This window comes from Pseudoxanthomonas sp. CCNWLY206-1, from assembly GCF_039710385.1.
Taxonomy (GTDB): domain Bacteria; phylum Pseudomonadota; class Gammaproteobacteria; order Xanthomonadales; family Xanthomonadaceae; genus Pseudoxanthomonas_A.
In genome coordinates this window covers 85432-142469 of sequence record NZ_JBDKXI010000005.1, presented here as the reverse complement: position 1 = coordinate 142469, position 57038 = coordinate 85432, and the positions used below count along the sequence as shown (strand labels likewise).

Below are 57038 nucleotides of genomic sequence, written 5' to 3'. Positions count from 1 at the left end.
CGGGCAGGTCGGGAATCGGGATTTGGCCCAGCGGGATTGTTGACATAGGGAAACAGTCTAATCACTTCCGGGCAGATTATCCGGCGGGAGCCAGTGCCTATTCTGAGCGCCATCCCGCCCCAAGAGCCCCGCCATGAATGCCACCACCCTTCGCCTGCTGCTGACCCTGACCGCCGGCACTCTGGTGGGCAGCATTTTCGTGATCGGGAAATTGTTGATGAGCCAGGGCCTGAGTCCTGTCGCGGTGTCGTTTTTCCAAGTGGTGGGTGCGGCCAGCGTGATCGTCACCCTGGTGGTCGCACGCGGGACCCGGCTGCCGACCGATCCGGCTTCGCTGCGGTTCTTCACCATTGCTGCCGTGATCGCGGTCAGCGCTTCCGCCCTGATCGGCAATTGGGTGCTGGCCCGCATTCCGGCTGGAATCTTCACCGTGGTGGTGACCCTGTCGCCATTGTTCACCTCGTTGTTCCAGGCGCTGGTGCAGCGGAAGCTGCCGTCGCGCAATGCGCTGATCGGAACCGGCCTGGGCTTGCTGGGCGTTAGCCTGGTGCTGCTGCCGCGCGCGCAGTCGGTGGATAGCGAGCAGGCGCTGGCACTGGCGGTCGCGCTGGCAGTGCCGGTGCTGCTGGCGGCCGGCAATGTCTATCGCTCGCGCTACTGGCCGACCGGCATGGACGCGTCGACTTCCACCGCCGGCACCATGGCCTTGCAGGCGCTGATGCTGGTGCCGCTGTTCTTCTCCGGCGATGCCATGGCTTCGCTGCCGCAGGCAATCGGCCTGTGGCCGCTGGTGCTACTGATGATCGCGGTCACCGTGGCAGCCAACGTCTCCGCCGCGGCATTGCAGCGCATTGCTGACAGCGTGGCCTACAGCCAGATCGGCTATGTCATCGCGCTGACCGGCGTGGTGGCTGGCGCCTGGTTGTTCGGCGAGTCGCTGGGCTGGACCTTGCTGCCCGCGCTGGGACTGGTGTTCTCAGGGGTGCTGTTGGTCAACCGCCCGATCAAGCCACGCACCGCCGAACACAGCGGCGTCGTGGCGGAAGCGGCCTGAGTCGTATCAACGCGGCTGCCGGCGGGTTCGCGCGGTTCACCTCGACCACCGAGCAGTACGATCGCGATGAAAGCCGGAATCATCATCAGGGTGACCGCGATTCAATATGGCGTTGGCGTTGGCGTTGGCGTCATCGCAAAGGCCGCGCCAGCACGCGATGTGACTTGATTCTCCGAACGCTGCAAAGATCCAGAGTCCTCGATCAGGGCCAAGGTTGAAGCTTCCTCTCACCTTGCTGCAGCGGCATGCCCGCTGCGTGGTGCAGCGCCGATTGCCAGCCACGCCACACGCCTTTACCCTGCCCGCCATTCCCGTGAATACGCTTGCGGGCCGGCGATTTACTGCCCTTACTTATGTCACGTCTACCGGCGCGGCACTTCATCGAAGACCACAAGGATTCACATGACTGCTGGCACGCCGCTGCTCGTCACGTTTACTGCCTATCTGCTGCTGATGGTGGCTATCGGTTTCCTGGCCTGGCGCCGCACGCGCACCTTCGATGACTACATCCTCGGCGGGCGCTCGCTCGGCAGCTACGTTACGGCGCTGGCGGCGGGTGCTTCGGACATGAGCGGCTGGCTGATGATGGGCCTGCCGGGCGCGCTGTATCTGACCGGCGCGTCCGAGGCTTGGATCGCCATCGGACTTGTCATCGGCGCCTGGTGCAATTGGAAGTATGTGGCCGGGCCGCTTCGCGTCTATACCGAACGCGCCGGTAACGCGCTGACGCTACCGGACTATTTCACCCACCGTTTTGCCGATGAGAGCCGGCTGCTGCGGATTCTGTCGGCGGTGGTGATCCTGGTGTTCTTTGCCATCTATTGCGCATCAGGCGTCGTGGCCGGAGCACGGTTGTTCGAAAGCATGTTCGGACTACCGTATGAGCAAGCCATGCTCTGGGGCGCCGGGGTGACGATCGCCTACACCTTTATCGGCGGATTCCTTGCGGTCAGCTGGACGGATACCGTGCAGGCCACGCTGATGATCTTCGCGCTGTTGCTGGTGCCCGTGTTCGCGATCGTCGGTGCCGGTGGGCCGGAGACGGCGATCGCGCTGATCGAACAGACCGATCCGGCGCGGCTGCAATGGATCGGCGCGGGTAGCGTTGTTGCGGTGATTTCCGCTGTCGCGTGGGGATTGGGCTACGTCGGCCAGCCGCACATCCTGGCGCGGTTCATGGCTGCCGACAGTCTGGCGACGATTCCACGTGCACGCCGCATCAGCATGACCTGGATGATCCTGTGCCTGGCCGGCGCGATGGCGACCGGCTTCTTCGGCATTGCCTGGTTTGCGGCCAACCCTGCCGTGGCCGGACCGGTCAACGCCAATCCGGAGCGCGTATTCATCGCGTTGTCGGAACTCTTGTTCAACCCGTGGGTAGCCGGCGTGCTGCTGTCGGCGATCCTGGCGGCCATCATGAGCACGCTGTCGGCGCAGTTGCTGGTCTGCTCCAGCGCGCTGACCGAGGATTTCTATCGCGGCTTCGTTCGCCCGAAAGCGGGACACAAGGAATTGGTGTGGTTCGGACGCGCCATGGTTTTGTCGGTGGCGTTGCTGGCGATATGGATAGCGCGCGATCCTGAAAGCCGCGTGCTCGGATTGGTCGCTTACGCCTGGGCCGGCTTTGGTTCGGCATTCGGGCCAGTGGTGGTGCTGTCGCTGTTCTGGAAGCGCATGACCCGCAACGGCGCCCTGGTTGGCATGGTGGTGGGCGCGGCAACGGTGGTTTTGTGGAAACAGACGGGCAGCGCGCTGTACGAGATGGTGCCTGGCTTCTTCGCTTCCACCATTGCGATCATCGTGATCAGCCTGCTCGGCAAGGCGCCTTCACCGCAGTTGCAGGCACGGCATGAGCAGGTACGGGCAACGCTGCGCGAGAGCGGTTATTGAAGACATATTCCCTTTTCCACCGCACTCTGCCGGGCCATACGCAGGCGTGTGTCGGTTCTTTGCTTCATTCTCGACGCGCGCGAGACTAAGATGCCGCGCAGGCACATAACCCGGTAACGACGTTGATCATTCATCCCAAGGTCCGTGGCTTCATCTGCACCACCACCCATCCGCTCGGCTGCGAGCTCAACGTGCGCGACCAGATCGCCGCGGTCCGGGCGCATGGCGTGCGCAGCAACGGACCGAAGAAGGTCCTGGTGATCGGCGCGTCCAGCGGCTACGGCTTGGCAGCGCGGATCACCGCCGCGTTCGGATATGGGGCCGACACCCTGGGCGTGTTCTTCGAAAAGCCCGGCAATGACAAGAAGCCCGGCACCGCCGGTTGGTACAACGCCGCTGCGTTCGACAAGTTCGCCAAGGCCGAGGGCCTGTACAGCCGCTCCATCAACGGCGATGCGTTTTCCGATGAAGCGCGCGCCCAGGCCATCGAGTTGATCAAGAACGAGATGGGTGGCCAGGTCGACCTGGTGATCTATTCGCTGGCTTCGCCGGTGCGCAAGCTGCCCGGCAGCGGCGAAGTGAAGCGTTCGGCACTGAAGCCCATCGGCGCGCCGTACAGCTCGACGGCGATCGATACCAACAAGGACACCATCATCCAGGCGTCGATCGAACCGGCCACCGAGCAGGAAATCGAAGACACCATCACCGTCATGGGCGGGCAGGATTGGGAACTGTGGATCGATGCGTTGGAGCGTGCGGATGCGTTGGCACCCAGCGCGCGCACGGCGGCTTTCAGCTACATCGGCACCGAGATCACCTGGCCGATCTACTGGCACGGCGCTTTGGGCCGGGCCAAGGTGGATCTGGATGCCACCGCTCAGCGGCTGGATGCACGCCTGCGCAAGATCGGCGGCGGTGCGAATGTCGCGGTACTGAAATCGGTGGTGACCCAGGCCAGCGCGGCGATTCCGGTGATGCCGCTGTATATCTCCATGGTCTTCAAGATCATGAAGGAAAAGGGTCTGCACGAAGGCACCATCGAACAACTCGACCGCCTGTTCCGCGAGCGTCTTTATCGTGCGGACGGACAGCCGCCGGAAACCGATGATGAAAATCGCCTGCGCCTGGACGATTGGGAACTGCGTGCGGACGTACAGGAAACCTGCAAGGAATTGTGGCCCAAGGTGACCAGCGAGAACCTGTTCCAGTTGACCGACTACGCCAGCTACAAGCGCGAGTTCCTCAAGCTGTTCGGCTTCGAGCGCGACGACGTGGATTACGACGCCGATGTCGATCCGAACGTCCAGTTCGACTGCATCGAGCTCTCGCCGGAAGGCTGAGGCAGCTCCCTCCGATCGGTTGGTACGGTCGCGACTCACGTCGCTCCCACAATATCAACCTTCCTTGTGGGAGCGACGTGAGTCGCGACCGGAAGAAAAAAGCCGTTTTTTTACATGGATCAAAGCGGAAAAAGCGGATAGAGCATTGAATGTTTTATCCGCGTTTATCTGCGTTGATCCGCGTCTAAGAAGCTTTGATTTTCGGTTGCGACCGATGTGGCTACTGAGCTAGTCCACCACGCGGCAGAACACCGCCTTCAGATAGCGCGATTCCTGCACATGCGCCATGAAGGGATGGTCGGCGCCCGCACCGGACACCTTGAGGATCTGGATGGTGCGGCCGGAGAAATAGGCCGCGCGGCGCAGCATGTCCAGGAACTGTTCCTCGCTCACCAAGCCGGTGCAGGAGAACGTGGCGAACAAGCCGCCCGGCTTCACCACACCTAGTGCCAGCTTGTTCATGTCGAGATATTTCTTCAACGCGGCGATCACCTGCTCACGATCGCGCGTCATCTTGGCCGGGTCCAGGATCACCACGTCGTACAGATCACCCCGGTTCGCCGCATCGCGCAGGTACGGGAAAATATCGGCCTGCACGAACTTCAATTTGACGTCGTTGAGCTTGGCATTGCCCTTGGCGATCTCGATGACGTCCTCATCGATGTCCACGCCCACCACTTCTTCCGCGCCGCGTACCTTGGCGTACACCGCGAAGCCGCCGGTGTTGCAGCACAGGTCCAGCACGCGCTTGTCCTTGCACTGCTGTGACAACCATTCGCGGTTCTCGCGCTGATCGGCGAAGAAACCGGTCTTGTGCGCGCCGGCGGGGTCGGCGCGGAACCTCACCCCGTTCTCGGTGATGATGCTGGGCGCCGGCGCTTCGAGGCCTGCGCTGCTGACCGGCCTGTAATCGAAGCTCTCCTGCTTCTGCACATGCTCCTCGGCAAAGCTGTAGAAGCGCGCGCCGGGGAATTGTTCGCTCAACGCTTCATAGATCCAGTCGCGGTGACGGAACATGCCGGCGCTGAAGAACTCGACCACCAGCAGGTCGCCATAACGGTCCACCACCAAGCCGGACAGGCCATCGCCTTCGGCATGCACCACGCGCCAGGCATCGGTGGTGGCATCCAGCTTCAAGACATCGCGACGTAGCGAAACCGCATCGGCGATCTTGCGGGAGAACCAGCCGGCATCCACCGGAATTTCGGGGTGCGTCTCCAGAATGCGTACGGCGATGCGTGAGTGGCCGTTGTAGAAACCACGGCCGATCCATTCGCCATCCACACCGACCACGTCGACCAGACTGCCGGGCTTTGGTTTCTGAACGGGCTTTTCCACCAGTTTCTGGAAAATCCACGGGTGGCTGGAGCGCCAGGCGTTTTTGAGGCGGACAACGGGAAGTGGGGTATTCATGCCGCCATTTTACCCGTCGGATTGACCTCACCGTCCTGCGCCATGAGAATGGCCGCAGAAGGGGAGTAGCTCCCAACGTGCAGGCCGTCATTTCGAGCATATCGCTCCGGTCCCACGGCAGTCGGTTACCGGCTGTGAGCGAGACCTTCGCCGCAATGGCGAAGGTCTGCCCTGGAATCCGACATACGCTCCATTCCATCAGCAACCCTCGGCCTCTGCGGCACGTGCGTTTTCTTTCTTTCGAAGGAGTTGCGATGCAGACGATTGGCAATGTGTGGTTATGGGGCGGCTTCGCCGTCGTGGTGGTCGTGGCTTTGTTGGCCGACCTGGTGCTGATGCGTCACGGCGGCGCGCACAAGGTGACGTTCAAGGAGGCGTTGTATTGGAGCCTGGGCTGGATCGGCCTGGCGCTGCTGTTCAATGTCGGTCTGTGGTGGTACGTGAACGAAACCGCCGGCGCGGAGATGGCCAGCAAGATCGGCTTGGAGTTCCTCACCGGCTATCTGGTGGAAAAGTCGCTGGCGGTAGACAACATCTTCGTGTTCCTGATGGTGATGAGCTATTTCGCGGTGCCCGAAGAACAGCGCCAGCGTGTGCTGGTGATCGGCGTGCTGGGCGCTATCGTGCTGCGTGGCGTGTTGATCTTCGCCGGCGCGGCGTTGCTGGCCAAGTTCCATTGGCTGCTGTACCTGTTCGGCGCTTTCCTGCTGCTGACCGGCATCAAGATGTGGTTCGCCGCGGGCAAGGAACCGGACCTGGAAGCCAATCCCGCATTGCGCTGGATGCGTGGGCACCTGCGCCTCACGCCGAACTACCACGGCGATGCGCTGAGCGTGATGCAGGACGGTGTGCGCTGGTACACGCCCCTGTTCGTGGTGCTGGTGCTGATCGCCATAACCGACGTGATCTTCGCGGTGGACAGCATTCCGGCGATCTTCGCGATCACCTCGGATCCGTTCATCGTGCTGACCTCCAACGTGTTCGCGGTGCTGGGCCTGCGCGCGATGTTCTTCCTGTTGGCGGGCATGGCGGATCGTTTCCACCTGCTGCCCTACGGGCTGGCGGTGGTGCTGGTGTTCATCGGCACCAAGATGCTGCTGATCGACGTGTTCAAGATTCCGGTGCTGTGGTCGTTGGCGGGCGTGGTGATGATTCTGGGCGTGACGATTGCGCTGAGTTTGATGCGGCCGGCTAAGCCGGGGGCTTCTGCCTAGGCATAGGCGTGACGGTATTGTCCTTGCGCTGCTGCGGAAAGTTCATCGAAGCGGACGGTTCACGCGGCTACCCCGTGAACCGTCCGCGTCAGTAAGCCATCAGAAACAACGCCGAATATCCCGCGGACGGGATGGTGTATCCGCACGAGAACCGCCGCAGCCACCCTTGCAATCCAAAACAGCGGCGCCATTGCATGATGCATGGACCCACATCATCCCGATCACCCGGCCTTCGATCCGGAAACCCAGCGGCAGCATGACCGGCGCCGCCTGCTGTGGGCGCTGAACCTCAGTCTTGCGTTCGTGCTGTTGCTGGCCGCGGTGTTCTCCGCGCAGGGCAGCTTTGACTGGCGGCCATTCGCTATCGAACCGATGAGCCCCGGAGGGTTATGGGGCATTTTGACGGCGCCGTTGCTGCACGGGTCCATCGAACACATCGCCGCCAACGCCACCGCGTTGCTGATCCTGGGTACGTTGGCCGGCAGCGTGTATCCGCGCGCCACGCTGTATGCGTTGCCGTTGGTATGGCTGGGCGCCGGATTGGGACCATGGTGGCTGGGCGATGCCGGTACGCACCACCTGGGCGCCAGCGGGCTCACCCACGGCCTGATGTTCATGATCTTCATGCTGGGGCTGCTGCGCCGCGACCGTGCAGCGATCGCCGCCGGCATGATCGCGTTCCTGTTCTACGGCGGCATGGTGCTGACGGTGTTGCCGCGCGAAGCCGGCGTGTCTTGGCAAGCGCACATGGGCGGCGCTGTGGCGGGGTTCATCGCTGCCTTCTTGTTCCGCAAGCTCGATCCGATGCTGCCGCGCAAACGTTACAGCTGGGAGATCGAGGAAGAAGAAGCCGCGAAGGCGAACGATGAGTTGGAACTGCCCACTCCGCAGGCAGTGCCGATCCTGTGGCAGCGCGAGCAACAGGAAGAAGAACGTGGGGTGTTGTTGCGTTTCCCGCCGCGCGAGCCGCCGGACGGCGCCCGGTAGCGTGCGCGGTGCGCACGACTGAAAATCATCGTGCGAACAAGCGCCCAGGCAGCGTAGATTCCAGCGTCCTGCGCACCGCGCACGCTACAGGCTCTCTAGCTTTCTGATTCTTCGGATCGTCGTCTCAATTCGTCGCTGACGCTGCGCCGTATAGTTGTCTCTTGCGATCGCAGGAGGTGTGCAGCGGATGACAGCGACAGGGAAATTTCTAGCAACCGGCTTGGCTTGGGTAGCCATGCTTATCCACGTATCCGCGTTCGCGGAAAATCCGGGCGGCGCGCCGGATAGCTACAGGATCATCGGCTATGTCGCTGATGGTCCCGCGCTGCCGACTATCAGCGCGAACAAATTGGATGTCATCAATTTCGCGTTCGCGCAGGTCAACCCCGCGCATGAGGTGTTCCTGCCGCAAGAAACCGCCGCGCGTTCGCTGGATGGTCTGGTGGCTTTGCGCAAGGTTAATCCGGAGCTGAAGGTGCTGCTGTCGATCGGCGGCTGGGGCGCTGGCAATTTCTCCGAAGCGGCGCTCACCGACACCGCACGCGCGCGTTTCGCCGATACTGCGGTGGAGTTGATACGCCAACACGATCTGGATGGCGTGGACATCGATTGGGAGTATCCGGCCCATCCCGGTCCCGGCATCAGCCATCGGCCGGAGGACAAGCAGAATTTCACCCGTTTGCTCACTGTTGTCCGCGAGAAGCTTGATGTCTTGAGCGCGGCCAACGGTGGGCGGCCTTACCTGCTCACCATTGCGGCGGCCGACGGCGAAGCCGCGAAGGGTCTGGAGATCGCAAAGATCGCGCGGATACTCGACTGGATCAATCTGATGACCTATGACTTCTACGGCAGCCTGACGCCGACGACGGGACATCATGCCTCCTTGTATCGCTCAAGTACCGCGGCGTCGGATAGCCGCAACACGCAAAAAGCCGTGGACGAGTTCATCAAGGCCGGCGCACCGCCGCGCAAGATCAATATCGGGCTAGCGTTCTATGGCCGTACTTTTGGCGACGTGGCGGTCGAGCAACACGGATTGCACCAGCGCTTCGGCAGCGACGGCGGTTTTATTTCCTGGCAGGAGATCGCACGCGACCACCTCGGCAAGCCCGGCGTCGTCCGTTACTGGGATGAGGAAGCGCAAGCCGCCTGGCTCTGGAACGAGAAACAACGGCGCCTGATCAGTTATGACGACCCGCAGGCGCTGCAGGCGAAGGCGCGATTCGTGCGGCAACGCGGATTGGGTGGCGTGATGTACTGGGAACACGCGCAGGATCCCGACGAACAGTTGCTGGATGTGGTTCGCGCTGCTTTGTATCCCGCCAAGCCGTAGAGCGGCGCCTCTGCAACGCGGTAAAGAAAAGGGCCGCCTCGCAAGAAGCGGCCCTTAGCTTTTTTCGGGCACGCCGCCCTTAGCCGGTCGTGCCGATCCATTAACGTAGAGCGGAGCTTGTTACATCCCCTTAAGGATTCCGCTGCTGGTTGTGTAACGGGCTCCGGAGACTGTCAGCCGAGCGAGCTCGGCTCTACGCAAAGCCGCGATACCGGCATCCTTGCTTTGATCTCCGCCGGATGGATTTCTGTTGGATCTTCAGAAGATCGTGACGGGGCCTTTAGAACTTCGCGGTGAACTCGATACCGTAACTGCGCGGCTCGTTGATGAAGCCGGTCAGGTTGTTGAAGTCGATCGCGCCCACGATGCGGGTCTGGTCGGTGATATTGCGGCCGAACAGCGCCACGTCGTAGTCACCGTAGTTCCAGCCGTAGCCGACGCGCAACCCACCTTCCAGCGACGACTTGCCGCGGAACTCAAGCGACTCGTACAGAAAGAAGTTCACTTCGCTGCGATAAGCCCAGTCGGTGTAGACATACAACTCGGCGCCCTCGCCCATCGGGATGCCGTAGCGCGCAGTCAGGTTGTGCACCCACTTGGGCGCCTGGGGCAGAGAGTTGCCGTTGATGTAGTAGAAGCCGGTCGGCAGGTTGGTCACCGGGTCCAGCACCGGTGCGTCGGTCACAGTGCAACCACCACCGCACCCGGCGACCGCCAGGTTGCTGTCCTTGATCTCGGTGTCGTTATAGCTGCTGCCCAGCGTGACCAGCAGACTGTCGGTCAGGTACGCCTCCAGGTCCAGCTCGAAGCCCTGGCCGACGCTTTTGTCGGCATTGAGCAGCGTGGCGATGTTGGAACCGCCGCCGACGGCGATGATCTGCTGGTCGTTGACGTTGTACCGGAACACGTTGAAGCCCACGCGCGCGCGCTTGTCCCACAGGTCCGCCTTGACGCCCATTTCGTACGAGATCACTTCTTCCGAATCAGCCGTCGAGACGCCGCCGTTCGGCGCACCAGGCGCAGCGAACAACAGACGGCCCTGAATGGACGGGGCACGGAAGCCCTTGGCCACGCGGCCGTAGAAATTCACGTCGTCGTTGAACGCGTACACCGCGCTGGTATCCCAGCTGACGTCATTGACGTCGGTGCTGACAACGTATGGGCCGCCGACCGGCGCACCGAAAGGCGCGGCTTCCAGCACGCTGGCGGAGAAGTCCTTCTTGTCCTGCGTATAGCGCACACCGCCGCGCAGTTTCAGCTTGTCGGTGACGTCGTATTCACCCGAAGCGAACACGGCCCAGGCGGTGTTTTCCTGCTCCTGCACGGCATGACCGGCCTGCGGATTGCCGGGCGTCAGCGAGTCGTAGTTGAAACTGTCGATAGTGATGTCTTCCTTGAAATAGAAGACGCCCGCCTGCCAATTGAACTGACCGTCGTAGTTCGATTCCAGGCGGAATTCCTGGGTGATCTGCTTGTGGTCCGGCAGGCCATCGGCCGACTCGGACGCGAACGGAATGAAACCGGGGCCGGAGTTGCCTGGGCCGAGGAATGCCGCGCCGTAGCCACCGTCGATATCGCCGCGGTTGAGCGACTCGGCGGTTTCGTAGCCGGTGATCGAATGCAGGTTGTAGTCGCCAAACTCCCAGCGCAGGCGCGCGCTACCGCCCCAGGTATCGAGTTCGGAGAAGTTGACGCCATCGACAGAAACCTTGTCCTTGTCGAAGCCGGCCACGAAGCGATTGCTGCCCGGTTCGATGATGTTGGCGCGGAACAGCCGCGCGGTGCCGTTGAGATGACGCTTGTGCAGATTGAGCAGTGCTTCGAAGGCATCGCCTTCGTACAGGAACTGCACGCGCGCGGCGGCTTCGTCATAGCCTTCAAAACCGTCGCTTGGACCCGCGTAGGTGTTGTCCACCCAATCGTCCTTGCGCTGGTACAGCGCCGACACGCGTGCGGACCAGCGTTCGCTCAGCGGTCCGCCGACAGCGCCTTCGAAGTTCCACATATTGTCGGTGCCGTAGGACAACTGGCCGTAGCCGCTCAATTCACGGGTGGGCTTGGCCGACTCGAACTTCACCACGCCGGCCGGGGTGTTGCGGCCGAACAGCGTGCCCTGCGGACCGCGCAGCACTTCGATGCGCTCCAGGTCGAACACCGGGAAGCCTTTCAGCAATGGGCTTTCCTGCACCACTTCGTCATAGATCAGCGAAACCGGCTGCGAGGCGTTCAGATCGAAATCGGTATTGCCCAGGCCGCGAATGTAGAAACGCGGGAAGGCGCGGCCGTAGGAGGATTCGATGTTCAGGCTGGGCACGCGCGCGGACAGGAAGCGCACGTCATTGCCGCCCGAACCCAGCACGTCCAATTTCTCGGCGCTGACACTGGAAATGGACACTGGCACGTCCTGGATGTTTTCGACCCGGCGCTGTGCGGTGACCTGCACCGCATCCAGCGTGGCAGCGGGAGCCTCGCGTGATTCGGCGACAGCCGTCGGTGTTTCCTGGGCAAAGGCAGTGCCGAAGGGCAGCAAAGCGGCGATGGCGAAGGCAAGGCGATGCGGCCGCACGGCGGCGGAGCGAAGCTGGGACATGGCGATGGCTATCCGGAGAGTGGGTGGTCGGGGCGCCGACGGCGCTAGCACGCGAATGTTGCATTACAGCAACACTCGGGGCAATGGCCGGAAGTACCGTTCAGGCTGAAGGTAACGGGGATTCGCGCACTTCCCGGCCGCATTCCATTCGGAGCAGGGATTTTTCGTATGTGGGCGGCCCTCCGGTTGGACGCCTCCGCCGTTGTAGGAGCGGCGTCCCGCCGCGAGCTCTTCCCTCGGGTCGTATTAAAAGCGAAGAGCTCGCGGCGGGACGCCGCTCCTACGACGGCCAAAGCCACTCTTACCCGCAGCGAACGGTTGGATATCGTTGGGCTGCCGGCGTGTATGCTGCGCCGCTGATCGCCTGCCCCGCTCTTCCACCCTGCCCTGCCCGCCGACAATGACCACGCTCCGCCGCGCCCGCCCGCTTTGGTTGCTGACCTTCACGCTGCTGCTGAGCGCGTGCTTCGACAACACTCGACCAGCACCTCCGCCGACGGTCGTTGAAGCGCCGGCTCCGCTGCCTAATATCCGTGTCGGCATTGCGCTGGGCGGCGGCGCAGCCAAGGGCTTTGCGCACATCGGCGTTATCAAGATGCTGGAAGCCAACGGTATCCAGCCCGTCGTGGTCTCCGGCACCAGCGCCGGCAGCGTGGTCGGTGCGCTTTATGCCAGCGGCATGGATGCTTTCCAGATGCAGCAGCAAGCCTTCGCGCTGGACGAAGCCAAGATTCGCGACGTGCGGTTGTTCTCCGGCGGCTTGGTGCAGGGCCAAAAGTTGCAGGACTACGTCAACGACCTGGTCGGCAAGCAGCCCATCGAAAAACTCAAGAAACCTTTCGCCGTAGTGTCGACTCAACTGGAAACCGGCGCACGTACGGTGTTCGTGCGTGGCAACACCGGCCAGGCGGTGCGCGCATCCAGCAGCATTCCCGGTGTATTCGAACCTGTCGTGATCGGCAAGTCGAGCTTCATCGACGGAGGCGTGGTCAGTCCCGTACCGGTGGACGCCGCACGCCAGCTGGGCGCTGATTTCGTCATCGCGGTGGACATTTCCACCAAGGCTCCTGGCACCCGCCCCGCGAGCATGCTGGGCATCGTCAACCAGTCCATCGGCATCATGGGCCAGAAGCTGGGCGAACAGGAGTTGGCGCGCGCGGACATAGTGATCAGGCCCAAGGTCAACGACATCGGCCCGGCCGATTTCGAACAGCGCAATAACGCGATCCTGGAAGGCGAAAAAGCAGCTTTGGCGGCGATGCCGCAAATCCGCGCCAAGCTGGCGCAGCTGCAACAGGCGCGGCTAGCCGCGCAGGTTGCGCGTTCGGTGCCGCCACCAGTTACGGCGAAGTCGGATTGCGAAGAAAGCAAGTTCCGCCTGAGCAAGTTGTGGGGCAGCGACGGCAAGTGCGGCGGCGAAGAAAAGACCGCCAAGGCACAGTGACATTGTGCTTGTCGTAGAGCGGAGCTGCGCCAAGCGATAGCGCCAGGCCGATGGTAATGAGGCCGTCGCAACGGCAAGCGATAGCGAATAGCCGTTGACGGTGCTTATCGTAGAGCGGAGCTTGCTCCGCTGCTCTTCGGAAATCGATCTTGAATCATGAGCAGCGGAGCAAGCTCCGCTCTACGTCATGGCTTCCGCAAATTTTCGCGAGCACGCTGCTCCAACATTTCGCGAAAATGCGCCGTGCTGTAGATCGACGGCCGATCCAAAAAGCCCTGCAAAATCTCGCGGCGTTTGCGGCGAAACAGCCAGCGCGGCACGAACGCGTACTCTTTGCGGATCTGTTCTTCGTACTCGTCGAAGCGAGCTTGCTCCGCACCGAGTATCGATAGATCAATATCCACCAACAGCTGCTCATCCGGCAATATCGGATTGGCGGTATGCCGTGTCGCCATGATCAACGCATGCACGCGGTCGGCTGAATCGATGGCGACGCCAGCATCGATCAACGCCGTCCGTGCCCAATCGGCACTGCGTTCTTCGTTGTCAGGCCGATGCGTGTCATAGATCGCGTCGTGAAACCACAGCGCAAGTTCGATTTCGTCGGGATGCTCAGCGAGCTCGCGCACCGACTCGAACATCGCCAGGCATTCGTCCAGATGTTGCAACGTGTGGTAGTGGCGGTGCTGTTCCGAGTAATACGCGAGCAACTGGTCATACACGCCCCGCCCTTCCCCCCGCGCTCCGATGCCGGTCCATGCGCGTTGCCAGGAGTGCTGACGCTTGTTCATGCGGGCAGTCTATCGCCGGCGGGTGAAACTGTAAGCTCGCTTGCGAAAGTCACCGGTCATGGTGGGTGACTACGATGCCGTCGGGTGCGGGAAACAACTTGGGCGTGCCTTCCACTGTTGCGCATTCTATGACCAGTTCGCGCGAGCTACGCCAGTAAAGGCGTTCGTTGCGACCGCAATAACCTCCGAAAACCAGCGTCGACGTTGACCAGAACGGCAGGTACCGATAACGGACGTACGCTCCTGATCCGTAAGGAACGGCAGATGCTTCAGGAAGCGAGAAGAAGCGGGCCATGTATCGCCCATCCGGTGAGATCACGCTATCGCTCAGGTCAGAATTCCCCGCGCGCCATATCGCTTCATAGCCGCCGGCGGCGAGCGCGAGCACGCAGACAATGACGGCGAACAGATACTTCATGGGTGCCCTCCTTCGGCTGAGATCAAGCGGTTTTGTTGAACAGCAAGAATGAGGCGAACCGCGCTCTTGCAAGCCCCTAGGGCGTGGTGAGGGCCATCATATCCGCGAGCATCGGGAAGACCGGCTATGCCTTCGGCAACGGCAACCCACTGAACGCCTTCACCGTGCGCAGCACGAAGCTCGAATTGACGTCGGCCACCCCGCTGGCGTTGAGCAGTTTGTCCAGCAAGAACCGCGAGAAATGTTCCAGGTCCTGCACCACCACGTGCAGCAGATAGTCCATGTCGCCGGTAAGGGCGTAGCAGGCGACCACTTCGTCCCAGCTTTGCATGCTCTCGGCAAAAAGATCGATGCTGGGTTGCCCATGCTTTTCCAATTGAACGCGCACGAACGCTTGCAAGCCCAGCCCCACGGCTTTTGGATCGACCAGGGCGGCATAACCGCTTATGGCGCCGACCGCTTCCAGCCGCTGGATCCGGCGCAGGCAGGCCGAGGGCGACAGGTTCACCTGGGCGGCGATATCGGTGTTGGCGGCACGGCCCTCCCGCTGCAGCAGTGCGAGCAGACGCAGGTCGGTGCGGTCCAGGGCGATGGATTCGGCCATTTAATGTGTGTCCCGCCTATTTTGCGCAATTATGTTGCGCCAAATGCATCGGCGTGTGCAACTTTGCAATCCTATTGCGTCACTTCAGCGATAGCATGCTTGCACACGCCGACCCCAGGACCCACCCATGAACGAGCCGCGCCGCGTCGAGCACCAAAAGACCGACAAAGGCTACGTGCCGGTCTATACGACCGCCGTGGTGGAGCAGCCCGCGGATTATCCGGCGACCGACCACGACACCTGGGGCAGGTTGTACGAGCGTCAGCGCGAACTGCTGGTCGGGCGCGCCTGCCAGGAATTCCTGCAGGCGCAGGACGCGATGGGCATGACTCCACACCGTATTCCCCGCTTCGATGAGCTCAATGCGGTGCTGGGGAAGACCACCGGCTGGACCCTGATCGGGGTGGAAGGGCTGCTGCCGGAACTGGAATTTTTCGATCACCTGGCCAATCGGCGCTTTCCAGTGACCTGGTGGATCCGCCGGCCCGAGCAGATCGACTACATCGCCGAACCCGATTTGTTCCACGACCTGTTCGGTCACGTGCCGCTTTTGATGAACCCGGTATTCGCCGACTACATGGAGGCCTACGGCCGCGGCGGCGTGAAGGCGCATGGCATCGGCGCGGACGCGCTGCAGCACCTCACCCGGTTGTACTGGTACACGGTGGAGTTCGGCCTGATCAACACCCCTGAAGGCCTGCGCATCTACGGTGCCGGCATTGTGTCGTCGAAAGGCGAGTCGCTGTATTCACTGGAATCGCCCGCACCCAACCGGATCGGTTTCGACCTGGAGCGCATCATGCGGACGCGCTACCGCATCGATACCTATCAGAAGACGTACTTCGTCATCGACAGCTTCGAACAACTGATGGACGCCACCGCACCCGACTTCACACCGATCTATGCGCGACTGGATGAGCAAGAAGCCATCCCGGCGGGTGATGTGCGCGAGAGCGACCGTGTTTACACCCGCGGCACTGGCGAAGGCTGGGCGCAAGATGGCGACGTTTGAGAAATCCAACTGTGGGAGCGATGTAAGTCGCGACCGGAAAAACAACGCTTTTAGACACGGATTAACGCGGAAAGAAGCGGATTAAACGTTGAAGTTCTTATCCGTGTTTATCTGCGTTTATCTGCGTTTATCTGCGTCCAAGAGTTTTGTCTTTCCGGTCGCGACTTACATCGCTCCCACAGGAACAGCTACACGTCAGATATTCGCTTCCGGCCGCACACCCACCGCGCGCAGATAAGCATCCATTCCGCGCTCCGGAGTTTCGGTAAATACCTCGCCGGTTTCCGCTACGGCGACGATACGATCCGGTCGGAAGTTGCGGAAATCTCCGCGCAGCCGGCACCAGCCACCCAACGTCCAGCTCCCGCCCCAGAAGGACAGGCACAGCGGTTCCACTTCGCGTTGCGTGGTCTCGCCAGACTGATCCCGGTACGACAGCAACAAGACGCGTTGGCCTTCGATGGCGGCATGCAGGCGATCGATCATGCCGGTGGCCTCGAGCCGGCCTTCCAACACCGGCGCAAAGATCCGCGTGCGCTTGGCGCGTGCGCGCAGTTCCGGCGGCAGTACCGCTTCGATTTTCAGTAGCGCCGAGCGCGAACCCTGCGACAGCCGTTCACCTCCGAACGCGCGGACAAAGCGGGTGCCCACGACCAGGGCTTCAAGTTCTTCGATATTGAACATCAGCGGCGGAATGTCCGCGCCCTTGCGCAACAGATAGCCGACGCCGGCCTCGCCTTCGATCGGCACGCCGGACAGCTGCAGGTCGGCCACGTCGCGGTAGACGGTGCGTAGCGAGACTCCGAGGGTCTCGGCCAGGTTGCGGGCGGGCAGGGCAGTGCGGCGGCCACGCAATGCATGGATGATCAGGAACAGGCGGTCGGCGCGGCGCATCCTCGCATCATCGCCGACGCGCGCGCCCGCCGCCATATTGGCCGACAGCTCACCAGGAGATGCCCAGGCGAGAGCGAGCGGTGGGCTTCAACCGAAGCGATTCGACCCGGTGCGGTACTTGCGGCGGCTTGGAACCGCCATTGGCCGACAACGCTTCCATCAGTTGCCAATAGCGCGCGTAAGCCTGCTCATCGGCGAAGTGGGCGAACCAGGCGAACACATGCTCACCTTCGCGCACCGGCAACGCGGTAAAGGTGTTCTCGCTGTAGTCGGTGACAAAACTGGCCAACAGCGTCGCGCCCATCGCCGCCAGTGGCGGCCTGCGCATATTGTGGAAATGGGCAAGAAACCAGGGACTGACCGGCGCGTCGAAATAATGCAAATTCGCCACCACCAATCCTTCCGACGATGCCATCGCTCCTGGCGGACGCGGCTTTCCTTCGACGCGGAAACCGGAGCCCGGATATGCGGGGCGCAGCAGCAGCACGTTGTCCGAATCGATCATCGTCGCATTGGCAGCATCACGGTTCGCCTTCCACACCGGTCCGCCATAGAAGTCGGCCAGCGTCTCGCGGCGGGTAGACATGTCGGAGAACCCGCGCAGCCAGACGAAGCTATCTGGATGATCAAGATCGCGAAACTGGCCGATAACTTCCATCGCGACGGCTTCCTGGCTTTCCAGGAATTCGCGTTCGAATAACTCGATCAGTTCGTCCCGTCGTCCGGGGTGCAGCGTGTATTGGCGCAGCTCTACGATGGCGTGTTCGGCACGCCGGAGGGGCAGGGCATCAAACATTGTTTTTTTCCTTGTTCCTGAGCCTGTCGATGGTGGGATCGTCCATGGGAATGACGACCGACGTGTAATCTTCGATGAGATCGAGAATGGCCTGGCGCGGGCCTTCCCGCCATTGGGCACTGCCATAGAACTCGTCCTGGCGGTGCTGCCGGTCCTCCACGCTCGCGTAGGCCCGGATCAAATAATAGGAAACCTCATCATGCGCCGAAGCGCCGTGGCACACCACATCGGTCTGCCAGTGCCGCAGCATCGGCACGGAGATGTCCGACATCAACCGATCGAACCGGTCGCGCGTGCCGGGCTTGAGCCGATAGGAACGAATTTCCACGCAGCGTTGGGTCATGGCATGTTCCTGCGCAGCGCGCTCATCACGGCAGCCGCGTCATGTGCATATGCCAATTGGTTTCCCAATGCCGGCCGTCGTCGATCGAGAGTGCCTGTTCCCAGTGCGCGTGGTCCGCGGTGATCTCGTGCCAAAGGAACCGTACCAACACCGGCTGACCTTTATGCTGGTCACGGCCATAGAACGTGCCGACGCCGTTCTCGAAACGTCCCAGGACGGGCGGTTCCAACACACCATCGCGATTGCTGGCCCAGTAGATGCTCCACTGATGCGTGCGCAGATCGAACAGGCGCAGCGTCATGCCGCGGAATCCGCCTCCCCATTCGGTAACGAAATCGTCGATGTTGCCGACGCCACCCAGGATGGGCTGGCAATGTTGGGTGGCGGAGAAGTGTTCCCACTCGTCGCAGCCAACCAACCGCTCCTTCAGCCGTTCGTTCCGCACCTGCCAGCAGCCATGATAGAAATCGAAATCATGGCGGCCGTCTTGGGAAGAATGCGGGTCCAGCATAGGGGAGGGCCCTGGATAGATGAGTTGTTCGCCACTGGCAAGGCTGCGGCTTATTCCGGCGACGTAGCTTTGGAGAACCCGCGCCAGCAGGCCGGGAGTGGGGGAGGGCGATACCTGGGTGCTCATGTACTGCCTCGGCGGTTCGCGGGAGCCTAGGAAGATAGAGGCCGTCTGCTGACAACGTGGTGTCAGCAGTCATGCAGGGGTCGAAGCTGCCGGGAGTGCCTACAGCACCGACGTGAGTCGCGATCGGAAAACAAGGCAAGATTCAGGCGCGGATTAACGCAGAAAGGAACGGATAAAAAACACGAATGATTTATCCGTGTTTATCGGTGTTGATCCGTGTCCAGAGCTTTAGGTTTTTGGTCGCGACGGTCGTCAGAACAACTCGCCCTGCGGTGAAAGCTTGCGCGGCGGGACAAAAAGACTGCAATTGAAATGGTCTTGGCGATTTCTGTTGAAGCCTAGGCGCTTGGTCGCCAAGGCGAAGCGCCGGGCCAGCAGATCGGCGTAGACGCCTTCGCCACGCATGCGCTTGCCGAATGTCGAGTCGTAATCCTTGCCGCCGCGCAGCTGATTGACCGTACTCATCACGTGTTCGGCGCGGTCAGGCAGATGCGTTTGCAACCAATCGCGGAACAGCGGCGCGACTTCATGCGGCAAGCGCAGCAGCACGTAGCCGGCCGATGTTGCGCCCGCCTCGCGTGCGGCTTCCAGCACCGCTTCCAACTCGCTGTCGTTCACCCATGGAATCGCTGGCGCAAACATCACGCCGACCTGCACGCCCGCTTCGCTCAGGCGCCGCACCGCGCGCAGCCTCGCATGCGGTGCCGAGGCACGTGGTTCCAGCCGTGAGGACAGATGGTTGTCCAACGAAGTGATGGAGAAATGGACCTGCACCAGGTTGTCGCGGGCCAGCGGCGCGAGCAGATCCAGATCGCGCTCGATCAACGCGTTCTTGGTGATCAGCGAGAACGGATGCTTGGTTTCGGCCAGCACCTCGATGATCCGCCGCGTCAGCTGCAGCTTGCGTTCGGTGGGCTGATAGGCGTCGGTGTTGATGCCCAGCGCGATAGGACTGACGCGGTAGCCGGGTTTGGCCAGCTCCCGCCGCAGCACATCCACCGCATTGGTCTTGGCGAAGATCCTGGTTTCGAAATCCAGCCCCGGCGACAGATCCAGATAGGCATGCGAGGGCCGGGCGAAGCAGTAGGAACAGCCGTGCTCACAACCGCGATAAGGATTGATGGACTGCGAAAAACCGATGTCCGGCGATTGGTTGCGACTGATGATGGTGCGGGCGGTTTCCTCACGCACCTGGGTCTGCGGCGATGATTCGATCTCGCCTTCCTGGTCCGGTTCATGCCAGCCATCGTCGGTGGAAACCGGGGTGGTGACGGCAAACCGGCCAGGGAGATAGCCGGTGGATCCCCGTCCCTTGATGCCCGGATGCTTCGCTTCGCCCATGCGGTCAGCTTACGCCGCAGGCGTCTCAATCACTGCGACACCGCATAGAATCGATGGATGCTGACCGCCATGCAAACGTTCTGGGACGGGTTCCTGTCCATTCCCAACCTGAAGGGCTGGCTGACCGCGGCCTGGCTGCTGTACATCGTGCCGTTGTGCGGCTGGATCATCCTGCAGAAGCGCGAGCCGGCGGCGACGCTCAGCTGGGTGCTGTCGCTGGCCATGCTGCCGTATCTCGGCTATCTGATCTATTTCCTGCTGGGCCCGCAGAAGATCAAGCGGCAGCAGCTCCGGCGGCACCGGTCGCGCTCCAGCCTGGAAGCCTACGACGTCTATTGCCCCACCGACCAGAACTGCAGCGAGCTGGCCATGCTGGCGCAGACCACGACCGGCCTGCCGCCCTCCACCGCCACTTCCGTACAACTGCTGGTCGATGGCGCCGCGACCTACGACGCCATTCTTGATGCGGTCGCCTCGGCCCAGAACCATGTGCATCTGGAGTACTACATTTTCGCTGCCGATCGCAGCGGCACCCGTCTGCGTGATGCGCTGGTGGAACGCGCACGCGCCGGCGTCAAGGTTCGCCTGCTGGTGGATGCGGTGGGTTGTGGTCGGGTGAAACAAAGTTTCTTTCAGCCATTGATCGATGCGGGAGGCGAATTCAGCTGGTTCCATCCCACGCGCCTGCGCCCGTTCACTCGGCCCTGGGTCAACCTGCGGACGCACCGCAAGATCGTGGTGGTGGACGGCCGTATCGCCTTCACCGGCGGCATCAACATCACCGACGACCAGAATGAGGCGTTGAATTCCAATGCCTACCGCGACCTGCATCTGCGCATCGAGGGCGACGTGGTGCGCAGCGTGCAGCAGGTATTCGTGGAGGATTGGGTTTACACCTCCCTGGGCCACCAGCGCCGCGACTTTCACGGTACCCGCCTATGGGGTACATCCGACGCAAACCTGCAGGGCGGTATTTCGACACAGACGCTGGTCTCGGGACCGGATTCGGCATGGGAGCCCATCCATCGCATGCATGTGGCGGCCATCCACGAGGCGCGTCAGCGCGTATGGCTGACAACGCCCTATTTCGTCCCGGGCGAGGCGGCCCGGATGGCGCTCACCTCTGCAGCACTGGGGGGCTTGGATGTGCGGCTTTTGGTGCCAAAGATGAGCGATTCGCGCTTGGTGACCTATGCGGCGCGCTCCTATTTCGACGAGTTGCTGGCCGCCGGCGTGAAGGTCTACGAATACGGGCCCCGGATGATGCACAGCAAGACGCTGCTGTGCGATGACGGGCTGGCCATCATCGGCAGCGCCAACTTCGACCATCGCAGCTTCCGGCTGAACTTCGAAATCTCGATGCTGTTCCGCGACGCCGGTGTCGCCGGCGTGCTTTCGCAGCTGCTGGAAGGCGAGTTCGCCGCCTCCGAGCCCGTCCACGCCGAACGGAACCGGGCATTCTGGCGCCAGCGGCTGCCGGAAGCCCTGGCGCGGCTGATGTCGCCATTGCTGTGAACAGCGCCCGTTTTTGCTCGCCCGCTGGCGGGGTAAACTTCCGCCATTCACCAAGGGGGCGGACCATGCATTGGCTTTACCTTTTGCTTGCCATCGGCTCGATGGGCGTCGCTCTTCGGACGTCGTCACTGGCGCTGCTGATCGTTTGCCTGCTGGCATCGCTTGGCTTGTTCCTGGCCTGGATTATCGGCTGGTATGCGGCCCGTGTTGGCGACACCAGCCGCGACGAATCCCAGATGATCGATCCGGCGGAGCTGCGCCGCCTGCGCCAGCTGGCGGAAGCACGCAAAACGGACGCCACTCGCTCGTCGATGGAACCGCCTGCGGCTTGATCGCCGACCTGCCATGACCGCGCTCAGCGTCAACGTCAACAAGATCGCCGTGCTGCGCAATTCGCGTGGCGGCAGCGAGCCCGACGTGGTGCGCGCGGCACGCACCTGCCTGTACGCCGGTGCCCATGGCATCACCGTGCATCCACGGCCGGATCAGCGGCATATCCGCGCCGATGACGTTTACGCGCTGGCGGAGCTGACTCGCGAGAACCGCGTTGAACTGAACCTGGAAGGCAATCCTTTCGCACCACCCCGCGAGGGTTATCCCGGCTTCCTGGCGTTATGCGAGCAGGTGCGCCCGGCTCAGGCGACTTTGGTACCCGACAGCGACGGCCAGATCACTTCCGATCATGGATTCGATTTCGCCCAGGACGCCGAACGGCTGCGCCCACTGATCGCCGAACTCAAGTCGCTGGGTTGCAGGGTGAGCCTGTTCGTCGATGCCGGTTGCCTGCAGCTGGAGCGCGCCGCCGAGATCGGTGCGGATCGTATCGAGATTTACACGGGTCCATTTGCGGAAGCGCTGGCCAACGGCAATGCGGATGCCGAGCTGCACCGCTGCGCGCGGACCGCCATCGAAGCCAGGGCGTTGGGCCTGGGTGTCAACGCAGGCCATGACCTCAGCCAGACGAATCTGGAAGAGTTCCTGGAGGCGGTGCCTCAGGTACTGGAAGTATCGATCGGCCATGCGTTGATCGGCGAGGCGCTGTACGCAGGCCTGCAACACACGGTACAGAACTACCTGGCGATACTCGAGTCCGTGCGGTGAGGCGCTGCCGGCCAGCGTTCTCAGAGTAGTGTGACCGGGGCTACCGAATGCTGATGTGGGTCAGTCCGCCATTGCGTGCAGCCGCCAGCGCGGCGACGACAGGTTGGTAGTCCGCATCGGAAGCGGTTTCGACAGAGAGCACCGCCTTTGGATCGGAGACGCTGGCCTCTTCCAGACGCTGGCGAAGATCCGCAAGGCTCAACGGGCGATCATCCAACCGATAGGTACCGTCCGCCGCAACCTCCAAGCGCAATTGCAGCGGCTTGGTGATAACCGTTTCCGGCGTTGGCTGTGGCAGCGATAGATTGATCGAACGCGTCAGCATCGGCGCGGTCACCATGAAAATTACCAACAACACCAGCATGACATCGACGAGCGGGGTGATATTGATCTCCGCCAAAGCGGAACCGCGGGACGAAACTGCCGAATCGGAGAAAGCCATAGCGGACTCCTGGTTTTGGTTGGCAGCCCCGACGCTACGCCGGATTGTGCGGGCTGGCAAGAGAGCCAGCGCGTTGGCCAGGGCCCGTTAGTCGCGACGGGCAGGCTAACGTTTCTTGGACACGGATCAACGCGGATGCGCACGGATAAGAACGCTTAGCGGTTTGATCCGCGCCTTTCCGCGTTGATCCGTGTCCAAAACGCTTTGGCTGTCCCCGGCACCTCCCACGCGAGAGACGTCCATGGGTGAGACGTCGGCCATACCGCTGCGGCAATCGCCCAAAAAAAACGCCACCCAGTGGGCGGCGTTTTCAGGTGTTGCTGGAAGTCGTGCTTACGGCTGCACGAATCCGATCTTCTGCATCTGCGCGTTCTTGGCCGCAGCCAAGACCTTTGCCATCACCTCGTACTGCGCATCCTGATTGGCGTCGATTCGCAGTTCCGGCTGATTGGTCGGATCGCGTTGGACCTCTTCCGTCATCCGGGCCTGCAGATCGCGCGGGCTGATCGGCGAGTTGTTCCAGTAAACGGAACCACTCGCATCGATGCGCAGGTCGATCGGCGGCGGCGGCTCGCGCAACTGCGGCGGCGGATTGATGACCCGCTGCGGCAGTGCGACGTCGATCGGATAGGTCATGATCGGCGCGGTCACGATGAAGATAATCAGCAGCACCAGCATCACGTCCACCAGCGGCGTGACGTTGATGTCGGCCATGGGGCCTTTGCTTCCACCCGTACTGAATGCCATGGCTTACTGACCCTTCTCTTTGGTGGCGACATAGCCGACATCCAGCATGCCCTGCGCCTGCGCGATCTTGGTGACTTCCGAGATCGTGCGCATCTTCGTGGTCCGGTCGCCACGCAGATTCAGCTTGGGCTGCGGCTGCAGCTGCGCGGTACTGGACAGACGCGATTCCAGGATTTCCTTGCTGATCGCCTCGTCGTTCCAGAACAGCGAGCCGTCCTCCTTCACCGAGATGGTGATCGGCGGAACTGGAGGCGCCTCCTGATCTTTTTCCTGCACGAGGTTGGCCTCGGGCAGTTCGATCTTGACTTTATGCGACATCAGCGGCGCGGTGATGATGAAGATGATCAGAAGCACCAACATCACGTCCACGAGGGGCGTGACGTTGATCTCGGCCATCGGGCCGCCGCTATTACCACTACTGAAAGCCATTTGCGGGCTCCGTCAATGCTTGTCGATGACTACTTGGGTACTACCGGCTCAGCGAACGCGCGAGCCGGTGGCGAAGAAGTCATGCAGGTCGTGCGCGAACGTATCGAACTTGGCGATCGTCGAGCTGTTGATCTTGCTGAAGAAGTTGTAGGCGAACACGGCCGGGATGGCGACGAACAGACCGATGGCGGTCATGATCAGCGCTTCACCCACCGGACCGGCAACCGCGTCGATCGACGCCTGGCCGGTCGCACCGATGCGGATCAGGGCGCCGTAGATGCCCCACACCGTACCCAGCAGACCTACGAACGGCGCGGTTGCACCGACGGTGGCCAGCAGGGTCATGCCGCTCTGCAACTTCGAGCTTTCGCGGGTCACGGCCTGACGCAGCGCGCGATCGACGAATTCCGAACGGCTCAGCGTTTCGCCGACGCCGGTACCGGCAGCGCCTTCCGAACGCTGGTGGTGCGCAGCGGCCTGGGCGGCATCGAGTGCGATCTTGGAGAACGGCTCGTTACGCGGCTGTTCTTCCATCAAACGGATAGCGTCCTGCGCGTTCGGCGTGTCCCAGAAGGTGCCGGTAACGCGGTCTGCCTGGCTCTTCAGACGGGTGTTCTTCAGAGCGTTGATGACGGTCCAGTACCAGGACAGTGCCGACATGATCACGAGGGTGAGCAACACAACCCAAGAAACAGCGAATTCACCGGGCTTGCTGGTCATTTCCTGGATCAAGTGTTCGAAGCCCATCTGCGTGAGGGCACTCGCGGCGTTGTTGCCCCCCGCTGCGGCGGCGATGATGGTTTCCTGCAGCATGACGCTTACCTTTATATAAGTGTTGATTGAGAGTGTTACGGTTTACGAAAGGGTGGTGCAAGTGCGGTGTGTCGAGAATCAGCCGCCCATGCTGAAGTCCACCGGCACGCGGACGCGACCGGCTGCCTTCTGGCCGTTTGAGATGGATGGGTTGAAACGCCATTTGCGTGCGGCGTCCATCGCGGCGCGGTCCAGATCGCGATTGCGGCTGGACTTCTCAACGGACACGTTGGTGACGTTGCCGTTGGCATCCACGTCGATGATCAGAATGACCGTGCCTTCGATACCGGCGCGGGCCGCAGCCGGCGGGTACTTCGGCGGGTTCATGTTCTTCGACGAGATATCGACGCTGGCGCCAATGTCCGCGACTGGAGCCGGAGGCGCTGGAGGCGCCGGGGGCTGATAGACGTCGGTCGGACGCGGCTCGGCCACTTCGATCGGCGGTGCTTCAGGCGGCGGCGGCAGCGGCGTGGTCTTGGGTGGCGCCAGGTTCTTGACCGGCGGCGGCGGAGTATCTTGCTTCGGCGGCGGCGGCGGCGGTGGCGGCGGCGGCGGCGGTGCATCGACGATGACCACCGAAGTACGGGTTTCCTGCTTCTTTTCGGCCGGCGGAGCGACCGCCGGAATCAACAGCATCAGCAACGCGGCCGCGTGCAACGCGATCACGAAGGCGATACCGATGATACGGGGCCAGTTGAGGCTGTTGTCCTCTTCCTCTTCCCGATACCTATTGATGACCAGTTGTTCAGCCATGCGCCAATTAACTCAATGTTGGGTCCGGGCGTTTGCACGCCGCGTTGTTTTAGGTACCGCTAACCTTTTCGTCAGCGGAATACCCAGCTTATACCAATCCGACACTGTAGCACCATCGTTTCTGTCGCTTTTTTGGCCTACGGTGTCATTCTTCCAGGCTAAGGCAGCGCGATAATCTTGCGCGCGTCCTCAGGCTTTTTCAGTCCTTTGTCCAGTGCCGCTTTTGCTGCTTGCTTGGCCTCCGGAACGCGATTTTCCTGCCAGAGCACCCGCGCCAGATTCAAATAAGTGTCGCCATTCGGAGCCAGAGGCGCGGCTTTTTGCCAAGCGTCGATCGCCGGCCCGATCTGCTCGGAGTAGTAGTACGCCTGCGCCAGCGCCAGTTGAGTCTGGTAGTCCGGCTTCAGAATACCTTTTTGCAGGCCTTCGTTAACTACCGAAATCACCTCTTTCTCTTTGCCGTCCATGTTGGCGTAGGTGACATAAAGCTGGCGATATTCTTTCTCGTCGGTCAGTTGGCCGGCCTGACGCATCTTTTCCAGCACGGCAGCGGCCTTGTCGAACTGATCGGCCTGCTGGTAGGTCGCGACCAGGTTCAACTGCGCCTTCTTGTCGGCGGGACTTTTGGCTGCCAACTGCTCGGCGATCTTGATCGCTTCGGCTGGCTGACCAGCCTCCACATAGGACGCCAACAACAGGCTATACCAGCTGTCCTTCGGTTCGGTCGAAGCGGCGATGGCCTGCTTCAGTACCGGAATCGCATCGGCATAGCGCTCCATCTGGTACAGCGCCTGACCTTTCTGGATCAGATCTTCCGGCTTGGTGGACTTGGTCTCGGCCAGGTAGCGATCTAGCGTTGCCATGCCTTCAGGGTACTGTTCGTCCTGCAGCTGCAGTTGTGCCAGCATCAGCATCGACTGGAAATGGTTGTTGTTGTCCAGGCTGTTGAGTTCGACTACCTGCTGCAGCATCTGCTTGGCGGTGGCACCGTCGTCCATGGCGTAAGCGGCTTGCGCACCCAACTGCGCGGCGATCGCCTTGTCGTATTCGTTGGCATTGGCATCGGCCGCGATTTCCTTGGCCAGCGTCAACACCTCGGCGTCGTTGCCTTCTTTTTCGTACGCTTTGTAGAGCTTGCTGATTTTGCCTTGCATCTTCGAAGACGCCTTGGTCTTCGGCTCCTCACGCGTGGCATCCGGATAACGGATTTCCGCCTTGGCGCTCTTGCGGGAAGAACTACGGTCCGCCGAACGCGCATCGAAGGCGACCGCGTCGGCAGCGATGCCGCCGCCGAAGGCAGCGAGCAGGGCCAAGCCCAGGAATTTCGAGTTGGGAAGCTTCATGATTTACCTCTTGAGGCCACCGCAGGGGATGGCGGTCCAAACCCGGCCGGTATCGCGGGGCCGGCAAAACTAACAGAATCCGGTACGGATCGGATACAAGTTTGCATGTTGCTTTGCAGCAAATTGGTACCGTACATCAACTGCACTTCGGGCTGTTTCCTGCTTTTCGCGCCGATTCGTAGACCGGCAGAAGCGCGGGAATATCGCGCTGTAGTTCGCGGATGCGATTGGTGGGGTCAGGGTGAGTGGACAACCATTGCGGCGGTCGGCTGCCGCCGCTCGCGGCGATCATGTTTTCCCACAGGTTCACGGCTTGGCGCGGATCGAAACCGGCGCGCGCCATGAGACGCTGCCCGACGACATCCGCCTCGCTTTCCTGCACCCGGGTATTGGGCAACAGGATCAAACCCTGCGCCGCGAAGCCACCAAGCTGGCTGGTCGCGTCGGCAGCGCCCTGACCATAGGCCGAACCCAGGATCGCACTGCCGATCCCCAGCAATGTCGATGTGCCCTGTTGCCGCGTGATGCGCTCATCGTGATGATGCTCGACCACGTGCCCGATTTCGTGAGCGAGCACCGCAGCCAACTGGTCCTGATTCTTGGCTACCGAAAAGATGCCGGCGTTGACGCCCACTTTGCCGCCAGGCAATGCGAAAGCGTTAGGATCTTTTTCAGCAAATACCGCCGATTCCCAGGCGACACGCTGCTGTTCGGCCGGCAGTTGGCGGACCAGGGCATTCACGACGCAGCGGACGTAGGAATTCTGCTTGGCATCATTGCTTATGGGGCCCTTGGCTTTCGCTTCGGCGAACGCCTGCGCGCCCAGCTGGTCCAATTGCTGCTGCGATACGCCGCCAATGTACTGCTTGCGTCCGGTCGACGACGTCGTGGTCGCACAAGCGGTCAAGGCGGTGGCGATAGCCACAGCGAGCATCCAGCTTTTCATAGGCCCCCTTTATTCGGTACGGATGTGGAGTGTGTGGAACGTCTGCTTAAACTTTCGTCAATCCAGCGGCTTTTCAGCCGCCTGCGAGCCCAAATACGCTCAGCGCTAGTGCATTGTTCAGCATATGGGCGCCAATGGGCGCCCAAAGCGTTCCCGTCCGGCGATAAAGCCAGGCGAAAACCATGCCCATGCCGGCATAGATCGTCCATAACAGCAGCGTCGCTAACGGCTCATTGCCGTTGGCGCCCGGCAATTCATGGGCCAAGGCGAAGGCCAGGCTGCTGAGTGCAGCACCCAGCCACGGCCAGCCAGCGGCCCACAGGCGCCCGAATAAAACGCGCCGGAACAGCAATTCTTCATAGGCGGGCGCCAGGACCACCGCAAACAAGATCAGAAACACCGGGTGAGTCGCGAATACGTCCTTTATCAACACCAGATTGCTGGGGTTGGGAGTGACGCCGAGCGACTGGCCAAGACGTGTGACGAGCGTACTGAAGAGGAAAACGCCTATCCCGACCAACGCCACGTTGGCCCAGGTCGATCGGCTCATTGCCGCCTGACGGGAATACGCGCGTTCGGCGGCCGTAGCGGGGCGGCGCCAGAAATAGAGCAATAGCGCCGTGCCGCCGGTGCTGACCAGCACCATGGCGATGGTGGCGACGGCGCTGGGCTTACCGACCGCTTGCATCAGCGCGGACGCGTCCATGCCGGCGAAGCCTTCCTGCATGCCGATCCGGATACCGCGCAGCATTGCCCAGACGAATCCGGTCGAGACCATCATCGCAATCATCGCGAACATCGCCAAAAACCAGTCGGCAAAAAAATGCAGCAGTGGCCGAGCCACTCCCGCAGCAGGTGCGGGAATAGGCGGTAATTGCGCTGTCTCTGCTACGTGCGACCTGGAGGGCGAAGCCGGGGGCGCGTCTAAATCGCTCATCGCTGCGCCTGCGTCAGACGTCCAGGTTAGAAACCTTCAATGCATTCGCTTCGATAAAGTCACGGCGCGGCTCCACCACATCGCCCATCAACGTGCTGAATATCTGATCGGCGGAGACGGCGTCCTCGATGCGGACCTGCAACAAGCGGCGAGTATCCGGATTCACCGTGGTATCCCACAGCTGCTCGGGATTCATTTCACCCAGGCCTTTGAAGCGCTGAATGCTGCGGCCTTTCTTGGCTTCTTCCAGCAACCAGGCTTGCGCTTCGGCGAAACTGTTCACCGGCTGAGTCTTGTTGCCGCGCAGGATGGTGGCGCCTTCGCGGACGAGGCCGTGCAGCACCGCGGCGGCATCGCGCAGCGGCCGCAGCTCTCCGGTTTCGAAGGCCGACAATGACAACACCTGAGTGAGTTCTTCGCCCATGTGGCGTCGCGTCGCCAACAGGGCAGCGGGACGTTGATCGGTCGCGGCCTGGAGTTGCAGCGAGTAACGCGCGCTACCCAGGTTGCCGCGGTTGAGCTTGGCTTCCAGCGCATCCAGTTCGTGCCGCTCATCGATGTTGCGCTCCAGGTGCGCGGCATCCAACGGCGTGAAATCGATCAGCGATTCCAGCAGGATCGAGTCGTAGCGATGCGCATTGCGCGCGATCGCGTCGCGCGCACCCGCGAACGCCAGCAGCAGGCTTTCCAGCGCTTCGCCGGAAATCGGCGGCTCGCCATTGGCGGGAATCAACGAGGCGCCTTCGACGGCGCTGTTCGCCAGGTACGCGTTGAGTGCGGCATCGTCTTTCAAGTACAGCTCTTGCTTGCCTTGCTTGAGCTTGTACAGCGGCGGCAGGCCGATATAGATATGGCCGCGCTCTATCAATTCCGGCATCTGCCGATAGAAGAACGTCAGCAGCAACGTGCGGATATGCGAACCGTCGACGTCGGCGTCGGTCATGATGATGATGCGGTGGTAGCGCAGCTTGTCCGGGTTGTACTCGTCCTTGCCGATGCCGGTGCCCAGCGCGGTGATCAAGGTGCCGACTTCGGCCGAGGCCAGCATACGATCGAAGCGCGCGCGTTCCACGTTGAGGATCTTGCCGCGCAACGGCAGCACCGCCTGGTTCTTACGGTTGCGGCCCTGCTTTGCCGAGCCACCGGCCGAGTCGCCCTCGACGATGAACAATTCGGACAGCGCCGGGTCTTTCTCCTGGCAGTCGGCAAGCTTGCCCGGCAGGCCTGCGATATCCAGTGCGCCTTTGCGACGGGTCAGGTCGCGCGCCTTGCGGGCGGCTTCACGGGCGCGGGCCGCGTCGACGATCTTGCCGGCGATGGAGCGGGCCTCGGCAGGGTTTTCCTGCAGGAACTCCTCCAAACGTGCACCGAACGTGCTCTCAACTACCGGTCTTACCTCCGAACTGACCAGCTTTTCCTTCGTTTGCGAGGAGAAGCTGGGATCCGGCACCTTGACCGACAGCACCGCGATCATGCCTTCGCGCATGTCGTCGCCCGACAGTGTGATCTTGGCCTGCTTGGCAATGCCGTTCTGTTCGATGTAGTTGGTCAGCGTGCGAGTCAGCGCGGCGCGGAACCCGATCAGGTGCGTACCGCCATCCTTCTGCGGAATGTTGTTGGTGAAGCAGAACATCGTTTCCTGGTAGGCGTCGGTCCATTGCAGCGCCACGTCCACGGTGATGCCGTTCTGTTCGCCGGTCACCGAGATCACGTTGGGGTGCAGTGGGGTCTTCAGCTGCGCCAGGTGCTCGACGAAACTGCGGATACCGCCTTCGTACTGGAAGACGTCCTGGCGCCCTTCTCCGCGTTCATCGATCAGCGTGATCTTGACGCCGGAATTAAGGAAGGACAGTTCGCGCAGGCGCTTGGCCAGGATGTCGTAGTGGAACTCGACATCGGTGAAGATTTCCGCAGCCGGCTTGAAGCGCAGCAGCGTGCCGCGCTTGTCGGACGGCTCCAGTTGCTTGAGCGGATACAGCGGCTCGCCCAGCGCGTATTCCTGCTGGTAGTGATAACCGTCGCGCCAGATTTCCAGCCACAGGTGTTCGGACAACGCATTGACCACCGATACGCCCACGCCATGCAGGCCACCGGAAACCTTGTAGCTGTTGTCGTCGAACTTACCGCCGGCATGCAGCACGGTCATGATGACTTCGGCGGCTGAAATGCCTTCTTCCTTGTGGATATCGACCGGAATGCCGCGGCCGTTGTCGTACACCCCCACCGAACCGTCTTCGTGGATCCTGACGATCACATCGTCGGCATGGCCCGCGAGGGCTTCGTCGATCGCGTTGTCGACCACTTCGAAGACCATGTGATGAAGGCCGGTGCCGTCATGCACGTCGCCGATGTACATGCCAGGGCGCTTGCGTACCGCTTCAAGGCCGCGCAGGACGGTGATTTTGCTGGAATCGTAGTTGCCGTTCGGTACAGAAATCGTTTCGTCGGTCATTCGCTTCAGGTCGGCTGCATAGCCCCATTACCGCCTGCGGGAGAGCCCTGCTGGCGATACATTAGCTATTGGGTTCGAAGCCGAAATTATAGCACTTACGCCTATTCGCCCGATTTGGCGGGCACCCGCGCGGTTACTGAGGGTTGTTGCTGGACTTGCCCGTGTTCCACGTGAAACCAAAGCGCGTCGAGAGTGAGGTCTTCGAACGCGGAAGGTATTTCGGTTCCAGTCACGAAAACTTGCGCCCCGCTGTCACGCAGTCGCCCGAGTACGCGTTGCTGGTGATTCCGATCCAATTCCGATGCCAGGTCGTCCAGCGCAATCACCGGCCACTCATTCCGTCGCGCCGCATAGTCTTCCGCCTGTGCCAGCAAGCAGGACAACGCGGTCAACTTCGCCTGGCCGCGCGAAAGGGCCTCGCGATGGGGATTGGCGGCGTACTCCACCCGCCAATCGGCGCGGTGGGGACCCACTGAGGTGTAGCCGGCCGACCGATCACGGTCACGGGCAAGCAGCAGGGCGTCAGCCAGCGGCAACTCGTGTCGGCGCCAACCCGGCTGGAAGTCCAGCGATGCAGTGCCCAGCGAAGGCACCAATTCGGTTGCGACCCGTTGCAGAGAGGGTTGCAGTTGTTCCAGGTATTGCAGTCGGCGTTGGGTCAACGGTTCGCCCGCCAGGGCTAGCTCATGGTCCCAAACGTCCAGCTGAGCGCCCCCTGCGCCGGTCTTCAGCAACGCGTTTCGTTGCTTCAGAGCCCGGGAGTACCGGCGCCAAAGCGAAAGAAAGTCTTGTTCCACGTGGAACAGACCCCAATCCAGATATCGCCGGCGGGGTTCGCCGCTTCCGGTGATCAAGGCGTGACTGCCCGGCTCGAAACTGACTACCGCCAAGGCAGCGCAGAGCTCTCCCAATTGGGCGACCGGTTCTCCATCCAGTTTTCCCTGCCAGCTTTGGCCGGTGTGACGCAAGCCAGCCTTGCGTGGGCGCGGAGAAGCTCGCTCATGCCACTCTACGAACACCTCCACCGCATCAGCGCCCGTTCGGACCAAACCATCGCGGACCCGACCACGGAAGCTGCGGCCATATGCCATCAGGTGCAGTGCCTCCAGGAGGCTGGTTTTCCCCGCGCCGTTGTCGCCGGTGATCAAGTTGATCCCAGGCCCAGGTGTCAGGGAGACTTCTTTAAATCTCCGTAGCCCACTGGCTATGAGCCGGGTTACTTGCATCGGGGGAGCGTCCGCGCGTGTCGAAGCCCAGTGCACAGATGTTTAAACGGTGAGGTTCGCTGGCGGGCCAAGGTCATGTTGGTGATTTTATCTTCTGTAGCTACAGCACTGGCGATTGCCCGCTCAAAACGACTTCGCCCGGCATAGCCGGGCGAAGTCATGGTTCCACGTGGAACAGCCCACGTCATAGTGTTTACAAGCGCAGCGGCATCACCACATGTCGAGACTTCTCACTACTGGCCTCGCGCACCAGCGCCGACGAGTTCGCGTCACGCAGTTGAATCACGATGTGCTCGTCCCGCAATGCCGACAAGGCATCCAGCAGGTAGTTCACGTTGAAACCAATCGCCAAGCCGTCCACCTTGGTGTCGGCTTCGATTTCTTCCTGCGCTTCTTCCTGTTCCGGGTTATGCGCGCTGATCTTCAGCTGTCCCGGGGAGACCTCGACGCGCACGCCGCGATATTTCTCATTGGACAAGATCGCGGCACGCTGCAACGCGGCACGCAGGACCTCGCGATCCAGCTTGACCTCGCGATCAGCGCCAATCGGGATCACCGCAGCGTAATCAGGGAAGCGACCGTCGATGAGCTTCGAGGTGAAGGTGACATCGTCACGTTTGACGCGGATGTGGCTACGGCCAACCTCCAATTCCACCACCCGTTCACCGCCTTCCAGTAGGCGCTGCAATTCGGTTACGCCTTTGCGCGGCACGATGATCTGGCGCTTGGACACCGACGCGCCGTCCAATTCCGCTTCGCACAAGGCCAACCGGTGGCCGTCGGTTGCCACGCAGCGCAACGTCCGGTCGCTGAGATCGAAAAGCAGACCATTGAGGTAGTAGCGAACGTCCTGTTGAGCCATGGCGAATGCCGTGCGCTCGATCAGTTCCTTCAACGTCGCTTCCGGCACATTGACTCGCTCGGTGGCCTCGACTTCGTCTACCGATGGGAAGTCGTTGGCAGGCAGCGTGGACAAGGTGAAACGGCTTCGACCGGCCTGCACGGTCACTTTGTCGCCAGACTGACTGACAGTGACCTTGCTGCCGTCGGGCAGTGCGCGAACTATCTCGAACAACTTGCGGGCAGGGATGGTCGTCTCGCCATCCTGGGCATCGTCGACCGCACTGCGCGCGATCATCTCGACTTCCAGATCGGTACCGGTCAAGGAAAGCTGCCCACCCTGGACCTGCACCAGGAAATTGGCCAATACCGGTAGCGTCTGTCGGCGTTCAACCACATTGACCACCTGGGCCAACGGCTTAAGAAATACTTCGCGCTGCAGACTGAAACGCATTGAGTGGTTGCCCCTTCTGCTTTTGATTTTGAAGACTAAAAGCTTAAAAGCTGGTGGTGATGGTAGGAGCCAAAACGCTTAGCAACTGATCTAACCAACTGAAAGCAAAGGTTTTTTATCTCACGAAACCCGGTGGACAGAGCGTTGTGGGTGGGTCTAACAACCTGTGGATAAAAAAAGCGATGATTTTCCCGCACATCTTATCCACAGCCCGGCCTAGTGTTGCCCACAAAACTGTCCTTTTACGCCCGCTGTCGAACTCTTTATGCTGCCGGCAGACGCGAAAGGACTTCACTCGCTGAGCTTGCGGATCAGCTTGTCCCAATCCTCTCGCAGCTTGCCATCCGCTTCCATCAGATGGCGGATCTGGCGGCAGGCGTGCAGCACGGTCGTATGGTCGCGACCAGCGAACGCGTCGCCGATTTCCGGCAGGCTGTGTTCGGTCAATTCCTTGGCCAGGGCCATCGCTACCTGCCGCGGCCGCGCCAGTGAGCGCGTGCGTCGCTTGGACAGCAAGTCCTTGACTTGTAGACCGTAGTAGTCTGCCACGGTCTTTTGAATATTGGGGATGCTGATGGCCTGCTGCTGCGCCCGCAGCAGATCGCGCAGCGTTTCCTGCGCGAATTCGGATGTGATGGCGCGGCCGGTGAAGTTCGCACGCGCGGCTAGCGTGTTGAGCGCGCCCTCCAGGTCTCGCACGTTCGAACGCATTTTCTTGGCCAGCAGAAAAGCCACTTCGTCCGGTATGACGGTGCCACGTTCCTGCGCTTTGGCCAGCACGATGGCGGCCCGCGTTTCAAAGTCCGGCGGATCGATCGCCACCGACAGGCCCCAAGCCAGACGCGATTTCAGGCGTGGCTCCAAGCCTTCCACTTCGCGAGGATAGCGGTCGCAGGTCAGGATGATCTGCTGGCGGCTGTCGAACAGCGCATTGAACGTGTGGAAGAACTCTTCTTGCGTGCGGTCCTTGCCAGCGAAGAACTGGATATCGTCGATCAGCAGCGCATCCACTTGCTGGAAGCGGCGCTTGAATTGATCCATCGATTTCTCGATCAGCGCCTTGGTCATGGCGCTGAAAAACTGCTCCGACCGCAGATACAGCACGCGCGCGCTTGGATTCTGCCGGCGCAGTTCGTTGCCAGCGGCGAACATCAGATGCGTCTTGCCCAGTCCCGTGCTGCCATACAACAACAGCGGGTTGTGAGCGCGGTCGCCGGGCTTCTGCGCCGCCTGCCAAGCGGCGGCACGACCCAACTGGTTGCTGCGGCCTTCGACGAAGTTATCGAAAGTGTAGTGACTGTCCAGATTGCCGGCGAAAGGCTCCGCGGGTGACGCCGGGATGACTGCGGCGCTGGCGAGTGCGGCGGTGTCGTGCGCGCGGCTGCGGGAGCCGATCTCCAGTGAAACGTCGTTATGCCCGGCGAAATAATCCAACAGCTCGCGGATCCGCGACAGATAACGCTCGCGCACCTGTTCCACGATAAACGCATTGGGTGCATACAGGACCATCGCATTGCTGCGTTGTTCGGCCTGTAAAGGTTTCAACCAGGTGTGCACATCCTCGGCCGGAAGTTCGGCTTCCAGGCGTTCGAGACAACGGGGCCAAGCGTCCATCGCGTGAAGCAACTGAGATCTCGTCGTGAAGGACCGCGTGCTGCCGAAAGGCACCACGGGTCGACCAGAAAATGGGGTCGGCCAGACTACCATCCGCAACCGACGCAGGGAATGATGTTGTGCATAAGATGTGGATGAATGGGCGAACGGCTGTACTGGCGGGGCCTGGGCGTTGGCCGCGCATGTGCAAAAGCAGCAGGTAGTTGACCGTAAGCTCCCGGTACCTATAGAATTTCCGGTTCTTCCTTCACAACACACGCCCGAGGGCCCCATGGCCACCAAGCGCACATATCAACCCAGCAACCTCAAGCGCAAGCGCGACCATGGCTTCCGTGCCCGTATGAAGACCGCCGACGGTCGCAAGATCCTGTCGCGCCGCCGCGCCAAGGGCCGCAAGCGCCTCTGCGCCTGATGACTTTGCCGCGTTCCGCGGCGGAGGCATCAATGCGACCCCAGTGCCGGGAGCCCGCACTTTCCGGTGCGGACTCTTCCCAGCTATGAAACTCTCTTTCCCGCGCCAGGCGCGGGTGCGCGCGCGCGCCGATTACGCGCGCGTCTTCGACCAAGCACGTCGCACTTCCGATCCCCTGTTCAGCCTGCACTGGCTGCCTGGCGAAGCACCGGCTCGCCTGGGCTTGGCGGTGTCTCGCAAAGTGAGCACGCGCGCCGTGGTGCGCAACCGCATCAAGCGCAATCTGCGCGAACAATTCCGGATGCTGCGATCGCAGCTTGCTCCCGGTGACTACGTGGTTATGGCGCGCGCCGCCGCGGTGCAAGCGGCGCCTACGCAGTTGCGAACCACCTTCGTACGCGTCCTGACCCGCGCTGGCGCATTGCCCGCGCCGGCTGCGGGCGGCACAATGCCGCCGGCCACGCATTCCCCTTCTTCCTCCACCCCCACGTCGGCTGCCGAAGCCGGTTGAGATTGCCTGCCTGATGAACCAGACCCGTGTATTCCTGATCTTCGCCTGGCTGATGGTGGCGACCTTGTTGTGGATGGAGTGGGGTAAGCGCAACGCGACTCCAGCATCGCCAACCCCATCGCCCGCGACCACGTCTGCTCCCCGCGCGACGGGCAGCAGCACCGTTCCGAGCGCCGCCGCATTGTTGCCTCCGGCTCCGCCCACCGAGGTCGAGACATCGGCCAGCACTGCCACGCCAGGGGCTGCCAAGCCCGTGACGGTGACGACCGATGTACTTCGAATGACGCTGGACGGCGGACGAGTGCTGTCGGCGGAACTGCTGAAGTATCCGCAGAGCAAATCGGAAGGCAGCGCGCCGGTCAAACTCTTCAGCGAAGACCCGGCTAACTATTTTGTCGCCGAGAGCGGATGGGTCAGCGCGGGGGTTGCACCTACACACGAGTACGGCTTCGTACCCGCGGAAGGTGCCGCGAATCTCACCCTGGCACCCGGTACTGCGGAGGTCTCGGTGCCGTTCGTTTGGCAGGGTCCCAACGGCATCACGATCCGCCGCACATTTACGCTCAAGCGCGGCGAATACACACTGACTGTGCGCGACGACGTCATCAACACGGGCAGCGCGCCGTGGCAGGGCTCGGTATATCGCCAGCTGTTGCGCAATCCGCCCCCGGTCAAAAGCGGCATGACCAACCCGGAATCCTTCAGCTTCAGCGGCGCCACGTGGTACAGCGCGGACGGCGGCTATCAACGCCGTAAGTTCGATGAGGATTATCTGGAAGACGGCAAGGTCGAAAAGCGGACCGCCAGCGGCTGGATCGCCATCCTGCAGCACCACTTCTTCTCCGCATGGATTCCGCAGTCCACGGATACCACGGTGATATCGCTGGACGAGCAATCGCTGCCCGGTGGCAAACGCGCGTTGATCCGCGAGATCGGTCCCGGCGTCGCCGTTGCGCCTGGCCAGCAGGCGACCACATCGGCGCGTCTCTATGTCGGGCCGAAACTGATCGAACAAATGAAGGCGCAGGGCGTGGCGGGTCTCGACCGCGCCGTGGACTACAGCCAGTTCATGATCTTCGCGGTGATCGGCGAAGGCTTGTTCTGGGTGCTGAACTTCCTGCACGGCTTCATCGGCAACTGGGGTTGGTCGATCATCGGCCTGGTGATCCTGGTCAAGCTGGCGCTGTATCCGCTGTCTGCGGCGCAGTACAAGAGCATGGCCAAGATGCGCAAGTTCCAGCCGCGCATCGCGCAACTGAAGGAACGCTATGGCGACGACCGCCAGAAGTTCCAGCAAGCGATGATGGAGCTGTACAAGAAAGAGAAGATCAATCCGATGGGCGGCTGCCTGCCCATCCTGGTGCAGATGCCGATCTTCCTCGCCTTGTACTGGGTATTGGTGGAATCGGTGGAACTGCGCCAGGCGCCATGGTTCGCCTGGATCCAGGACCTGACCGCCCGTGATCCATATTTCATCCTGCCAGCGCTCAACATGCTGGTGATGTGGCTGACGCAGAAAATGACGCCGGCACCGGGCATGGACCCGATGCAACAGAAGATGATGCAGTTCATGCCGCTGGTATTCGGTGTGATGATGGCGTTCTTCCCGGCCGGTCTGGTGTTGTACTGGGTCACCAACGGTGCCTTGGGCCTGCTGCAGCAGTGGTGGATGACCAAGCGCCATGGCGAACCAGCGGCAGCCAAAGCCACCCCCGCCAAATAGCATTCGGGCTTTTACCTGATTGAAGGAAAACCCGCCGAACGGCGGGTTTTCTGTTTCCGTTACCCTATTCTCCCGTCCTCTTTCCAATCACCATGTCCGACGTTGCCGCCGACACCATCGCCGCCATCGCCACTGCCTCCGGGGCGGGTGGTGTGGGCATCGTGAGATTGTCAGGTCCGAAAGCACGTCCTATCGGCGAACGCATCTGCGGCCGCGCGCTGAAGCCGCGCTATGCGCATCACGTGCGCTTCGTTGATGACCGTGGGGAAACCATCGACGACGGAATCGCGTTGTTTTTTCCAGGCCCGAATAGCTTCACTGGCGAAGATGTCGTCGAGCTGCAAGCGCACGGCAGTCCAGTGGTGCTGCAGCAACTGGTTGCGGGCGCATGCGCGCTGGGCGCACGTCATGCGCGGCCAGGAGAATTCTCGGAGCGCGCCTTTCTCAATGATCGGCTGGACCTGGCGCAGGCCGAGGCAATCGCTGACCTGATCGCCGCTGCCGACTCGCGTGCTGCGCGTGCCGCGCGCCGCGCACTCGAGGGTGTGTTCTCGCAACGCGTCAACGCATTGTCCGAACGCTTGCTTGCCTTGCGTGTGCATGTGGAAGCGGCGATCGATTTCGCCGACGAATCGCTGGACACGTTGGGTGGCCGCGAAGTCCGTACAAAGCTTGCACTGGCACAAACGCAGCTTGCGCAATTGCTTGCCGAGGCCGAACGCGGACGGAAGTTGCGCGATGGCCTGCACACTGTGATCGTCGGCCCACCCAATGCTGGCAAGAGTTCATTGTTGAACGTGTTGGCCGGCAGCGACCGCGCGATCGTGACCGACGTCGCCGGAACCACCCGCGACACGCTGCATGAAACGATTCGGTTGGATGGTTTGGAACTGCATCTAGTCGACACCGCCGGGTTGCGCGAAGGCGGCGATGCCATAGAACGTGAGGGCATGCGCCGCGCCAGGCTGGAACTGGAGCGTGCGGATCTCGCACTGGCAGTGCTGGATGCCAGCGACATCGAAACCGGCCGCCGGGCGATAGCCGAGGTGATCGCCTTGGTGCCGCGTGTGATGTGGATACACAACAAGGCCGATCTGTTGACCAACCCGCCACCCGACACAGACACGGTCGTGCATGTCTCAGCGGTTACCGGCGACGGCATAGCAACACTGCATCAGCGCCTGCGTGCTCTGGCCACAGGCGATGCCGGCGAATCCAGCGAGGGTGAATTCTCCGCGCGCGCTCGCCATGTCGAAGCGCTGCAACGTGCGAGTGCCTATGCAGGCGCGGCGGCGGATGAACTCGAGCATGAGCGTCTTGAGCTCGCCGCCGAGGAACTACGCATGGCCCACGATGCATTGGGCGAGATTACCGGCCGTATTAGCGCGGACGATATGCTGGGCCACATTTTTTCGACCTTCTGCATCGGCAAATAGCGTAGGGTCGCGTCGGCGTTCGTTGCCCCTCATGTAGGAGCGCCGTCCCCGGCGCGAGCTGTTCGCCGTTATCGCGATCTGGCGGAAAGAGCTCGCGCCGGGGACGGCGCTCCTACATGGGCTCCCATCAGTGAAAACGGCCCGGCGGCGAGCTCTTCCCTTGGCGACCCGGTTATCCTCCACAGAAAAGCTTGCCACCCAAGCAAAAGTGTGACGGCCGTCAATCGGCGCTATCGAACGCCCGAGGTACCCTGCGAACCGGGTAGGGGTACCCAGCCGGTGCGCACGACGGATAAAGCGGGCCATCCAGGGAAGTGGAACTCAGGTCAGGAAGGGTTGTGTCCGGGGCCGGGAAAAAGACGTGGAGCATGGCTCTGGTTGACAAAACTACCGGGATCACGCGTCCTACGCACTGGGGATGTAGAAAATTTATGCTTTGGGGAGTTGAACCGATGTCTTTAGCCCGTATTTACCGGCCGTCTCGCCGCGTTCTGCCGTTGCTGCTGATCCTGGCGGTAGCCGCTTGCTCCAAGGATGAACCGGCGGCGCCGTCCGCAACACCTGCGCAACCGGCGGCTAACGCCCCGGCGGCCGCTCCACCAGCAGCCGCGGTATCCGCGGAAGTGCAGGCCATGAACGTGGACCAGCTGCGCGAATCGGCCACCAATGCATTGCGTGAAAACCGCATCTACGCGCCGGGCGGCAATAACGCCATGGAGTACTACCTGGCATTGCGCGACAAGCTGCCGAATGATGCCGGCGTCACCAGCGCGCTCACCGATCTGATGCCGTACACGCTGATAGCCGCGGAGCAGAGCATCGCTCGCGAAGAATTCGCGGAAGCCCAGCGCCTGTCGACGCTGATCGAAAAAGCCGACCCCAATGCACCGGCTCTTCCGCGACTGAAGCAAAGCATCGCCACATCTCAGCAAGCCGTTGCCCAACGCGCGGTCACGGACGAGGCCAAGACCCTGGCCGAACAGGAAGCGCGCACGAAGGAGCAACAGCGGTTGGCCCAGCAAGCCGAGCAGCAGAAGGCCGCCGAAGCCGTCGCCGCTCAGCAGTTGGCGCAACAGGAGACCGCGCGCGCGGAAGCCGAACGCCAAGCCGCCGCCCAGCGTGAAGCGGCTGCCCAGCGTGAAGCGGCCAACCGCCCCGCTGCTCCCGCTGCCAACAACACGGCATCCGCACCTGCCGCGGCGCGTCCGACAACGGCGGCGCAACCGTTGCGCGCCGTCAGCACGCCCGCGCCGCGCTATCCGCCGGACGCGCTGCGATCGGGTACCAGTGGTGAAGTGTTGGTTGAAATCACTGTCGGCACTGACGGCTCGGTTACCGCCGCTCGTGTGGTCCGTGCTACGCCGGCCCGCGTGTTCGATCGTGAAGCCTTGAACGCGGTGCGACGCTGGAAATTCGAACCCGTCGATGCGCCCATCACTACGCGGCGTACGATCGGCTTCAATCCGGGCTGAGTCTGGCGTCCGTTGTAGAGACGCATAGGAGAAAAGGCGAGCCGGAAGGCTCGCCTTTTTTGTTGGATCGCCGTCCGGTGTTGCAGGGATGATCTTTGCCGTAGGAGCGCCGTCTCGGCGCCAGCTCTTTCGGTCAGATCACGATAGAAGCGAAGAGCTCGCGCCGAGACGGCGCTCCTACATGGCTCCCGGCTCTAACCAGAGATTGCCAGCTTCTCGTGGTGATAACGCCGCACCGCTGCGAACCACAGCAGCGCCGCCAAGCCGAAACCCGCCGCCAGATAGATCGCCCATGTCTGCGGACCGATGTATTCATGGCGGATCACTTTCAGCAGCAGCTGGTTCTGCGCCAGGAATGGCACCGCGTACTGCCAGGGCTGGCTCTTCAGCGGATTAACCAGCAGCGCGAAGGTGGGGATCATCGGCAGCAGAATCAGCCAGGTCATGTGGCTCTGCGCTTCCTTCATGCTCTTGGCCGACGCCGCCAGATACGTCAGCAGCGACGTACCGATGAAGAGCATCGGCAACAGGATCAACAGCATTTGCGCCATCGCGGCGAACGACACGTTGAGTTGGCGGCCGATGCTGGTGGACAACTGCGCGCTGAACTTGAACGCCAACAGCGTCAGCAACAAGGTGCACATGCCGATGACGCAGGCCGCGGCGATCTTGCCGCTGACCACCGCGCCGCGTGCTGCCGGTGTTGCCAGTAGCGGCTCCAACGATTGGCGCTCGCGTTCGCCGGCGGTGGCATCGAGAATCAGATACGCGCCGCCGATGAATGACGTCAGGATCAGCAAGTAAGGCAGCAGTGCGGACAGCAACACGCCGCGTTTGGCTTCCGGTGTCGCGAGGTCCTGTGTACCCACGTTGATCGGCTTGGCGACCGACGCGTCGACACCCCGCGCCAGCAGACGCAGTGCACCGACTTGCTGGCTATAACCTTCCAAAGCCGATTGCAGGCGTCTGCCGGGAATATCAGCGTCTCGACGAGTACTGTCCTTGACGATCTCCACCAGTGCCGGATGCCCTTCGCGCCAGTCCTGCGCGTAGCGCTCATGGATACGCAACGCCACATCGACCGATTGGTCGCGAACGGCCGCATCAAGGTCCTTCGGCGGCGCCACGGCCACGATGCCTTGGGTTGCCAGAAAGGCCACCAGGTTGGGCGCGTGCTCGCGGCCCACGGTAGGCACTTCCAAGGTTTTGTCGATCTGCGTCTTGATCCGGTTCTCGGTCAGGTAGCCCATGCCCAGCATCAGTGCCGGATACAGCAGCGGCCCCAGGAACAACGCGAGCGCCAAAGTGCGGCGGTCGCGCGACAGGTCACGCAACTCCTTGCGCATGACGGTCAGTACGGTGGCGAAGATGCTCATGCCTGCAGTCCCTCTTCGGAGCCGATGACCTTGACGAATGCTTCTTCCAGATTTTCTTCGCCGGTCTGCTGCCGCAGTTCGTCGGCCGTGCCGGAAGCGACCACCCGGCCTTTAGCGATCACCACGATGCGATCGCACAAGGCGGCGACCTCTTGCATGATGTGGCTGGAGAAGATTACACAACGGCCTTCGTCGCGAAGTTGGCGCAGGAAACCGCGCATCGCGCGCGTGGTCATCACGTCCAGGCCATTGGTGGGTTCGTCCAGGATCACGTTCTTCGGGTCGTGCACCAACGCGCGCGCGATCGCTGTCTTGGTGCGCTGTCCTTGCGAAAATCCTTCGGTCTGGCGGTCCAATATGTCCTCCATATCCAGCGCCGCCGAAAGCGCGCGCGTGCGCTCTTCTATCTGCGCGCGCGACAGTCCGTGCAATTCGCCGAAGTAGGCGATGTTCTCGCGCGCGGTCAGCCGTTTGTAGACACCGCGTGCATCCGGCAGCACGCCAAGTGCGCGGCGTACCGCGATAGGGTCCTTCGCCGCATCGATGCCATCCACGCGCACTTGCCCGCTATCCGGCGACATCAGCGTGTACAGCATGCGCATGGTGGTGGTCTTGCCGGCGCCATTGGGTCCCAGCAGGCCGGTGATCTGGCCGTCGTGAGCTTCGAAGCTGACGGCATCCACCGCGGTGACTTTTCCGGTCTTGGTCTTGAATGCCTTGTGCAGATCATCGGCGACGATCATGGGTTTGTATCCTCACGTCGCGTGATTGGGAGCGCATTGTTCATCAGGGTTCCCATCCATTGAAGCTGGTGAAGGGCGGCACATAGTCCAGCGATTCCAGGCAACCGGCATCCACGGTCTTCACGTCCGCGCTTTCGATGAAACGGCCCAGCAATTTGGGTACGCAGCCAGTGCCGAAACTGCCATGGCCCTGACCTTTCAGCACCAAATGAAGGCCGTTGCGCAGATGCCGCTCCACTTGGGCGCCATACCGCGGCGGCGTGACCGGGTCGAACTCGCCGGACATCAGCAGGGTGGGCACATCGGATTTCAACGGCGCATGGAAGTCGGCCGGGCGCGAACCGGTGGGCCATACAGCGCATTGCGCTTTCAGATAAGCGTTCATCGTGTCGCCTAGCACGGTGTCGCGATCGGCTGCATTGTCCTTCAACAGATCGACGTCCTCGGTACAGATGACCGACAACTGCATGCCATGCATGAACTGCTCACCCAGCTGGTTTTCCAGTAGCTTCGACAACGACATCAATGGCCCATAGCGGCCTTGCTCGGCTTCGCTGAGTACCAGCGGCAACAATGCGGCGGCTTGCGGCGCATAAGAGAACATGCGGGTCAGGCTGGCGACGGTGCCGGCGTCGACCTGCCCGCTACCGGTCTGGTTTGTGGAAGGGTCGCGGTATTCCACTTGCACGGGCTGAGCAGACAAGCGAGTCATCAAAGCGCGCAGCTGCTCGCGTTGATCCTTGCCGAACTTGTCCGCGCAGGCCGGTGCTTGCTGACAGCGCTTGAACTGCAGGGCCAGCGCCTCGTCCAGATTGCGCGCATGTTCGCTGCCCAGCACCAACTCGTTGGGAACCACGCCGTCGAGCACCAGTGACCGGGTGTGCTGCGGGTGGCGCATGGCGTACTGCTGCGCCACCCGCGTGCCGTAGGAACCACCAACCAGGTTGATCTTGTCGGCGCCCAGCGCCGCGCGTACCGCATCCAGATCGCGCACTGCATCGGTCGTTGTGTAGAACCGCGGATCGGCTTGCAACTGTTCGGCGCAACGGCGCGCGAACGCGACGGCGGCATCGGCGCTGGTGTCCTGTGTTTCGCCGTAAGCATTTTTACCGTGCTCGTCGCGGCAGGCCAACGGATTGGATTTGCCGGTACCGCGTTGGTCCACCAGCACCACGTGGCGCAGTTTGCGCACATCGCGGAACGCGCCATCGATGGCCGGCCATACTTCCACAGCGGATTGTCCGGGGCCGCCGGCCAGGAAGAACACCGGATCCGCGGTTTCCGCGCCTTCGTTGGTCGCCGGAAGCCAGGCAATGTTCAAGGCGACCTTGCGGCCTTGCGGCAGTTGCGGATTTTCCGGCACTTCGAAACGCGCGCACTGTGCTTCGACATTGATCGTCGAATACGGCGCCGCCAGCGTGCAGGGTTGGAATGCTATCCGGCCGTACTGGCGTCCAACGGGACCGTGCTCCTCGGAAGGCGCCGAACCGCCGCATGCGCTGAGCGCCAGCAGGCTCAGGCCGGCGGCCAGCAGAGATCGTGAGTTACGCATAGGGGCTTGTTGTCCTTGGCAGTGCTTGCACAGCATGCCATGACGGCCGCACGCGCCGGATGTGACCAAAGTACATGCCCAGGCTTGGGCCTACTTGCTGCTGACGTATTTCTCGCGACGGATCTGCGGCACCGGCAGTCCGTATTCTTTCAGCGTCTCGAAGCAGGCATCCACCATGTTGGGATTGCCGCAGAGATAGGCGATGTCGGTTCCCGGGTCGGGTGCGAATTCCGCCAGGTGCTGCTGCACGTAGCCGTGGCGGACGTCCGGATGCGGATTCTCCGGCATTTCGCGCGAGAAGCAGGGTACGAAGCGGAACTGCGGATGCTTGGTGGCAAAGGCATAAAAGTCTTCGCCGTACAGCAGTTCCTCCGGCGTGCGTGCGCCGAACAGCAGCACCACTTCGATGCCGCGCTCGCCAATCAGTCTTTCGAGCTCCGGCAGCATGGCCCGGTACGGCGTCACGCCGGTACCGGTGCCGATCAGCAGGTAGCGGCGATTCTGGTCGGCAGGCATCAGGCAGAAACGGCCGTAGGGGCCGCTGGCGTCGACCTGGCCGCCTTCGGGCAGGCCTTCGAACAATGCGGTTGCCGCGCCACCTGGCACGTAACTGACCGCAATCTCCACCGCCTCACCCGGCCCCAGCGTGTGGTCGTGGATGGTCGCCAGCGAATAGCTGCGTTTGGTGGCGCCGCCATCGGCGTACTGGAAATGCACCTGGATGAATTGGCCGGGGATGAAATCCAGCGGCTGCCCGTCGTCACGGACGAAGACGTAATGGCCGACGCTGGGCGCCAACATGCGGCGCGTGACGAGCTTCAATGGAAAGTGGACGATGGCCAATGCGGTCGGATGGAACAGACTGGTGCCGGGTCCAGCCCGGCGGGACGCCTATAATAAGCGCTTGCACTCTTCCGGGCGCCGACCGGCGCCGCAAAGGCACTATGGCTCCGCAAAATTCGGCCCCCGGCCACGTTCCGGCTCTTTCCATCACGGGTCTGCGCAAGATCTACGACAACGGCGTGGAAGCGCTGAAAGGCGTATCGCTGCAGGTGAATCCCGGTGATTTCTTCGCGCTGCTGGGTCCCAACGGCGCCGGTAAATCCACCTTGATCGGTGTCGTCAGCTCGTTGGTGAACAAGAGCGCCGGCGAGGTCAGCGTGTTCGGCGTGGATCTGGACCGCGACCGTGACGGCGCCATGCGGTTGCTCGGGCTGGTACCGCAGGAAATCAACTTCAACATGTTCGAGAAGCCGCTGGATATCTGCGTGAACTACGGCGGCTTCTATGGCATTCCACGGGCGGAAGCGCTGGTGCGTGCGGAGGAAGAACTCAAGCGCGCGCAGCTGTGGGAAAAAGCCCAGATGATGAGCCGCACACTGTCCGGCGGAATGAAGCGCCGATTGATGATCGCCCGCGCCATGATGACCCGGCCGCGCCTGTTGATCCTCGACGAGCCCACTGCCGGCGTCGACATCGAGATCCGCCGCGGCATGTGGAAAACGCTGAAGGAAATCAACGCGGCCGGTACCACCATCATCCTGACCACGCACTACCTGGAAGAAGCCGAAAGCCTCTGCCGCAATCTGGCCATCATCGACCACGGCAAGATCGTCGAGCAGGGGCCGATGCGCACGCTGCTGGCCAAGCTGGACGTCGAGGGTTTCCTTTTCGACATCGACGGCGAATTGCCGCAGCAGCTGCCCGCCATCGAAGGCACCACGCTGATCGCCACCGACAACCACACGCTGGACCTGGATATGCCGCGCGCCATGGATCTGAATCGGGTCTTCGCCGCATTGAACGATGCGGGCATCCGCGTGCGTTCGATGCGTACCAAGAGCAACCGGTTGGAGGAACTGTTCGTACGGCTCACCGGCGACGAAGCCGCCGCGCGCCGGGAGCAGGCCGCATGAGCAATCCCAACCTGGTTGCTTTGGGCACGATCGTTCGCCGCGAAGTGATGCGCATCCTGCGCATCTGGGGCCAGACGCTGGTGCCGCCGGCGATCACCATGACGCTGTACTTCCTGATCTTCGGCGGCCTGATCGGGTCGCGCATCGGCGACATGGGCGGCTACAGCTACATGGAATTCATCGTGCCCGGGCTGGTCATGATGAGCATCATCCAGAACAGCTACGGCAATATCTCCTCCAGTTTCTTCGGTGCCAAGTTCGGGCGCCATGTGGAAGAACTGCTGGTCAGCCCGATGCCGAATTGGGTGATCCTGCTGGGCTACGTTGCCGGTGCGGTGCTGCGCGGTTTGATGGTCGGCTCCATCGTGCTGGTGATCGCGATGTTCTTCACCAAGGTGCGCATCCCACATCCGCTGGTCACCCTCAGCACCGTGCTGCTGGGCGCTACGATCTTTTCGCTGGCGGGCTTCGTCAACGCGGCTTATGCCAAGAAGTTCGACGACATCGCCATCGTGCCTACCTTCATCCTGACTCCGCTGACCTACCTGGGCGGCGTGTTCTATTCGGTCAAGCTGCTGCCGCCCTGGGCCGAAGCAATGACCCACGCCAACCCGATCTTCTACATGGTCAATGCGTTCCGTTATGGCCTGCTGGGCACCAGCGACGTGCCGCTGTGGATTGCCTATGCCTTGATGTTCGGGTTCGTGTTAGGGCTAGGCGCATTGGGTTTGTGGTTGTTGAAGCGCGGCGTGGGATTGCGTAGTTAACCGGCATACCTGCTTCACGTAGAGCCGAGCGGCGTCCCGCAATAGCAACGAGTCAGTAGTAATAAGACCGTCGCAACGGCAAGTAATAGCGAATAGTTGCTAAGAGCGCTTCTCGTAGAGCCGAGCTTGCTCGGCTGTTCTTCGCTATGAACGAAGAAACCTTGGACGTCTTCAAAGAGCAGCGGAGCAAGCTCCGCTCCACGAGAGCGTTATCACCTCACGGTTGGCAGGCGGCGGCTAGTCGCAAGCGACGTCCTCGCCCTGCGGGCGGCATTGCGGCGGGAAGCCATGCTTCTTCCAATAGGCCAGGATGCCGTTGTCCCGCAGGTATTTCTGGAAGGCCGGATCGCGCCGCAGATAGGCCAAGTCCTTGGTCCACAGCAACAGGTCCCAGCTCGAGTACGAGCGTTCGCGTAGCACGTCGAGTTTGCCGATAAGTTCGGGCGCATGGGCGCTGGCGTCGGGCATCAGCACACGGTTGAAGTTCAGCAAGCCGGTCTCCGCTTCGAACTTCCGCATCTCGGCTTCGGCCTGCGGCCAATAAGCCGGGTCTACCAACGCGCGCGAACTGGCGACGTACGAGGCCTTGAGCCGTCTCGCTTCGGTATCGTGCAGCGCTGGGTCGTCGAAGTCCCGCTCGGCGATGCGCGTGGCGGCGGCGTAGTCGTTGCGCCAGACCGCATTGAACCACCGCCCGTAGGTGGCGAAGACATCGCTGCGCTCGAACTGTGCGTGCGCGTCCTCGTGTGCTCCCGCGGTGTCGAGGATACGGCCCAGGGTGAAGCGTTTGCCGGGATTGATGGGATCGCGCGCCACATCCTCCCGCACGATCGCCTCGGCTTGCTTCAGATAGCCGAGCTGCGCTTTGGTCATGGCCTGTTGATAGCGGGCCGGATAGAAGTTCGGCGCCAGCGCGGTGGTTTTTTCCAGCAAAGTCAGACAGGGTTCCCAGCGATTGGCGCGGCATGCTTCGGTGGCTTGCAGGAAATAAGGTTCGGGCAGGGCAGGATCCAATCGCTGAGTGATGGCTGCTTCCTGCATGGCCTCGGCTCGCAGCGCGGCGGCCAGATGCGGGCGCCGGTAGGCGCGCGTGCCCAGTGCGGAGGCGAGTCCCGCATGGGCTCGCGCATCGTCAGGACGCTCGCGAATAAGTGCGCGGAATTCGGCTTCTGCCGGCTCGACCGTTCTGTCGATGGCGTCCCCGCGGTTGCGCAGCAGCGCTTGCGCGGCCAGATAGCGACGCAGGAACTCCGCATCGCCGCTCTTCGCTACGGGTCCGGCGGCCAGGCCCATCTTCAAGGTCAGCGAGGTCGCCACGGCTTGAGCGATCTCGCGCTGCAGGGCCAACACCTCGGTGGCGTCGCGATCGAAATCCCTGGCCCATAGCGCGCGGCCACTACCGGCTTCGATCAAGCGCAGGCGGACGCGCAGATGTTGTCCGCCCCGCTGCAGGCTGCCTTCCAGGGCGTGGGTGATGCCCAGGCGCTGCGTAAGTTGGGTCGGATCGGTGGATTCGGCCGCGGCAATCGCCGTCGACTCGCGTGCGATCACACGCAAGCCATCGATCCGCGCCAGCGTGCCGATCAATTCTTCGCCCAGACCCTCGGCGAGTTCGCGCCCGACCGCATCGTTGCCGATGGCCTTGAGCGGCATCACCACCAGGGTCGGGTCGCTGATCGGCGCAGCTTTTGTGGCGGACGCCACCACGGGCGGGGGAGGAGTGTTACGCCACCAAACCAGCGCCGCCACCACCAACAATGCCAACACAAACAGGGGAATCAGCCAGGGGCGGTGCTTACGGTCCTGAGCGGGTATCGCGCTGGCGCCGTCGATGTCTGGGTCGCGGTAATCGGAGGGTGCACGCCGTTCTGGCGGCGGCGCGGAAGTCGCAATCGCCTCCTGCGCGGGCAGATCGAAGCGATAACCGGTGCCATGCAGGGTATGCAGCAGGCGCGGATGTTGTGCGTCTTCACCCAGCGCATGCCGCAACAAGGTCACCACCCGGTTCAACACGCCCGGAGTGACATGGCGATGGCCCCAGACCGCATCCAGGATGTCGTCGCGGGCGAAAACCTGTCCGGGCGCGCTCGCTAGCAAGGACAGCACGGCGAAAGCTTTGGGTTCCAATGGCTGTTCGGCGCCGCCCCGCAACAGGCGACGGCCGGCGAAATCGATCACCACATCGTCGAAGACTAGATTGGCCGGTTGGGGCGAGGTCATGGCGGGCGATGTCGAAAACCCTGTGCTTTCAGCATACGCGTAAAGCCCATGGGTCCGGCCTAAGCATTCCCTAAGCTTTTCCGACAAAGCATCTGCGCAGCCCGCGGAGTTCCTAAAGACCGGCCGGCACCGGTGGCGGGAAGCTGGCGACGCCGGGAACGACCCGGTTCACCGTCAAGGAAATCGCCATGAACACCCGCATCTTCCTCGTTCTTCTGTCGCTGTTCGCCTCGTTCGGCGTGGCTCCCGTCCACGCAACGGAAGCGCCCGTTGGCGCACCCGCCATCGTGGTCGATTGCGCCAAACCGGCCCTGCCCAGCCAGCGTGAAGTCGGCGAGATGACCGGCCAGCACAACTTCAGCCAGGTCTATGCCACGCGTGCCCGCCTAATGGCCGAAGCCCGCCGCGCCTGCCAGCGCGAGGGCATAACACGGGTTCGGCTGGTGATAGCACCGCCCGCGCGCGAACCCGCCCGCAGGGTCGCGCAAACGAATGCCCCGCGGTGACCGCGGAGCTTGCCGGCACGGGTCCATGCAATCAGGGTGAATCCCATGATCAAGCTCGCTTACTTTGTGAAATTGGCAGCGGTTACTACGTCGTTGTGCCTGGTGTTGATTGCGCCAGGCTGGGCCCAGTCCCTCGGTGAGACCGAGAAAGAGCTGCTCAGGATCCAGGACGAATGGGCGGCGGCGCGAGTCAATTGGGATGTTCCGTATCTGGAACGTCTGTACGCAAGGGAATTCCGCGTGCACGCTATGAACGGCTCGGTCGTGAGCAGGCAGGCCGACATCGCCGCCTTCGCCTCGGGAGACCTGAAGCCCGATCTGGTCCAGGACCAGGACATGGAAGTATCCGTCTACGGCGATACGGCTCTGGTGACCGGTATCGAGAACTTGGCGGGCACGTACAAGGGAAACTACGGCGAGATGGCGCTTCGTTTCCTCAATGTCTTCGTGCGCCGCGAAGGGCGCTGGCAATTGGTAGTTCACCAGTCGACCCCGGCGCCGAAGAAATGACGCCAGTGCAAATCGCGAATGTCAACGCAGCCCGACCTACGAGATTGCGGGCAGGCGGAAGAACTCGCGTGCCGTCGCCGTCGTTATTGCTGCCGTGGTCGCCACATCCTCGCCGCGGTCGCGCGCCAACTCTTCGACGATATGCGCCAGGTACATCGGCTCGTTGCGGCGGTGCGAAGGTTGCGGTTTGACCGTGCGCGGCAGCAGGTAGGGCGCATCGGTTTCGATCATCAGGCGGTTCGCGGGGATGTTCTTCACCAGTTCGCGCAGGTGCAGGCCGCGGCGTTCGTCGCAGAGCCAGCCGGTGATACCGACGTGCCAATCCTGATCCAGATAATCGAACAACTCCTCGCGGGTGCCGGTGAAGCAATGCACCACGGCGGGCCCCAGCTTGCCGGCGAAGTTCTTCATCACCGCCATGAAATCCGCGTGGGCATCGCGCTGGTGCAGGAACAGAGGTTTGCCGACGCCTCCCACCGACAGGTCCACCGCGATCTGCAGCTGCCGTTCGAAGGCCCTGCGCTGCGCCGGGCGCGGTGAAAAATCGCGGAAGTAATCCAGCCCGCATTCGCCCACCGCGACCACTTCGGGGTGCGCGTGCAATGCGCGCATCTCGGCGTCGCATTCGTCGGTGTATTCGGTCGCGTGATGCGGGTGCACGCCGGCCGTGGCGAACAACTGACCTGGATGCGCCTTGGCCAGGGCAAGCGCCTGCGGTGAATGTTCGCGGCTGGCACCGGTGATGACCATCTGCACCACGCCGGCATCGCGCGCGCGTTGCAGCACCGCGTCGCGGTCGTGATCGAAACTGTCGTGGGTGAGATTGGCGCCGATATCGATAAGCTGCATGGCGCAAGTTTAGCAACGTGCGCAGCACTGGCGATCTACTCGCCAGTGCTGCGCGCGCGTGGTCAGTTCAACTGGCAGCTTGCGGGCTTGCTCGAAGTGAACAGTGCCGAGGTCGCCCATTCCGGACGGTCGATGAAGGGATTGCGATTGCCCTGGAAGCTGTAGATCACCTCATTGCGTTCGCGTTCGGCCGTGTCGGGCGGATCGGCCTGGTGCCAGGCCACCAGGGTGGAGAGCAAGCCCATGTATGCGGGCGAGGACGAGGTAATGACGATCTGGCTGCGGTTGTCGGTGAGTTCCAGGTCCGGTTCGGACTGGCCGTTGCCCGGATGGGTGCCGCCTTCGTAGCGGATCGCCATGTACATCACCGCGCGGGCGATATCGCCGCGGCGGTGGCCCCAGACTTCGAACGAACCGCTGTTGCCGTCCGGGCCCTTGAACCAGTTGCCGTTGCCGGGATAGGTTCCGCTGCCGCCACCAAAGCCGTTGTTCGCTTCGGTGGCGCGTTCGCCGCAGCCGGAAGACTGCGTGCAGGCCGCGTATGGCTTGTTGCCGCGGTCCGCGTTGTAGCCGGTGTCGCTCAGGTACAGCATGTGGGTGTCGGTGTAGGGCGCATACGGCAAGCCCAGGTCGCCGGTGGCGCTGCCGAAGCCGAGCGAATTGGGCCAGGTGTGCTCGCGGTTGTAGGTGATGCCGGTGCCGGTGCCCGCACGTTCGCTGCCTTTGAGGTAGCTGCGATTGCGGTAGACATCGAGAATGCGGCCGCCGTTGTTGGGATCCTCGTCGGCGATTTCGAGAATGGTCCAGGTGTTGGTGGTACCGCCGCTATACGGATACGCGGTGTGGCCCTTGATGGTGGCATGCAGCGAGCAACGCAACTGCGATGCGCTGCTGGTGTTGACGCGCGAGTAGTAGTCGCCGCTGCCGCCGCCATTGGCGATGCTGAAATCGATGGCCGTGTCCTGCGTGGGATGCGCGCCGCCCGCGTCGGAGACCTTGCTGGCCACCACACGGAACGTGCAGCTTTCACCTGCGTGCAACGCGCTGTTGGTGGAAACGATAAAGCCGCTGCCCGAACTGGCATGTGTCAACGGCACATTGCCCGACGTGGCGCACGTCAGGGTCAGGGCGCCGCTGGCCAGGCTCACCGTCTCGCTGAAGCCGACCGAAAGATCGCCTGCGGCGGGAAAATCGGTCGCGCCCTGGATTGGCGTCGTGGCGGTCACCGTGGGAGGTGGATTGGGAGCGGAGAAGCTCTGGCTGTTGTTGCAGCTACCGAAGGTCTGGGTAGCCGAGCTGCGCCAGGTAAAGTTAGCCGGGCCCCCGCTGCCGCCCAACTGAAGCGAAGTGCCAGCGGCGGTGCTGCCGGTTTCCGACACCGGCAGATTACTGCTGGTGCGGCCCGCAGCCGGACCGTTGCTGGCGGTGATGGCGCCTTCATAACTCAGGAACTGCACCACGTTGCCGCTGCCGTCGACCAGCGCCATGCCGTCGTTGGCACCGTTCTGGATGCCGTTGCTGGGATAGCTGAGCATGGCGATGCGCACGCTGCCGCCACAACTCACCAGGTTGCCGGCGGGCACCAGGTCGTTGTCATAGGTGGTCGCCGCACCGGGCGAAGAACCGTTGTACAGATAGATGCGGTAGCTGCCGAGGCTTTCGCCGGCAGTCGCGACCACCTCGATGCGCTCACCCACGTCGCCGCTGGAGGTGGCGTCGTCGTAATGCAATTCGTTGATGAAGACTTCGGCATGGGCATAGCCGCATAGCGGCAACAGGGCCAGGCCAAGCAGGCGGGAAAACGCATGTGCTGACGACATCGGCGAATCCTTTCCGGAAGGGTCCGGCCGAATCTAGCCCATGCAGATGACAGCCGCATCGCAGGCCGTCGCACTTCAGGCCTGCAATGCGGGCGGGTTACCGTTAGCCTTTGCGGATGATTGCATCGTCTTTTCCCATCCAGGCCCTGTTGCCGCAGGTCCGCTCCTCGCTCGCGGCGCACCCGCGCCTGGTACTGGAAGCGCCACCGGGCGCCGGCAAGACCACCCAGGTGCCGCTGGCGTTGCTGGATGAGGACTGGTTGGACGGGCGCAAGATCATCATGCTGGAACCGCGCCGGGTGGCCGCGCGGGCGGCGGCGGGCTTCATGGCCCAGCAGTTGGGCGAAGCCGCCGGTGACACGGTCGGCTACCGCATCCGTTTCGAAAACAAGATCTCCGCACGCACCCGCGTCGAGGTGGTGACCGAAGGCATCCTGACCCGGATGATCCAGGACGACCCCATGCTGGAAGGCATTGGCGCGATCCTCTTCGATGAATTCCACGAACGGCATCTTTCTGCGGACCTGGGTCTGGCATTCGCGCTGGATGTGCAGGCGCAGCTGCGGGAAGACCTGCGCATCGTGGTGATGTCCGCGACGCTGGATGGCGAAAAACTCGCGCGGTTTCTGGATGCGCCGCGGCTCAGCAGTGAGGGCCGCAGCTATCCGGTGGAGATCGCTCATTTCCCGGCGCGCCGCGATGAATCATTGGAACTGCAAACGCGCCGCGCCATCGAGGACGCATTGCAAACACATCCCGGCGACGTCCTGGTGTTCCTGCCGGGACAGCGGGAGATTTCGAAAGTGGAGACGGCCTTGAGTTCTTCTCTCGGGGCGATCGTCCTTCCGCTCCATGGCGAACTACCCGTGGAAAAACAATCCGAAGCCTTGCAGCCAGACCCGCAGGGTCGCCGCCGTGTGGTGTTGGCGACGAATGTCGCGGAGTCTTCGGTCACGCTGCCCGGCGTGCGCGTGGTGATCGACGCCGGGCTGGCGCGTGAACCACGTTATGACCCGAACAGCGGCTTCGCCCGGCTGGAGATCGTCAACATCTCGCGTGCGTCCGCCGACCAGCGCGCTGGCCGCGCTGGTCGCGTGGCGGACGGCTGGGCTTATCGGCTGTGGCCGCAATCGCAGCGTCTGGAACCGCAACGCCGGCCGGAAATCGCGCAGGTAGAACTGGCGTCGCTGGCATTGGAACTCGCCGCCTGGGGTAGCGATGCATTGCGTTTCGTCGACCCTCCGCCGCCCGGTGCATTGGCTGCCGCGCGCGATCTGTTGCAGCGCCTGGGCGGCCTGAGCGCATCCAATGCGATCACCCCATTGGGTAAACGCATGCTGGCGCTGGGCACGCATCCGCGGCTGGCGGCAATGCTGCTGTCCGCGCGCAGCGTTGACGATCGCGCGTTGGCCTGCGATCTGGCCGCCTTGGTCGAGGCGCGTGATCCACTGCGTAGCGGCGGCGATGCACTGGCCGCGCGTTGGCGTGCCTTGGCCGCATTTCGCAGCGGCCGCGCGCCGGCGGACGCCAACCGTTCCGGTCTGGCCGTCATCGATGCCGCCGCCAAACAATGGCGGCGGCGAATCCGCGTGGACGCCGCGCCGCCCATCACCATCGAGGCGCACCGATTGGGCGACTTGCTGTTGCACGCGTTCCCGGACCGCATCGCGCGGCAACACAGCAACGATCCACGCCGCTATCAGTTGGCGAACGGACGCATGGCGAAGTTGTTCGACGACAGCGCATTGTTCGGCGAGCCATGGCTGGTCGCTAACGAGCTGCGCTACGAAGCCAAGGATGCACTGATACAACGTGGCGCGCCGCTGGATGAGCACGCCTTGCGCAACGAATTTCCAGAGCGCTTCGTCAGCGAAGATGCCGTGCGCTGGGATGCGTCGCGCCGAGCACTCATCGCCCAGCGCGAATCGCGGTTCGATCAGATCGTGCTGGAATCCAAGCCGGCCGGCCGAGTGAATCCGGAACGCGCGGCGGCGGCATTGACCGAGGCGGTGCGCGAGTTGGGTTTGTCTGCACTTTCGTGGAGCGAATCCCTGCAGCAATGGCGCGAGCGCGTGCGTTGTCTGCGTGAATGGATGCCGGACCTGGAGCTGCCCGATCTTTCCGACGAAGCCTTGCTGGCAAACCTGGACGAATGGCTGCTGCCGGCGTTCTCAGGCAAGACGCGTCTGGATGCGCTCGATGAAGAAGCATTGGCCGGCGCATTGAAGTCCTCGCTGGACTGGTCGCTGCGCCAACGGATCGATCAACTAACTCCCACCCGCATCACGGTGCCTTCAGGCATGGAGCGGCGCATCGAATACACGTACGGGCAGTCGCCGGTCCTGGCGGTAAAGCTGCAGGAATTGTTCGGCCTGGCGGATACCCCGCGGATCGCCGACGGACGTGTTCCGCTCACCTTGCACCTGTTGTCGCCCGGCGGCCGGCCCCTGCAAGTGACGCAGGATCTACGCGGCTTCTGGGAACGCACCTATCCGGAAGTGAAGAAGGAAATGAAGGGGCGATATCCGCGCCACCCGTGGCCGGATGATCCCTGGTCCGCCACGGCGACTCATCGCGCCAAGCCGCGCGGGACATAAGCGTCCGGCTTTTGCCTTTTTTTCAAAGGGCTTACGGGGGGTTGCTTCTGCTTTTAGAAGAGCAAAAGCAAATCCCCCTCAGTCCCCCTTTTAAAAAGGGGGAGGCAAAGCAAAGCTCTTACGATTCCCGATTCCCGATTCCCGATTCCCGATTCCCGATTCCCCATTCAGTGCCCGGTTGGTCTTGGTCCTTGCCGCTAACATGTTGTAAACACGGCTCAGTGGACACTGGCGCCGTCACCCACCCGACAGGGGAATGCCATGAGCAGACTGACGATCATTACCGATCGCGCGATGGAACTGGCCAGCCAAGCCAGCGATAGCTTCAAACAGATGGTGCCCAGCGGCGACAAACTGTTGCAGACGGGTGCGGCCTTGGGCGCGGTCAAGACCGGCGCCAAAGTGGCGAGCGGATTCGTCCGCCGCAATCCGGTCATCGCCATTGCGGCGGCGGCTGGCGTGGGGCTGTTGGCCTATGCGGCCTACCGCAAGCGCAAGAACGATGAAGCGCATGCGCCGATCGAGGGAAAATCCAGGCGGGTTGAAGCACGGCGTGTCAACGGCGCCACCGCCAGCAAGCGTACCGCCGCCCGCAAATCGCGCGCGCACTCGTCTTCGGTCTCGACCGAGCAGTAGCGTCAAGACCGACGCTGGCGTAGGAGCGCCGTCCCGCGCCTCGGCGGATCGTCGGTGCGCGCGACCATGAGCGCGCCGCAGCGCGTCCAGATGGCGAACGCACGGGCTTCGATTGCTTTGGCTTTATCGTGTCTGACAGAAAGAGCTCGCGGCGGGACGCCGCTCCGCGCCTCGATAGCCGCTCGGTCAACACGATCAAGAACGCGCCGCAGCGCGTCCAGATGGCGAACGCACGGGCTTCGATTGCTTTGGCTTTATCGTGTCTGACAGAAAGAGCTC

The 57038-nt window shown here is 62.3% G+C and carries 52 protein-coding genes (1 of these 52 running past the window's edge); 22 read left to right on the top strand and 30 right to left on the bottom strand.

Annotated features, from left to right (window positions below):
* A protein-coding gene (locus AADW18_RS12845) for a LysR substrate-binding domain-containing protein (RefSeq protein WP_337343794.1) crosses the window boundary here: on the bottom strand, positions 1-46 show its 5' end (the start). Its footprint begins 902 nt before the window's first position; only the first 46 of its 948 coding nucleotides appear in the window; its start codon is at positions 44-46; the stop codon falls past the left edge of the window.
* Between the two features lie 87 nt (positions 47-133).
* Here AADW18_RS12845 and AADW18_RS12840 point away from each other — a divergent pair, with 87 nt between their 5' ends.
* From AADW18_RS12840 to fabV, 3 genes are all read left to right on the top strand, one after another.
* On the top strand, positions 134-1054 hold the full coding sequence (locus AADW18_RS12840; protein WP_337343793.1) for a DMT family transporter: 921 nt from the start codon (positions 134-136) through the stop codon (positions 1052-1054).
* 402 nt (positions 1055-1456) lie between these two features.
* On the top strand, positions 1457-2944 hold the full coding sequence (gene putP, locus AADW18_RS12835; protein ID WP_337343792.1) for a sodium/proline symporter PutP: 1488 nt from the start codon (positions 1457-1459) through the stop codon (positions 2942-2944).
* A gap of 122 nt (positions 2945-3066) precedes the next feature.
* Positions 3067-4284: an enoyl-ACP reductase FabV gene (fabV, locus tag AADW18_RS12830; RefSeq protein ID WP_337343791.1), complete on the top strand. Its 1218-nt coding sequence runs from the start codon at positions 3067-3069 to the stop codon at positions 4282-4284.
* Positions 4285-4512: 228 nt separating this feature from the next.
* Here fabV and AADW18_RS12825 read toward each other — a convergent pair whose 3' ends face one another.
* The gene (locus AADW18_RS12825) at positions 4513-5697 is read right to left on the bottom strand and encodes a class I SAM-dependent rRNA methyltransferase (protein WP_337343790.1); all 1185 of its coding nucleotides are present in this window, start codon (positions 5695-5697) and stop codon (positions 4513-4515) included.
* Between the two features lie 254 nt (positions 5698-5951).
* Here AADW18_RS12825 and AADW18_RS12820 point away from each other — a divergent pair, with 254 nt between their 5' ends.
* From AADW18_RS12820 to AADW18_RS12810, 3 genes are all read left to right on the top strand, one after another.
* The gene (locus AADW18_RS12820) at positions 5952-6911 is read left to right on the top strand and encodes a TerC family protein (RefSeq protein WP_337343789.1); all 960 of its coding nucleotides are present in this window, start codon (positions 5952-5954) and stop codon (positions 6909-6911) included.
* 201 nt (positions 6912-7112) lie between these two features.
* Positions 7113-7898: a rhomboid family intramembrane serine protease gene (locus AADW18_RS12815; protein WP_337343788.1), complete on the top strand. Its 786-nt coding sequence runs from the start codon at positions 7113-7115 to the stop codon at positions 7896-7898.
* Between the two features lie 235 nt (positions 7899-8133).
* Entirely contained in the window at positions 8134-9231 is a 1098-nt protein-coding gene (locus tag AADW18_RS12810; RefSeq protein WP_337343787.1) for a glycoside hydrolase family 18 protein, read from the top strand.
* A gap of 280 nt (positions 9232-9511) precedes the next feature.
* Here the strand turns inward: AADW18_RS12810 and AADW18_RS12805 are convergent, their stop codons facing one another.
* A complete protein-coding gene (locus tag AADW18_RS12805; RefSeq protein ID WP_337343786.1) occupies positions 9512-11821 on the bottom strand; it encodes a TonB-dependent receptor in 2310 nt (769 codons plus the stop codon).
* A 400-nt stretch (positions 11822-12221) separates the two neighbouring features.
* On the opposite strand from AADW18_RS12805, the gene AADW18_RS12800 reads away from it, so the two are divergent.
* Complete coding sequence (locus AADW18_RS12800) at positions 12222-13265, top strand: patatin-like phospholipase family protein (protein ID WP_337343785.1); 1044 nt, start codon at positions 12222-12224, stop codon at positions 13263-13265.
* A 185-nt stretch (positions 13266-13450) separates the two neighbouring features.
* Here the strand turns inward: AADW18_RS12800 and AADW18_RS12795 are convergent, their stop codons facing one another.
* The 3 genes from AADW18_RS12795 to AADW18_RS12785 form a co-directional block, all read right to left on the bottom strand.
* Positions 13451-14056: an N-methyl-D-aspartate receptor NMDAR2C subunit gene (locus AADW18_RS12795; RefSeq protein WP_337343784.1), complete on the bottom strand. Its 606-nt coding sequence runs from the start codon at positions 14054-14056 to the stop codon at positions 13451-13453.
* Between the two features lie 49 nt (positions 14057-14105).
* Positions 14106-14474, bottom strand: coding sequence for a hypothetical protein (locus AADW18_RS12790; protein ID WP_337343783.1), 369 nt, complete (start codon positions 14472-14474; stop codon positions 14106-14108).
* Positions 14475-14598: 124 nt separating this feature from the next.
* On the bottom strand, positions 14599-15078 hold the full coding sequence (locus tag AADW18_RS12785; RefSeq protein ID WP_337343782.1) for an Lrp/AsnC family transcriptional regulator: 480 nt from the start codon (positions 15076-15078) through the stop codon (positions 14599-14601).
* A gap of 127 nt (positions 15079-15205) precedes the next feature.
* Between AADW18_RS12785 and phhA the strand changes: the two genes are divergently transcribed.
* Positions 15206-16090 (top strand): phenylalanine 4-monooxygenase, encoded by an 885-nt coding sequence (gene phhA, locus AADW18_RS12780; RefSeq protein WP_337343781.1) that lies wholly within the window; start codon positions 15206-15208, stop codon positions 16088-16090.
* 195 nt (positions 16091-16285) lie between these two features.
* On the opposite strand, the gene AADW18_RS12775 is transcribed toward phhA, so the two are convergent.
* From AADW18_RS12775 to AADW18_RS12755, 5 genes are all read right to left on the bottom strand, one after another.
* Positions 16286-16984: a YafY family protein gene (locus AADW18_RS12775; protein ID WP_337343780.1), complete on the bottom strand. Its 699-nt coding sequence runs from the start codon at positions 16982-16984 to the stop codon at positions 16286-16288.
* 49 nt (positions 16985-17033) lie between these two features.
* Positions 17034-17780 carry an NIPSNAP family protein gene (locus AADW18_RS12770; RefSeq protein WP_337343779.1) on the bottom strand — a complete coding sequence of 249 codons (747 nt, stop codon included), beginning with the start codon at positions 17778-17780 and terminating at the stop codon, positions 17034-17036.
* On the bottom strand, positions 17773-18123 hold the full coding sequence (locus AADW18_RS12765; protein ID WP_337343778.1) for an NIPSNAP family protein: 351 nt from the start codon (positions 18121-18123) through the stop codon (positions 17773-17775). Before AADW18_RS12765 ends, AADW18_RS12770 begins: the two co-directional genes overlap by 8 nt.
* A 25-nt stretch (positions 18124-18148) precedes the next feature.
* Positions 18149-18760: a hypothetical protein gene (locus AADW18_RS12760; protein WP_337343777.1), complete on the bottom strand. Its 612-nt coding sequence runs from the start codon at positions 18758-18760 to the stop codon at positions 18149-18151.
* A gap of 252 nt (positions 18761-19012) precedes the next feature.
* Positions 19013-20101, bottom strand: a complete 1089-nt coding sequence (locus AADW18_RS12755) for a PA0069 family radical SAM protein (protein ID WP_337343776.1) — start codon at positions 20099-20101, stop codon at positions 19013-19015.
* Between the two features lie 69 nt (positions 20102-20170).
* On the opposite strand from AADW18_RS12755, the gene cls reads away from it, so the two are divergent.
* The 3 genes from cls to AADW18_RS12740 all read left to right on the top strand — a co-directional run bounded on the left by cls (position 20171) and on the right by AADW18_RS12740 (position 22717).
* Complete coding sequence (cls, locus tag AADW18_RS12750; protein ID WP_337343989.1) at positions 20171-21616, top strand: cardiolipin synthase; 1446 nt, start codon at positions 20171-20173, stop codon at positions 21614-21616.
* 65 nt (positions 21617-21681) lie between these two features.
* On the top strand, positions 21682-21948 hold the full coding sequence (locus AADW18_RS12745) for a hypothetical protein (RefSeq protein ID WP_337343775.1): 267 nt from the start codon (positions 21682-21684) through the stop codon (positions 21946-21948).
* A 13-nt stretch (positions 21949-21961) separates the two neighbouring features.
* The gene (locus AADW18_RS12740) at positions 21962-22717 is read left to right on the top strand and encodes a pyridoxine 5'-phosphate synthase (RefSeq protein WP_337343774.1); all 756 of its coding nucleotides are present in this window, start codon (positions 21962-21964) and stop codon (positions 22715-22717) included.
* A 40-nt stretch (positions 22718-22757) separates the two neighbouring features.
* Here the strand turns inward: AADW18_RS12740 and AADW18_RS12735 are convergent, their stop codons facing one another.
* From AADW18_RS12735 to dnaA, 12 genes are all read right to left on the bottom strand, one after another.
* On the bottom strand, positions 22758-23159 hold the full coding sequence (locus tag AADW18_RS12735; RefSeq protein ID WP_337343773.1) for a biopolymer transporter ExbD: 402 nt from the start codon (positions 23157-23159) through the stop codon (positions 22758-22760).
* 333 nt (positions 23160-23492) lie between these two features.
* Positions 23493-23906, bottom strand: a complete 414-nt coding sequence (locus tag AADW18_RS12730; protein WP_337343772.1) for a biopolymer transporter ExbD — start codon at positions 23904-23906, stop codon at positions 23493-23495.
* A 3-nt stretch (positions 23907-23909) separates the two neighbouring features.
* Positions 23910-24335, bottom strand: coding sequence for a biopolymer transporter ExbD (locus AADW18_RS12725; RefSeq protein WP_337343771.1), 426 nt, complete (start codon positions 24333-24335; stop codon positions 23910-23912).
* Positions 24336-24383: 48 nt separating this feature from the next.
* Complete coding sequence (gene exbB / locus AADW18_RS12720) at positions 24384-25148, bottom strand: TonB-system energizer ExbB (protein ID WP_337343770.1); 765 nt, start codon at positions 25146-25148, stop codon at positions 24384-24386.
* A 78-nt stretch (positions 25149-25226) separates the two neighbouring features.
* The gene (locus AADW18_RS12715) at positions 25227-25901 is read right to left on the bottom strand and encodes an energy transducer TonB (RefSeq protein WP_337343769.1); all 675 of its coding nucleotides are present in this window, start codon (positions 25899-25901) and stop codon (positions 25227-25229) included.
* 158 nt (positions 25902-26059) lie between these two features.
* The gene (locus tag AADW18_RS12710) at positions 26060-27244 is read right to left on the bottom strand and encodes a tetratricopeptide repeat protein (protein WP_337343768.1); all 1185 of its coding nucleotides are present in this window, start codon (positions 27242-27244) and stop codon (positions 26060-26062) included.
* Between the two features lie 136 nt (positions 27245-27380).
* The gene (locus AADW18_RS12705) at positions 27381-28190 is read right to left on the bottom strand and encodes a M48 family metallopeptidase (RefSeq protein WP_337343767.1); all 810 of its coding nucleotides are present in this window, start codon (positions 28188-28190) and stop codon (positions 27381-27383) included.
* A 73-nt stretch (positions 28191-28263) separates the two neighbouring features.
* Complete coding sequence (locus AADW18_RS12700; RefSeq protein WP_337343766.1) at positions 28264-29127, bottom strand: CPBP family intramembrane glutamic endopeptidase; 864 nt, start codon at positions 29125-29127, stop codon at positions 28264-28266.
* A 13-nt stretch (positions 29128-29140) separates the two neighbouring features.
* Positions 29141-31579 carry a DNA topoisomerase (ATP-hydrolyzing) subunit B gene (gene gyrB, locus AADW18_RS12695; protein WP_337343765.1) on the bottom strand — a complete coding sequence of 813 codons (2439 nt, stop codon included), beginning with the start codon at positions 31577-31579 and terminating at the stop codon, positions 29141-29143.
* A gap of 101 nt (positions 31580-31680) precedes the next feature.
* Positions 31681-32805 (bottom strand): DNA replication/repair protein RecF, encoded by a 1125-nt coding sequence (recF, locus tag AADW18_RS12690; RefSeq protein ID WP_337343764.1) that lies wholly within the window; start codon positions 32803-32805, stop codon positions 31681-31683.
* A gap of 193 nt (positions 32806-32998) precedes the next feature.
* Complete coding sequence (gene dnaN / locus AADW18_RS12685) at positions 32999-34099, bottom strand: DNA polymerase III subunit beta (protein ID WP_337343763.1); 1101 nt, start codon at positions 34097-34099, stop codon at positions 32999-33001.
* 291 nt (positions 34100-34390) lie between these two features.
* Positions 34391-35713: a chromosomal replication initiator protein DnaA gene (dnaA, locus tag AADW18_RS12680; protein WP_337343762.1), complete on the bottom strand. Its 1323-nt coding sequence runs from the start codon at positions 35711-35713 to the stop codon at positions 34391-34393.
* Between the two features lie 271 nt (positions 35714-35984).
* Here dnaA and rpmH point away from each other — a divergent pair, with 271 nt between their 5' ends.
* The 5 genes from rpmH to AADW18_RS12655 all read left to right on the top strand — a co-directional run bounded on the left by rpmH (position 35985) and on the right by AADW18_RS12655 (position 41267).
* Entirely contained in the window at positions 35985-36125 is a 141-nt protein-coding gene (gene rpmH / locus AADW18_RS12675) for a 50S ribosomal protein L34 (protein WP_337343761.1), read from the top strand.
* An 85-nt stretch (positions 36126-36210) separates the two neighbouring features.
* Complete coding sequence (gene rnpA / locus AADW18_RS12670) at positions 36211-36636, top strand: ribonuclease P protein component (RefSeq protein ID WP_337343760.1); 426 nt, start codon at positions 36211-36213, stop codon at positions 36634-36636.
* 13 nt (positions 36637-36649) lie between these two features.
* Entirely contained in the window at positions 36650-38359 is a 1710-nt protein-coding gene (gene yidC / locus AADW18_RS12665) for a membrane protein insertase YidC (RefSeq protein WP_337343759.1), read from the top strand.
* Positions 38360-38451: 92 nt separating this feature from the next.
* Positions 38452-39795, top strand: coding sequence for a tRNA uridine-5-carboxymethylaminomethyl(34) synthesis GTPase MnmE (gene mnmE / locus AADW18_RS12660; protein WP_337343758.1), 1344 nt, complete (start codon positions 38452-38454; stop codon positions 39793-39795).
* A 452-nt stretch (positions 39796-40247) separates the two neighbouring features.
* Positions 40248-41267, top strand: a complete 1020-nt coding sequence (locus AADW18_RS12655) for an energy transducer TonB (RefSeq protein ID WP_337343757.1) — start codon at positions 40248-40250, stop codon at positions 41265-41267.
* A gap of 194 nt (positions 41268-41461) precedes the next feature.
* Here AADW18_RS12655 and AADW18_RS12650 read toward each other — a convergent pair whose 3' ends face one another.
* The 4 genes from AADW18_RS12650 to AADW18_RS12635 form a co-directional block, all read right to left on the bottom strand.
* Positions 41462-42643 (bottom strand): ABC transporter permease, encoded by a 1182-nt coding sequence (locus AADW18_RS12650; protein ID WP_337343756.1) that lies wholly within the window; start codon positions 42641-42643, stop codon positions 41462-41464.
* Entirely contained in the window at positions 42640-43386 is a 747-nt protein-coding gene (locus AADW18_RS12645; protein WP_337343755.1) for an ATP-binding cassette domain-containing protein, read from the bottom strand. Before AADW18_RS12645 ends, AADW18_RS12650 begins: the two co-directional genes overlap by 4 nt.
* A 43-nt stretch (positions 43387-43429) precedes the next feature.
* Entirely contained in the window at positions 43430-44938 is a 1509-nt protein-coding gene (locus AADW18_RS12640) for an alpha/beta fold hydrolase (RefSeq protein WP_337343754.1), read from the bottom strand.
* A gap of 90 nt (positions 44939-45028) precedes the next feature.
* Complete coding sequence (locus AADW18_RS12635; protein WP_337343988.1) at positions 45029-45799, bottom strand: ferredoxin--NADP reductase; 771 nt, start codon at positions 45797-45799, stop codon at positions 45029-45031.
* Positions 45800-45882: 83 nt separating this feature from the next.
* Between AADW18_RS12635 and AADW18_RS12630 the strand changes: the two genes are divergently transcribed.
* Positions 45883-46854: an ABC transporter ATP-binding protein gene (locus AADW18_RS12630; RefSeq protein ID WP_337343753.1), complete on the top strand. Its 972-nt coding sequence runs from the start codon at positions 45883-45885 to the stop codon at positions 46852-46854.
* Positions 46851-47621 (top strand): ABC transporter permease, encoded by a 771-nt coding sequence (locus AADW18_RS12625; protein ID WP_337343752.1) that lies wholly within the window; start codon positions 46851-46853, stop codon positions 47619-47621. Before AADW18_RS12630 ends, AADW18_RS12625 begins: the two co-directional genes overlap by 4 nt.
* Before the next feature lie 237 nt (positions 47622-47858).
* Here the strand turns inward: AADW18_RS12625 and AADW18_RS12620 are convergent, their stop codons facing one another.
* A complete protein-coding gene (locus AADW18_RS12620; protein WP_337343751.1) occupies positions 47859-49841 on the bottom strand; it encodes a winged helix-turn-helix domain-containing protein in 1983 nt (660 codons plus the stop codon).
* 188 nt (positions 49842-50029) lie between these two features.
* On the opposite strand from AADW18_RS12620, the gene AADW18_RS12615 reads away from it, so the two are divergent.
* Both AADW18_RS12615 and AADW18_RS12610 read left to right on the top strand, forming a co-directional pair.
* Positions 50030-50347 (top strand): hypothetical protein, encoded by a 318-nt coding sequence (locus tag AADW18_RS12615; RefSeq protein WP_337343750.1) that lies wholly within the window; start codon positions 50030-50032, stop codon positions 50345-50347.
* Positions 50348-50392: 45 nt separating this feature from the next.
* Positions 50393-50857: a nuclear transport factor 2 family protein gene (locus tag AADW18_RS12610; protein WP_337343749.1), complete on the top strand. Its 465-nt coding sequence runs from the start codon at positions 50393-50395 to the stop codon at positions 50855-50857.
* A gap of 36 nt (positions 50858-50893) precedes the next feature.
* Here AADW18_RS12610 and AADW18_RS12605 read toward each other — a convergent pair whose 3' ends face one another.
* Positions 50894-51706, bottom strand: a complete 813-nt coding sequence (locus AADW18_RS12605; protein WP_337343748.1) for a TatD family hydrolase — start codon at positions 51704-51706, stop codon at positions 50894-50896.
* A gap of 62 nt (positions 51707-51768) precedes the next feature.
* Positions 51769-53526: an endonuclease gene (locus tag AADW18_RS12600; protein WP_337343747.1), complete on the bottom strand. Its 1758-nt coding sequence runs from the start codon at positions 53524-53526 to the stop codon at positions 51769-51771.
* A 116-nt stretch (positions 53527-53642) separates the two neighbouring features.
* Here AADW18_RS12600 and hrpB point away from each other — a divergent pair, with 116 nt between their 5' ends.
* Both hrpB and AADW18_RS12590 read left to right on the top strand, forming a co-directional pair.
* Complete coding sequence (hrpB, locus tag AADW18_RS12595; RefSeq protein WP_337343746.1) at positions 53643-56123, top strand: ATP-dependent helicase HrpB; 2481 nt, start codon at positions 53643-53645, stop codon at positions 56121-56123.
* 261 nt (positions 56124-56384) lie between these two features.
* Positions 56385-56759, top strand: coding sequence for a hypothetical protein (locus AADW18_RS12590; RefSeq protein WP_337343745.1), 375 nt, complete (start codon positions 56385-56387; stop codon positions 56757-56759).
* The last annotated feature ends 279 nt before the right edge of the window (positions 56760-57038 follow it).

Bases quoted from the DNA above. Each gene is read 5' to 3' on its own strand.
- AADW18_RS12840 (WP_337343793.1), top strand. From the start codon at position 134: ATGAATGCCACCACCCTTCGCCTGCTGCTGACCCTGACCGCCGGCACT.
- putP (WP_337343792.1), top strand. From the start codon at position 1,457: ATGACTGCTGGCACGCCGCTGCTCGTCACGTTTACTGCCTATCTGCTG.
- AADW18_RS12825 (WP_337343790.1), bottom strand. From the start codon at position 5,697: ATGAATACCCCACTTCCCGTTGTCCGCCTCAAAAACGCCTGGCGCTCC.
- AADW18_RS12820 (WP_337343789.1), top strand. From the start codon at position 5,952: ATGCAGACGATTGGCAATGTGTGGTTATGGGGCGGCTTCGCCGTCGTG.
- AADW18_RS12815 (WP_337343788.1), top strand. From the start codon at position 7,113: ATGGACCCACATCATCCCGATCACCCGGCCTTCGATCCGGAAACCCAG.
- AADW18_RS12810 (WP_337343787.1), top strand. From the start codon at position 8,134: ATGCTTATCCACGTATCCGCGTTCGCGGAAAATCCGGGCGGCGCGCCG.
- AADW18_RS12805 (WP_337343786.1), bottom strand. From the start codon at position 11,821: ATGTCCCAGCTTCGCTCCGCCGCCGTGCGGCCGCATCGCCTTGCCTTC.
- AADW18_RS12800 (WP_337343785.1), top strand. From the start codon at position 12,222: ATGACCACGCTCCGCCGCGCCCGCCCGCTTTGGTTGCTGACCTTCACG.
- AADW18_RS12795 (WP_337343784.1), bottom strand. From the start codon at position 14,056: ATGAACAAGCGTCAGCACTCCTGGCAACGCGCATGGACCGGCATCGGA.
- AADW18_RS12790 (WP_337343783.1), bottom strand. From the start codon at position 14,474: ATGAAGTATCTGTTCGCCGTCATTGTCTGCGTGCTCGCGCTCGCCGCC.
- AADW18_RS12785 (WP_337343782.1), bottom strand. From the start codon at position 15,078: ATGGCCGAATCCATCGCCCTGGACCGCACCGACCTGCGTCTGCTCGCA.
- phhA (WP_337343781.1), top strand. From the start codon at position 15,206: ATGAACGAGCCGCGCCGCGTCGAGCACCAAAAGACCGACAAAGGCTAC.
- AADW18_RS12775 (WP_337343780.1), bottom strand. From the start codon at position 16,984: ATGCGCCGCGCCGACCGCCTGTTCCTGATCATCCATGCATTGCGTGGC.
- AADW18_RS12770 (WP_337343779.1), bottom strand. From the start codon at position 17,780: ATGTTTGATGCCCTGCCCCTCCGGCGTGCCGAACACGCCATCGTAGAG.
- AADW18_RS12765 (WP_337343778.1), bottom strand. From the start codon at position 18,123: ATGACCCAACGCTGCGTGGAAATTCGTTCCTATCGGCTCAAGCCCGGC.
- AADW18_RS12760 (WP_337343777.1), bottom strand. From the start codon at position 18,760: ATGAGCACCCAGGTATCGCCCTCCCCCACTCCCGGCCTGCTGGCGCGG.
- AADW18_RS12755 (WP_337343776.1), bottom strand. From the start codon at position 20,101: ATGGGCGAAGCGAAGCATCCGGGCATCAAGGGACGGGGATCCACCGGC.
- cls (WP_337343989.1), top strand. From the start codon at position 20,171: ATGCAAACGTTCTGGGACGGGTTCCTGTCCATTCCCAACCTGAAGGGC.
- AADW18_RS12745 (WP_337343775.1), top strand. From the start codon at position 21,682: ATGCATTGGCTTTACCTTTTGCTTGCCATCGGCTCGATGGGCGTCGCT.
- AADW18_RS12740 (WP_337343774.1), top strand. From the start codon at position 21,962: ATGACCGCGCTCAGCGTCAACGTCAACAAGATCGCCGTGCTGCGCAAT.
- AADW18_RS12735 (WP_337343773.1), bottom strand. From the start codon at position 23,159: ATGGCTTTCTCCGATTCGGCAGTTTCGTCCCGCGGTTCCGCTTTGGCG.
- AADW18_RS12730 (WP_337343772.1), bottom strand. From the start codon at position 23,906: ATGGCATTCAGTACGGGTGGAAGCAAAGGCCCCATGGCCGACATCAAC.
- AADW18_RS12725 (WP_337343771.1), bottom strand. From the start codon at position 24,335: ATGGCTTTCAGTAGTGGTAATAGCGGCGGCCCGATGGCCGAGATCAAC.
- exbB (WP_337343770.1), bottom strand. From the start codon at position 25,148: ATGCTGCAGGAAACCATCATCGCCGCCGCAGCGGGGGGCAACAACGCC.
- AADW18_RS12715 (WP_337343769.1), bottom strand. From the start codon at position 25,901: ATGGCTGAACAACTGGTCATCAATAGGTATCGGGAAGAGGAAGAGGAC.
- AADW18_RS12710 (WP_337343768.1), bottom strand. From the start codon at position 27,244: ATGAAGCTTCCCAACTCGAAATTCCTGGGCTTGGCCCTGCTCGCTGCC.
- AADW18_RS12705 (WP_337343767.1), bottom strand. From the start codon at position 28,190: ATGAAAAGCTGGATGCTCGCTGTGGCTATCGCCACCGCCTTGACCGCT.
- AADW18_RS12700 (WP_337343766.1), bottom strand. From the start codon at position 29,127: ATGAGCGATTTAGACGCGCCCCCGGCTTCGCCCTCCAGGTCGCACGTA.
- gyrB (WP_337343765.1), bottom strand. From the start codon at position 31,579: ATGACCGACGAAACGATTTCTGTACCGAACGGCAACTACGATTCCAGC.
- recF (WP_337343764.1), bottom strand. From the start codon at position 32,805: ATGCAAGTAACCCGGCTCATAGCCAGTGGGCTACGGAGATTTAAAGAA.
- dnaN (WP_337343763.1), bottom strand. From the start codon at position 34,099: ATGCGTTTCAGTCTGCAGCGCGAAGTATTTCTTAAGCCGTTGGCCCAG.
- dnaA (WP_337343762.1), bottom strand. From the start codon at position 35,713: ATGGACGCTTGGCCCCGTTGTCTCGAACGCCTGGAAGCCGAACTTCCG.
- rpmH (WP_337343761.1), top strand. From the start codon at position 35,985: ATGGCCACCAAGCGCACATATCAACCCAGCAACCTCAAGCGCAAGCGC.
- rnpA (WP_337343760.1), top strand. From the start codon at position 36,211: ATGAAACTCTCTTTCCCGCGCCAGGCGCGGGTGCGCGCGCGCGCCGAT.
- yidC (WP_337343759.1), top strand. From the start codon at position 36,650: ATGAACCAGACCCGTGTATTCCTGATCTTCGCCTGGCTGATGGTGGCG.
- mnmE (WP_337343758.1), top strand. From the start codon at position 38,452: ATGTCCGACGTTGCCGCCGACACCATCGCCGCCATCGCCACTGCCTCC.
- AADW18_RS12655 (WP_337343757.1), top strand. From the start codon at position 40,248: ATGTCTTTAGCCCGTATTTACCGGCCGTCTCGCCGCGTTCTGCCGTTG.
- AADW18_RS12650 (WP_337343756.1), bottom strand. From the start codon at position 42,643: ATGAGCATCTTCGCCACCGTACTGACCGTCATGCGCAAGGAGTTGCGT.
- AADW18_RS12645 (WP_337343755.1), bottom strand. From the start codon at position 43,386: ATGATCGTCGCCGATGATCTGCACAAGGCATTCAAGACCAAGACCGGA.
- AADW18_RS12640 (WP_337343754.1), bottom strand. From the start codon at position 44,938: ATGCGTAACTCACGATCTCTGCTGGCCGCCGGCCTGAGCCTGCTGGCG.
- AADW18_RS12630 (WP_337343753.1), top strand. From the start codon at position 45,883: ATGGCTCCGCAAAATTCGGCCCCCGGCCACGTTCCGGCTCTTTCCATC.
- AADW18_RS12625 (WP_337343752.1), top strand. From the start codon at position 46,851: ATGAGCAATCCCAACCTGGTTGCTTTGGGCACGATCGTTCGCCGCGAA.
- AADW18_RS12620 (WP_337343751.1), bottom strand. From the start codon at position 49,841: ATGACCTCGCCCCAACCGGCCAATCTAGTCTTCGACGATGTGGTGATC.
- AADW18_RS12615 (WP_337343750.1), top strand. From the start codon at position 50,030: ATGAACACCCGCATCTTCCTCGTTCTTCTGTCGCTGTTCGCCTCGTTC.
- AADW18_RS12610 (WP_337343749.1), top strand. From the start codon at position 50,393: ATGATCAAGCTCGCTTACTTTGTGAAATTGGCAGCGGTTACTACGTCG.
- AADW18_RS12605 (WP_337343748.1), bottom strand. From the start codon at position 51,706: ATGCAGCTTATCGATATCGGCGCCAATCTCACCCACGACAGTTTCGAT.
- AADW18_RS12600 (WP_337343747.1), bottom strand. From the start codon at position 53,526: ATGTCGTCAGCACATGCGTTTTCCCGCCTGCTTGGCCTGGCCCTGTTG.
- hrpB (WP_337343746.1), top strand. From the start codon at position 53,643: ATGATTGCATCGTCTTTTCCCATCCAGGCCCTGTTGCCGCAGGTCCGC.
- AADW18_RS12590 (WP_337343745.1), top strand. From the start codon at position 56,385: ATGAGCAGACTGACGATCATTACCGATCGCGCGATGGAACTGGCCAGC.